Here is a 57671-nt window from a genome sequence, read left to right on the forward strand (position 1 = left end):
CGTTTTCAAGCGAAGCATGCCCTCGGACGTGATCCGGGGGTGGACCGGTTCGCGTGAAGAAAACGCGTAAAGATTAGAGAGCCACCCGTTCAACGAAGAAGCCCCGGAGAAATCTCCGGGGCTTCCTTTTTGTCAGCGGTAGTGCGCCTCAGGTGCGGGTGCGCATTCGCATCATGAAGCTGTCGTAGCTCAGCTCAGCCACCTGATTCCATGCCAGCGACTCGTTGCGGAACGCCGACAGGCTCGTATACATCTTGTTGAAGTGCGGGTTGTTCTTGGCGAGATCTGCGTAGATGCCGTTGGCGGCATTGTAGCAAGCCTCGAGCACTTCCTGCGGGAACGGTCTGAGGATCGCGCCCGCAGCCAACAGCCGCTTCAATGCCGGCGGATTGACGTAGTCGTATTTGCCGGTGACCCAGGTGAACGTATCGTAGGACGCGGTCTCGATCGCGGCCTGGTAGTGCTTCGGCAGCGCGTTGAATTTTTCGAGGTTCATGATGTTGTGGCCCTGGCCGGTGCCTTCCCACCAACCCGGATAGTAGTAGTACTTCGCGACCTTCACGAAGCCGAGTTTCTCGTCGTCGTAAGGGCCGACCCACTCGGCCGCATCGATGGTGCCCTTTTCCAGCGCCGGATAGATGTCGCCGCCCGCGATCTGCTGCGGCACGCCGCCGACCTTGGCGATGATGGTGCCGGCGAAACCGCCGACGCGGAATTTGAGGCCCCGGAAGTCATCCATCGACTTGATCTCTTTCCGGAACCAGCCGCCCATCTGCGCGCCGGTAGAGCCGGTCGGCTGGCCGATGCAGCCATACTCCTTCAAGAGGTCGTTGAGCATGTCCATGCCGCCGCCGAAGCGCAGCCAGGAAATATGCGAGCGCGTGTTGAGCCCGAACGGCAGCGACGTGCCGAAGGTGAACGCCGGGTTCTTGCCCCAATAGTAATAAAGCGCGGTGTTGCCCATCTCGACGGTGCCGTTCGAGACGGCGTCGAGCACCTGCAGACCGGGCACGATTTCGCCGGCCGCGAACGCCTGAATCTGGAATTTGTTGTCGGTGATTTCGGCAACCCGCTTGGCGAAATATTCACAGCCGCCATACAGCGTATCGAGTGCCTTCGGCCAGCTTGCCGTGTAGCGCCACTTTATCTCCGGGTTGGACTGCGCAATCGCTGGCGCGGCAACCGCACTCGCGGCAAGACCGACGCCGCCCACCTTCAAGAAATCACGACGTTTCATTTGTCTCCCCTCTGTTATCGTCGAGACCGACCAAGGGACAACGATCTCACGTCGTCTTCTCTGGTTTTCCGATGGGCGGTGCCGGACTGTTGTTTAGGAATGTGGGCCCTGAAACCTAGGCTCTTGGTGATGCAATCAATTTTCCCGGCTTTGTGGACCTGAAGGCAGGATGACGAATTGGTGATTGATAATCAAGCGTTCTGGTTAGCCGCAAGTGCGAAGAGCTGCCTGAATATCGAGCGGCCCAGGTGCAGTACTGGTTAATCGGATTGCCGCATTGCGGTAATTCCGCGGCGCAGGCGCGAAGGACAGCGTCCATCATTCGACCTGAAGTGCATGCGCAGCGCAGTGGAATTTCCGGCTGCAGCTTGTTTCCAACGCGCGCCGCGTGATCATCGTCTCGTGGAGAATGCCGCTTCCATCGCCCTGCGTGTCTTGATGGTGTCGCTGTTTTCATCGACCTCGACATCGCTCCAGCGCACCACCTCGCCGTGGGCGACGTCGTTCTTCAGCTTGACGCGATGAGCAAGCCCGATCGGTAGCGCGCCGGCGGCGAGGCTTTTCGATGCCGGCATCAACTTGCCCCACACGGTGTAGCCGCCTTCGCCGTCCAGCATTTCGCCGGCGCGCAGATCGCGTTTTGCTACCGCCGCGACGTCGCCGCGAAAATCATGCGGCTGACCGGTCGGCTCGTTGCGTAGCGCGGCCGAGAGGATCGAGATATTCAGCTCAAGTCCGATCAGATGATACGGCTTGTACATCGCCGCATATCGGCCTGATGCGTCGGTCTTCAGCCCGTACTGCCTGAAGCAATCGGCAGCGTAATCGTTCGGTGCTTCCAGCACGACATAGACGCCCCAGCGCAGATCCCGGAATACGGGACGGCCGTCGCGCTCCAGCGACGAGACGACTTCCGCAAGGCCGGCCTTCTCCAGCACGCCTCCCTTATCACGTGGCCGCATCACATGCGGCAGATCGTCGACGCCGCAAGGTGGAAACAGCAACCCGTCCGACGGCACGTCCAGTCCGGTCGCATTCGCGATCGCCGCCATTTCGATCGCGGACTTGGTGCCGTCCAAAAACGAGTTGAACATCTGCGGATTCATGCCGGCCGATTGCGCTTCGCCCGCCGTCAGCCCGTAATGCTGCCAGACGCCGTCCGGCGTCACGTCGTGATAGGCGGGCAGGTATTTGGTGCCCTTGCCGGCGGCGACGACGCGAAAGCCCGTCGCGCGCGCCCAGTCCACCATTTCGGCGGTCAGCGCCGGCTGGTCGCCATAGGCCAGCGAATAGACCACGCCAGCCTTGCGCGCTTCCTGCGCCAGTAGCGGCCCGGCCAGCACGTCGGCCTCGACATTGACCATTACGACATGCTTGCCCGCCGCAATGGCCGCGCGGGCATGTCTAATGCCGACGGCCGGGTTACCGGTAGCTTCCACCACGACGTCCACTGCGCTGTCGGCGATCGCGCGCGCGCCGTCGTCGGTGAAGACCGTCCGCGCGATGCGCGCCTGATCCCAGCCGACGGTGCGGCAGGCTTCGCGGGCGCGATCGCGATCGATGTCGATGATGACGGGCACTTCGAGTCCCGGCGTATGCGGCACCTGCGACAAGAACATCGAGCCGAATTTTCCGGCGCCGATCAGCGCGACGCGAACCGGCTTGCCGGCCGCCAATCGGGCATTGAGAAGGTGGTGGAGGTTCATGAGAAATCCGACAAGCTATCTGAAACGTGTCCCGGACGCGGTGCAGCCTAGGCGATGCGAAGCATCGTCCGGCAACGCTGCTCCGCAGAGCCGGGACCGATGGGAAAGTATAGCGTGGGTCCCGCCTCAGCAGCGCATCATTTCATGCTGCGCTGCGTCCGGGGCACGAGAGAGCCTCACTCCGCGGCTTGCCGATGCGCACGCGCGAGCCGCAGCAGCGCGTCGTCGTCCACCGTCTGGATCGGCGTGAAGTCGCGATGCGCGATGTAGTCGGGCCGCGTGGGGGTGCGGATGTAGTTCGAGACCGCATTCAGCGTCAGGTAGACGATCTTGCGCGGGTAGGGCGTGATGTTGCCGCTTGATCCGTGCACCAGGTTGCCGTGGAACATCAGCATGCCGCCGGCCTTGCCGGTGGGCGCGACGATGCCGCCTTCCTTCACCAGCCGGGTGACAGTCTCCTCATCCAGGGTCCACAGCGGATAGGACGTCGTTTCCAGATCATGCGAGGCCTTGAGGTCGCCGGCGTGCTGGCTCTTCGGCACCAGCATCAACGGGCCGTTGATCGGCATTACCTCGTCCAGGAAGATCGCGATGTTCATCGCGCGCGGCTCCGGCATGCCGTCGTCGCGCTTCCAGGTGCCGTAATCCTGATGCCACTGCCAGACATCACCGGTGAAGGCGGCTTTGGCGTTGATCTTGAATTGATGCATGTAGACCTTCTCGCCGAAGATCTGCTCGATCGGCTCGATCATGCGTGGATGCGCGCCGAGAGCGCCGAACGCCTCGTTGTAGAGATGCGCGGCAAAGGCGGTGCGCGGCGCGCCGCTCTTCTCGCGCCACACCTCCGGGCGGTTGGCGTCGTAGATGCTGACGGCCTCGCGGGCGAGATAATCCACTTCCTCCGGGCTGAACAACTCCGGCAGGAACAGCCAGCCTTCGCGGTTGAAGAATTCGATCTGCTGTGGCGTCAGTTTCATGGTGTTTCCTCCTTTGGTTCTTGTTGTTGTCATTCCGGGTTCGATGCTTCGCATGCCCCGGAACGACCGCGCGTTGTTACGCCGCTCTATCCGTCGCTCTCAGTCTCTCTTCAGTCATCCGCCCGGCCGTCTGCGCATGCGCCAGCGCTGTGGCCTCCGCCGCCCTGGCGTTGCCGGTGAGAATCTGCGCGGCGATCGCCTCATGCTCTTCCCAGGCGCGTTCGCGGTAATCGAGCTCTGCCAGCACCGTCGCCATCGAGCGGCGCATATGCGGCCATTGCGGCGCGATCATTTCCTCGATCGCCGGATTGCCCGCGAGGCGATAGACGGCGCTGTGAAAATCGACGTCGAGGGCGATCAGCCGCGAAAGCGGCGTGTCTTTGCCGATGCTCCGCCCGGCCTGCAGCGCCGCCTCGAGCTGCGCGCGCCCGGAAGCATCGGCTCTCGCCCGCCCAGCCGCGAGCTTTGCCGCCAGCGCGTCGATCGCGCCTCGCACTTCGTAGAGCTGGCGGATGCGTTCGGGATCGAGCCGGATGACTTCAAAGCCGCGGCGGCCGCTTTCGGCGACGAGCCCCTGCCGATGCAGCAGATGCAGCGCATGGGACACCGGCTGGCGCGATACGCCGAGCTTTTCTGCAAGCTCGTTCTGCCGGATGCGATGCCCGGGCGGCAACGAACGATCGGTGATCGCTTCGAGGATCCGGGCATAGACCTGGTCGATCAGGTTGGGGAGTGGATCAACGGGGATCATGCCGATCGTCCCATTTTGGAATACGGAATTCCGAATTCGGAAACTAGCGACCGGCCCTGGCTGCGTCAAGGGGCTGTGGGGAGACTCACAATTGTCGCGCGCCCGGCAGGCTATATTTCGACGGGGCGTGATCGGAGGATTGATCATGGACAATGCCGCGAGTTTCACGGGCAGCATCCCGCATTATTACGATCAGGGCCTCGGACCGGTCATTTTCGTCGAATATGCCGCCGACATTGCGCAACGCGTCGCGGCTGGCCGCCCGGCGCGCGTCCTGGAGACGGCGGCCGGCACCGGCATCGTTACGCGCAAGCTACGCGATGCGTTGCCGGCCGATACCCAGCTGACGGCGACCGATTTCAATCCGCCGATGCTCGATATTGCCCGCGCCAAGTTTCAGACCGGCGAGCGGGTCGCCTTCCAGCCCGCCGATGCGGTCGCGCTTCCATTCGCCGATGCAAGCTTCGATGCGATCGTTTGTCAGTTCGGCCTAATGTTCTTTCCGGACCAGGCAAAATCCTTTTCCGAGGCCAATCGTGTGCTCGCGCCCGGCGGCCGCTACGTGCTCAGCGTTTGGGACTCTCACCGCTACAATCCGTTCGGCCGGATCGCGCATGAAGTGGCGGGCCGCTTCTTCGCGACCGACCCGCCGCAGTTTTACAACGTGCCGTTCTCCTGCCACCAGATCGATCCGATCAAGGAGATGCTGATCACGGCTGGCTTCGGCGACATCGGCATTGCCGTGATCAGGCAGGTAAGAGAACTCTCTGACGTCGCGACCTTCGCGCGGGCAGCCGTCCATGGTAATCCGCTGATCGATCAGGTCCGGGCGCGCGGCGGCGTCGATCCGGACCAGATCGTCGACACGATGGCGCAGGCGTTTCGCCGCGAATTCGGCGATCCCGGCCGGATGCCGGTTCAGGCGATCGTGTTCTCCGCAACAAAGATGACGCCGCTCACGTGAGCAGGTTTACGTCGAACTGTTCGATCCGCTCGGCATCGGCCACCGCTTCCACCGCCGAGATCCTGTCGCCACTGATCGTCAGCCGCACCACGATGCGCAGTTGCCCTCCGAGAATGACAGCGAGCGCGATTGCACCGTCGACCAGCGCCGGCTTGGCGGCTTGTGCGCGTCCCTTGAAGACTTCGGCAACTGCAGCAGAGCCACGGATTTCCGCGAACGAGCCCAGTCGCTGCGCGGCGGAATCGGCGCGGAACACCACCTCGGGATCGAGCACCGCGAGCAGCCCTTCGAAGTCGCCTCGCGGGAAGCCTTGATGAAGGCCTCGACGATGGTTTTCTGCCGGCCAAAGTCGGGATCCGGCGGCGGCGTGCCCTGCACCGGCGACGGGCGCGGCTGGCCAGTTGCCGTGCCGCGGCCGGCGTGCGGCCGACGATGGGCGCGATCTCCTCGAACGGCACCGCGAACATGTCGTGCAGCACGAAAGCAAGCCGCTCCGCAGGCGCGAGCGTTTCCAGCACCACCAGCAGCGCTGCGCCGACGGAGTCGGCCATCTCTGCGTCCCGCCCATGCTGGTCATCGGCGACAGGTTCCGGCACGTGCGGACCCATTGGTTCCTCGCGCCGCGATTTGCGCGAGCGCAGCATGTCGAGGCAGACGCGGGCGACGACCGTGGTCAGCCAACCCCCGAGGTTTTCGACCGCGCTGGTATCGGAACGGCTCAGCCGCAGCCAGGTTTCCTGCACGGCATCATCGACCTCGCTGGTCGAACCCAGCATGCGGTAGGCCACCGCCCGCAGATGGGGCCAGTTGGCCTCGAATCTCTCAGCCAGAAACTTTTTCTCGTCCATCGGTCACATTCCCATGTCGCGTTCCGTCATGGTGATGACGAACGAAAGCGCGCCGATGTGACAGCAAATCGGCGCTGCCGCGTCAAAAACAACCAACCATATGGAGCGTAAAATCATGCAAGCCAGAATGAATCACCCCGTCATGGTCGTTCCCGACGCCATGAAGGCGCTGCAGGCGCTGGGCGACCTGACCAAGAACAGCCTGCCGGAAAAGCTGCTCGAACTGGTGCACCTGCGGGCCAGCCAGATCAACGGCTGCAGCGTCTGCGTCGACATGCACCCGAAACTCGCCAGGAAGGCCGGCGAAACCGACGACCGCCTGTTCGCGGTGGCCGCCTGGCGCGACACGCCCTATTTCACCGAAGCCGAGCGCGCGGCCCTGGCGTTGACGGAAGCGCTGACACGGATCAGCGACCGTGCCGATCCGGTGCCGGACGAGGTCTGGAGTGAGGCCGACAAGCATTTCGACGAGGCGGAGCTCTCGGCGTTGATTCTGGCGATCGCCAACATCAATGTCTGGAACAGGCTCAATGTAGCCGTGCGTCAGCCTGTGGGCGTCTGGAAGGTGTAGCGGGGACGGAAGCCCCAAAACTATCGTCAATTTTAACGCGCCGGAACGTGCTTAATTCACCGGCGCGCGCTAAACATCAAGCCCGGCCGGATCGGCCGGGCTTTCGCTTTTTGTTGCCTTCATCCGTTTCCCAACATGTCCCTAGTTTTAGAATACACCTCGATGCTGCGACCGACCATCCGCAAGCGAATCCTCGGCATCGCCATCGGGCTGATCTTTCTGATGGTGATCATCTCGGCGCTGTCGACGGTGATGACGCGAAAAATTGCGCATCAGCTCGATGAGCTGACGACCAAATATGTCGAAGCATATGGGCATCTGGCGCGAATGAACGTCCGCTCCCTGGAGCAGGCGGTGGTGGTTCGCCGGATGGTGTTCATCAAGATACAAACGCCGCCGGACGAGACCGCCTTTGCAGATCAGCAAACCATCTATGAGGCGAAAGGGCGGGAGATCGACCAGGAGGCGCAGGCCGCACGCGCCCTGATCATTGCAATCATTGATGATCCGACCACCGTCTCCGACGACGCCAAGCTCGGACGGATCGAAAATCGGATCGAGACCATAACGAGCGACCTTCGCCGTTATCTGGACGAAGAGCATAGGCGGATCTGGCCGCAGCTCGATTCCGGCAACATGCCCGAGGTGCGGGCTAGCCTTGTTCGGACCGATGCGCTCCGCGACGAATTCAATCGCAAGATTGAGGAAATCCGGCACGACATGCTGGAGCAGGTCCGCAGCGATGCGGCCGTGACGATGCGCGATCAGCAGCGCGCGATTGTCATCTCTGCGATCGTGACGATGCTTGCGGCCATTCTCGGACTGACGTTCGCGTTCTTCGTCAGCACCGGTATTACTCGCCCGGTGCGGCGGTTGCTGGACGGCACCCGCGCCGTCGAAGCCGGCCGGCTTGACGGATCGATCGACGTCACCACGCGCGACGAGATCGGCCAGCTCACGGCCGCCTTCAACAACATGGTCGAGCAACTGCGCCACAAGGAGCGCCTGCGCGAGACTTTCGGCCGCTACGTCGATCCGCGCGTGGTGGAAGGGTTGATCGACCAGCGATCGCTGACTGCCGGCGCCGGCGAACGGCGGGTGATGACCGTGCTGTTCTGCGACATGCAGGGCTTTACCAGCCTCAGCGAGGGCATGACGCCGCAGGGCCTCGTCAAGGTGATGAACCACTATCTATCGACGATGTCGGAGCCGATCCGCAGCCATCGCGGCATCATCGACAAGTATATCGGCGACGCGATCATGGCCTATTGGGGGCCTCCCTTTACCGAGCATAGTGAGCAGGCGCGCCTGGCCTGCCTCGCTGCCGTCGAGATGGCCGATCGCGGCACGGCGCTGCGCAGGGAGTTGCCCGAATTGCTCGGCATACGCACCGTGCCGAGCGACTGCGACGTTCGCATTGGGGTTGCTACCGGTGAAGTGCTGGTCGGCAGCATCGGCTCGGAATTCATGATGAGCTACACGGTGATGGGCGACGCGGTTAATCTCGCATCGCGACTGGAGAACGCCAACAAGGTCTATGGCAGCCATTCGCTGGTTTCGGAGGTTGCGATCACGGCGGCCGGCGATGCGGTCGAATCCCGCGAGATCGATCGGCTGGTGGTTGCTGGTCAGACCGTTCCCCAGGCAGTGTTCGATATCCTGGGGCGCAAGGGCGAGCTCACCGACAAGCAATTGGCGTTGCGGGAGCGATATGCCGAAGGTCTCGCCGCCTATCGGGAGCGCCGCTGGGACGATGCGCGCCTGGCCTTTCATGCGGCGCTCGAGGCGGTCCCCAGCGACGGACCGGCCACGGCGCTGGCCAAGCGTGTCGAGAATTTTCAGCTCAACCCGCCGGCCGCGGATTGGGATGGTGCGTGGCGGCTCGACCAAAAGTAAGAAGTCGGCGGCGCATCTACGCCGCCAGGAAATCCAGTACGACGTTGCAAAATTCCTGCGGTGCGTGTTCGAACATCCAGTGGCGCGCGCCGGGGATCACCGCCGTCCGCGCGCCCGGAATATGTTCGGCCAGCACGCGCCAGATTACCGCCAGCGCGCCCCTGGTGTCGCCGCCGCCGATCAGCAGCATCGGTGTCCTGATCGCCTCCGCTTCGCTCTTCAGGAATGGTTTGCGGTTTTCGCCGACTTGACCGAGCAGCGTATGGATATTGTCGCGCAATTGCTGCCGCGCCACCGCCGGCCATCGCGCCCATGCGCCTTCGTCGTCGATGCCATCGACGAACAGCGCCAGCGCGCCGTCGATGTCACCGTTTCGCACCATCTCGGCCGCGACCGGAATGCGCGGGCCCAGCGGCACGGGGCCAGGAGCTGGACTGCTCGGCTGCAGCGACGGCTCGAGATCGCCGCCCGGTTCGGCAAGGACGGCTTTGCGCAATAAATCAGCCCGCGCTTGCGCCACCCGGAATCCGATATGGCCGCCGCGCGAATGGCCGATCAGATCGACCGGCCCGGCATTCAGTTTTTCGATGAAGCCGATGACGTCGGCGACGTGCTGCGCCATCAGATAGTCGTTGCCGATGCCGTCCCAATGCTCCGGAAAGAATCGCCGCAGGCTCAGCGAAATCACGCGGTGCCGTTTCGACAGGGGCCCCAGCACCGCGTTCCAGGTGCGGAAATCGCCGAGCGTACCGTGCACGAGAACCAGCGGCGGGCTGTTGGTAGCACCTTGGCCTACATCGAGATAGGCCATGTCGTAGCCGTTGATGTTCAAGGTCTGCATCGCGATCAATCCTCCCCGAGATACGACAGCACGATTTCGCAATATTTCTGCGGCGCCTGTTCGAACATCGGATGCGTGGCCCCCGGGATCATGTCGACGCGCGATCCCCTGACGTTGGCGGCCAAGGCATTGAGCACCTTTGGCAGCGTACCCTTGGTGTTGGCGCCGCCGATGAACAGCGTCGGCGTCGTGATCGCTTCCGCATCCGCCTTGGAGAAGGGCGGCCGGTGGTCGCGCATCTGCCCGATCAGCGTCGTCGCGTTGTCGCGCAGCAATTGCTTCGGCGTCGCCGGCAGGCGCTTCCAGGCGCCGCGACCTTCCAGCGCATCCATGAAAATCTGCAGGCCGCCGTCGATGTCGCCCTTGGCGATCACGCTGGCGGAAGCCGCGATCATTCCGGCCAGCGGCGAGGGACCGGGCATGTAAGCCGGATCGAGCGTGGCATCGAGTTCGCCGCCGGGCTCGGCCAGGATCAGCTTGCGCAGCAGATCAGGCCGGCGCTGCGCGACTCGGAAGCAGATGTGCCCGCCGCGGGAATGGCCCATCAGGTCGACTGGCCTTGTGTCCAGCTTTTCGATGAAGCCGATCACGTCCTCGACATGCTGGGCGATCGAATAGGTATCGCCGACGCCGTCCCAATGCTCCGGGAAGAAATGCCGCAGCGACGGCGCGATCACCCGATGCTTGCGCGTAAGCAGTCCCAGCACCGACGACCAGATCCGAAAATCGCACAGCGAGCCATGCACGCACACCAGCGGCGGGCCATTGCCGGCGCCGTAGCCGACGTCGAGATAGGCCATGTCATAGCCGTTGACGTGACAGGTTTGCATACGAAGCTCGCGGAATTGGAAGCAGGCGAGGGCCCATTGAACGGCGTCGGTGGGAGCCCCAGATCAGCGGAAGTTGTTCATGCCGTCAAGTTCCCCCGGGATTCGGGTGGATAGCAATAATCTCCAAGCCTAGATTTGAACCTGAGAGGAAAGCTGGGTGGCACTGAACAGGAGAATATGGAGCCAGTCATGACCGGGCACCATTTTACGATATTCGACACCGCGATCGGCCGCTGCGGCATCGTCTGGGGCGAGCGCGGCATTACCTCGGTGCAATTGCCGATGGGCGACGAAAAGAAGACCCGCACCCGCCTGCAGCAGCGCCATGGCGACCTGATCGAGACGCCGCCGCCGGCAAAGGTGCAGGCCGCGATCGACGGCATCGTCGAACTGCTCGAAGGCAAGCCGAACGATCTCGCCGACGTCGTGCTCGATCTCGATGGCGTCCCCGAATTCAACCGCGGTGTCTATGACATCGCGCGTACGATACCGCCGGGCAAGACCATGACCTATGGCGATATCGCCAAGAAGCTGGGCGGCGTGGAGCTGTCGCGCGACGTCGGTCAGGCGCTCGGGCGCAACCCCTGTCCGATCGTGGTGCCGTGTCATCGCGTGCTGGCGGCGGGCAACAAGCCCGGCGGCTTCTCCGCCAATGGCGGGGTGGTGACGAAGCTGAAGATGCTGGCGATCGAAGGCGCGGCGGTGAACCACACGCCGAGCCTGTTCGATTAGATCTTCGGTTCTGACTGAATCAGAACCGAAGCTCCAGGCTCTTGTTTTGACGCGTTTTCTTCGCGCGAACCGGTACCCACCCCGGATCACGTCCGGGGCGGGCTTCGCTCGAAAACGCTATGCGTTCACCGGCCCTTGAAATTGGGCGGCCGCTTCTCGTTGAAGGCCAGCACGCCCTCGCGGCGATCTTCCGTCGGCACCATGCGGTTATAGGCCTCGATCTCGAGCGCGAGGCCGTCCCGCAGGGATAGTTGCAGGCCGCGATGGATCGAGAGCTTTGCCTGCCGGACGGACATCGGTGCGTTGCGGGCTATCCGCGAGGCGGTCGCCAGCGCCGCCGGCAATAGTTCGGACAGCGGAAAGACTTCGTTCACAAAACCCCAGTCACGTGCTTCCGCTGAAGTAAACGGCTTGCCGGTCAGGATCAGCTCCTTGGCGCGGCGCTCGCCGACGGCGCGCGGCAAGGTTTGCGTGCCGCCGCCACCCGGCATGATGCCGAGTGTCACCTCGGTCAGCGCGAAGCGCGCGCTCTCGGCGGCGTAGAGGAAATCGCAACAGCCTGCGATCTCGCAGCCGCCGCCATAGGCCGCGCCGTTGACGGCGCCGATGATCGGGACGGGGCAGTCGATCAGCGCCCGCACCATGCGCTCGAAAATGACGTGCTGGCGCGTCCACGCCTCATCCGTCATGCCATGCCGCTCCTTCAAATCGCCGCCGGCGCAGAACGCCTTGTCACCGGCGCCGGTCAGCACGATGCAGCGCAGGCTCATGGAATCGAGCGCGACGTCTTCGAAATAGCGCACGAGATCGCGGCCCATCTGGGTATTGAGCGCGTTCGAAGCGTTCGGCCGATTGAGCCGGACGATGGTCACGTGCTCGTCGACAGTTTCGACCCAAAGCGTCTCGAAATCGGACGGGTTCGAGCTCATATCGCCTCGCAGATAAATCCGTTGCCCGCGCGCCGGATCTTCCCAACCGAAGGCGACGGGAAATGCGCGGTGCAGCACAGCGTATCGGTGTCGCAGTAGCGTTCCAGGAAACCGCGCCGCGTCGCCGCCGCCTGCGCCGGATCGACGTCAAACTTCACGGATAGTTCCGGATAGCGCGTCTGCAGCGGCGAGTGCATCAGGTCGCCCGAAAATACGGCGTCATCCTTGGCCCGACCGAAGGTGAAGGCGACATGGCCGGGCGTATGGCCCGGCGTCGGCAGGATGCGGGTGTGATCGCCGATGGCGTAGTCGCTGCGGACGATTTCGGCCTGTTTGGCCTCGACGACCGGTAGCACGCTGTCGCCAAATGGCGGCACCGGCGTCTTCGCGTGCGTCTCGGTCCAGTAGTCGAATTCGGTCTTGTCGAACACGTAACGCGCTTTCGGGAAGGTCGGCACCCAGCGGCCATTATCGAGCCGCGTGTTCCAGCCGACATGATCGACATGCAGATGCGTGCACATGACGTAGTCGATGTCTTCGATGGAAATCCCGGCGGCGGCCAATGCGCGCGCATAGGTGTCGTCCGTCTTCATGTTCCATTTCGGCCGCTGCGGCCGCGGCTTGTCGTTGCCGATGCAGCTATCGATCAGGATGGTGTGGTGCGGCGTCTTCACGACGTAAGACTGGAAGCAGAGGATCAGCACGTCGTTATGGTCGAGCGCGCCGGCCTTTTGCATCCACGGTCGGTTCTCGGCCAAGACCTCCGGGGTCAGCCCCGGCAGCATCTCCAAAGCCGGCAGGAAGGTGGTTTCCTGCTCGATGATGCGGTGGATGGTGAGGTCGCCGACGGCAAATTTCAGGCTCATGGTTTTCCTGCTGAATTGTCGCGCGTTGTTGTCCCGGACGTAAGGAATAATGAAGTTGGCAGGTCGCCGAAAAAACCGATCGCCCGAAAACGCGGCGTGACTGATTGCTCGATCCATTCGACCGAAACGATCTGCCGGCCGCCAGCAGTCAGCCAACCGTCGCCAATCGCGTCTGGGCTGCCGCCGGCGAGATTGCGCTGGCCGGTGGAGAATTCCTGTAGCTGGGCGGATGCGCCGGATGCGGCGAGCGCGAAAACGGCAGCGAAGCCGAGGTGCCGCAATTTTTTGCCAACCTCGCGCATGCTACCGTCTCCGTTGTTTGGGTTACGCCGGCGGCGGCGCCGAGATTTTCACCGACGGCCGCTCCATCATCTTCTGATGGAAGGCATCGAGCTTTGGATAGGCCTTGCGCCAGCCGCAATCGGCAAAGCGGAAGTCGGCATAGCCGAGCACGCAAACCAGGCCGATCTGCGCAATGTTGAACGGACCGGACAGCACGTCGGGCTTGTTCTCGAACCGCGCCATGCCGGCCCACGCTCTGCTCCAATGGTCGTCGTGCCAGGCATCCCAGCGCAGCCCTTCCGGCCGCACCATTTTTTCGTACCGGCACAGCAGCATGGAATCGAGCATGCCCTGCAGCAGGGAATGGTCGCTCTTCACCTTCCATCGCTCAAGCCCGGATGCGGGGATCAACTTTCCGCCGCCGGCGAGCTCGTCGAGATATTCGACGATGACGTAGGAATCGAGAATGACGTCGCCATTGTCGAGGATCAGCACCGGCAGCTTTTTCAGCGGCGTGATCTTCGAATATTCTTCATTGGGTTGACCCGGAGCAACCGTCGCCGGAGTGAATTCGATTCGGTCGATCAGACCGGTTTCGATCGCGACGATGCGAACTTTTCGGGCGAACGGCGAGGCGGGAGAGAAGGTGAGTTTCATGCTGTCCTCGAGGGCTTCTTCTTGTTTTGTCCGGCGATGACGACCACTCGATGTCATCATCCGCGAAGGCGGATAATCCAGTACCCCGCGGCGGTTCGGTTTTCTCACCCACGCCGCGGCGTACTGGATACCCCGCATTCGCGGGGTATGACATCTAGGCCGCGACGATTTCCTGGCGCTGCTCGCCGAGCCCTTCGATGCCGAGCGTAACGACGTCGCCGACGTTGAGGAAGGTCGGCGGCTTCATGCCGAGGCCGACGCCGGGCGGGGTGCCGGTGGTGACGATATCGCCCGGCAACAGCGTCATGAACTGCGAGACATACGAAATGCACTTCGCCATCGAGAAGATCATGGTCGAGGTCGATCCGGTCTGGCAGCGCTTGCCGTTGACGTCGAGCCACATCGACAGGTTCTGCACGTCGGGGATTTCGTCCTTGGTGACCAGCCACGGGCCGAGCGGCCCGAACGTGTCGTGCGACTTGCCCTTGGTCCACTGACCGAGCCGCTCGATCTGGAAATTGCGCTCGGAGACGTCATTGCAGACGCAGTAGCCGGCGATGTGGTTGAGCGCGTCGGCCTCCGAGACATATTTGGCGCGGGTGCCGATGATGGCGGCGATCTCGACTTCCCAGTCAAGCTTGGTGGAGCCGCGCGGCTTTTCGACCGCATCGTTCGGGCCCGACAGCGAGGTGTTGGCCTTGATGAAGAAGATCGGCTCGGTCGGGATCGGCGATCCCGTCTCCTTGGCGTGGTCGCTGTAGTTCAGGCCAATCGCGACGAATTTCGAGATGCCGGTGACCGGCGCGCCGAGGCGTTGCTTGCCGTCGACGGCGGGAAGCTTGGAGGTATCCAGCGCCGCCAGCTTGGCCAGCGAGGCCGGCGCATAGGCGTCCCCGTCGAGATCCCTGACGTGGGCGGAAAGATCGCGCAACTGGCCGGATTTATCGATCAGGCCGGGCTTTTCCGCACCCTTGGCGCCGTAACGAACAAGCTTCATTTCATCGCTCCCTGCGGGGTTATCAGACCCTATTGGTGGTATACCTCGGCACGCTTCATGGAACAGCGGGGCAGGAAATTCAACTGCCGACCGACCCCAGCGCTACATACCAGACCCTCATCCTGAGGAGGCCGCAACGCGGCCATCTCGAAGGATGTGGCCCGAGTGGGGCCTACATGGTTCGAGACGGCGCTTTGCGCGTCCTCACCATGAGGGGGCAGGCAGTCCGGAGTCACCCCACCGCCACGAACCGGAAAGCGTCGCCATCGCGCTTGATGTGACCGGCACTGAAGTGCCCGCCAATCACCAGCGTCGGCGTGTCGGCGAAGCGCGAAAACAGTTCGCGTCGGGTTTCGGCCGACTGCCGGGGATCGGAATCGGCGGTCGAGGACCAGTTGAGATGCGCCATCTGGCACGGATGATGGGCGACGTCCCCCGTCAGCAGGGCTTCCTCGCCGACCGACTTGATGTGGACGCTCATATGGCCGGGACTGTGGCCGGGGGTCGGGATCAGCGTGATTTCATCCGTCAATCTGGCATCGCTGGCGACGAGCTCGGATTTGCCGGCGTCGGCGATCGGCTTCACGGAATCGTCGAACACAGCGAGCTTGTCCGGCGCATCGCTGTGGTCGCGCCAGTGCTCGTATTCGCCTCTGCCGAATACATATCGGGCATTGGCGAAGGTCGGCACCCATTTGCCGTCGATGAGTTTCGTGTTCCAGCCGACATGGTCGACATGCAGGTGAGTGCACAGCACGGTATCGATACTGTCGGGCGGGAAGCCCGCCGCTGTCAGCATGTCGAGGAACGGGTGCTTTCGGTTGTTCCAGGTCGGCACATTGCGGCCCTGTTTGTCGTTGCCAAGACCGGTATCGACGATGATCCGGCGCGACGGAGTCTCGACCAGGAACGAATGGATCGACATTTTCAGCCGGCCTTCCTCGGTCGCAAATTGCGGGATCAGCCAAGGCAGTTTCCGGATTTCCTCGTTGGTCGCGAGCGGAAGAATGAAACGGGTGCTGCCGACAGTCTCCATTTCGATAACTCTCGTGATCCTGACCCTGCCCACGTTCCACTGCATCCGGCGCATCCTCTCGTTTCTGATTGTTCGGGCGAGGATGCGGGTTTCCATCAGCCGGTGCAATGGATCATCCGACAGCGTTCGGCGTTATCGCATAGCCCGTATGAGGAACATGCGATGCCAGAACTCATGATTTCGCCCGAGAAAATCGGCTTTCTGATCGAGAAAGCCCGGCAGTTCGACGTCAAGGAAGGGGCATCCGATCCGGATTCAGGATCGAACGCGGGCGATGACGACATGATCGACGTGCTGCAGGACAACGGAAAAGATCCGGTCGTCAGCGAGATCACCGGCTTCATCAACTCGCTTTCCGAGGACGAGAGGGTCGCTCTCGTTGCCCTGATGCGACTGGGGCGCGGCGACGCCACCGTCGAGGAATGGGAGGATCTGCGTACGGAGGCGGCAGGCCAGCGGGACCTCGACACCGCGCGCTATCTTCTTGGCGAGCCGATGCTTGGAGATTTGCTGGCGCAGGGGCTCGACGAGTTCGGCCTTACCTGGAACGAGGAGCGAACGACGGCGGATTCCTCCGGTGTCAGCCAGCGGGAAGAAGACGAGCGCAATCCACGATAACCGTGCCCAGCTTGTCGCCTTTCTCCACCGCAAGGTGCGCCAGCGCGGTGTCCGAGAGTGCAAACTGCGCGGCGACGTTGTGGATGCGCCGGCCTGCCGACAGCCATTTCGTGATGTCGGCCTGCGCCGCCGCCAGTAGCGGCGGCGGCAGCGCAAACAGCACGAGCGCGCGGACCGCGATGCATTTCTCCATCAATTCGCGCATTGGTACGACCGGCGTGCGGTTGCCGTTGGTGGCGTAGACCGCAATCGTCGAATTGGTGCCCATCATTTTCAGCGTGGTCGCGATATTGCCGCCGAAATCGACATCGACGACGCGGTCGACGCCGCGCTGCCCGGTGAAAGCCATCGCCTTCGCAACAACGTCATCCGTCTTGTAGTTGACGACGAGATCGGCGCCGGCGAGACGTGCCTGCTCGGCCTTGGCCGCCGAACTGACGGTCGCGATCACTTTGGCACCACCCCATTTGGCGAGCTGCACGGCATAGTGCCCGACCGCGCCGGCACCGCCGGTAACGAGCACGGTCTGCCCCACGATCGGCCCGTCGCAACAGAGACAGCACCATGCCGTCATGCCGGGAATGCCCAGCGTGGCGCCTTCGCCAAACGACAGACTGTCCGGCAGTGGCGTCACCAGATGTTCGGCGAGCGCAATATATTCAGCCGCAGTGCCGAACGCGCGGCCATTGCGTTGGCCGTTGAACAGCCAGACCCGCTGGCCGATCTTGAGCCGCGTGACGCTGTCGCCGACCTGATCGATGATGCCGGCGCCGTCGCTGTTGGGAATGACGCGCGGATATTCCATCGGCCGGTAGCCGCCGCCGCGGCGGCCGACATCGGCGGGATTGACGCCGGACGCCTCCAACCGCACCCGGACTTCGCCCGGGCCGGCCACCGGCGTCGGCGTCTCGCCATAGGCCAGCACTTCCTGTGCTGGCCCGGTTCGCTCGTACCAGACTGCCTTCATAACGTGCCGGGGAAAGCGCCGCCGTCCAGCAGGATGTTCTGGCCGGTGATGAAGCCGGCTTTGGCGCCGCACAGGAAGGCGCAGGCGTAGCCGAACTCGTCCGGATCGCCGAACCGCCCGGCTGGATTTTGCTTGGCGCGCTCGGCAAACACTTGGTCCGGCGGGATGCCGCGCTTCTCGGCTTCTGCTTTCCCCACACCGCGCAGGCGGTCGGTGTCGAACGGTCCCGGCAGCAGCGCATTGATGGTGACGTTGCTGATCACGGTCTTGCGCGACAGTCCCGCGATGAAGCCGGTGAGTCCGGCGCGCGCGCCGTTGGAAAGCCCCAATATGTCGATCGGCGCCTTCACCGCGGCCGAGGTGATATTGACGATGCGGCCAAATTTCCGCGCCATCATGCCGTCCACCGTCGCCTTGATCAGTTCGATCGGCGTCAGCATGTTGGCGTCGATCGCCTTGATCCAGTCGTCGCGGGTCCAGTTGCGGAAATCGCCGGGCGGCGGGCCGCCGGCATTGTTGATCAGGATGTCTGGTTCGGGACAGGCCTTCAGCACGGCTTCGCGGCCGGCGGGCGTCGTGATGTCGCCGACAATCTCGGTTACCGTGACGCCGGGACTGGCCTTGCGGATATCGTCGGCCGCCTTTTTCAGCGCCTCCGCGCCGCGCGCGGTCAACGTGACATGCACGCCCTCATTGGCCAGCGCCATAGCGCAGGCGCGGCCCAAGCCCTTGCTCGATGCGCAGACGATGGCACGGCGGCCTTTGATCCCAAGATCCACTTTTTCTCTCCCGTTGCGTCAGGTGATGTTCTTGTAGTCCGATGCGGCCACTCTAGCCAAGTCGCGCGCCGCTGATAAGCCGCCGAGCCTGCTGATATTGCATATTGCGATCCCGGAAACGGGTCTCTCCACGTCATTGCGAGCGTAGCGAAGCAATCCATGCCACGGCATAACGGATAGATGGATTGCTTCGTCGCTTCGCTCCTCGCAATGACAGAGGGGCGCTACAACGAAAATCAACCCGCCCGCATCTCCGCTCTTATCATGTCGGCGGCCTTTTCCCCGATCATGATCGTCGGCGCATTGGTGTTGCCGCCGATCAGGGTCGGCATGATCGACGCATCGACCACGCGCATTCCTTCGACGCCGTACACTTTCAGCTTCGGATCGACCACGGCCATGGGATCGTTGACGCCCATCTTGGCCGTGCCGACCGGGTGATAGACGGTGTCGACCCGGGCGCGCAACACGTCGCGGATATCGTCATCGCTATGCACGCCTTCCGTGAACATCTCCTTCTTCTGCAACGCGCGCAGCGCCGGCGTCTCCATCAGCCGGCGCGTGGTCTTGAAGCCGGCGACCATGGCTTCCAGGTCGTCCGCGTCACCGAAGAAATTCGGGTCGATCAGCGGCGGCGCAAATGGATCGGCGCCGAACAGCGAAATTCTACCGCGGCTCTTCGGCCGCAGCAGGCAGACGTGGCAGGAGAAGCCGGTGCCGCGATGGCGCTTGCGGCCGTGATCGTCGGCCATCGCCATGCCGAAATGAAGCTGAATATCGGGGATGTCGAGATCGGGTCGGGTTTTCAGGAAGCCGCCGCATTCGGCGAAATTCGACGTCATCGGCCCGGTGCGTTCGCGGCGATACTGTCGGATGGCCCGCAGCAGCCGCGGCAACGCATTAAGTGAAATGCCGTTGAAGTGGGGATTGTCGGACATGTAGCCGAACACGAAATCCGGGTGGTCCTGCAGGTTTTGTCCGACGCCGGGCAGGTGATGCACGGTGGCGACACCGTGCCTTGCAAGCTCGATACTGTCGCCAATACCCGACAGCATCAGGAGATGCGGGGTCTGGAACGCGCCGGCGGAGAGGATCACCTCGCGCCGGGCGCGGATCTGCTTCAGCTCCTTGCCCTGCCGATATTCGACGCCGACCGCGCGCTTGCCTTCGAACATGAGGCGTGTGGCGTGGGCTTGAGTCTCGACGCGCAGATTGGCACGGTTGCTCATATGCGGGTGGATATAGGCGCGCGCGGCGCTGCAGCGCTCGCCGTTCCTCTGCGTCAGTTGATAGATGCCGAGGCCTTCGTGTTCGTCGGCGTTGAAATCCTCGCGCAGGCGAAACTGCGCTTCCTGCGCCGCCTGTAGAAAAATCTGCTGCACCGGATTGCCGGTGCGCGACTTGTTGACCGCGAGGGGACCGCCCTTGCCGTGATATTCGCCGTCAAAATCGGCATTGTCTTCGGCGCGCTTGAAGTAGGGCAGCACGTCGGCGAACGACCAGCCGGTATTGCCGAGCGAGGCCCATCGATCATAGTCGGCGCGGTGGCCACGGATATAGACCATCGCGTTGATCGCCGAGGAGCCGCCGAGCCCCTTGCCACGCGGCTGATAGCCGATGCGACCGTGGAGGCCCTTCTGCGGCACGGTGCTGAAGGCCCAGTTGTTGACGGGGCCTGCGACCATCAGCACGAGCGCGAACGGCGTCGTGACCACCCAATTGTCATTCCGGCCGCCGGCATCGAGTAGCGCCACCGACGTCTTCGAATCCTCCGATAGCCGGCCCGCCACCGTGCAGCCACCGGAGCCGCCACCCACCACCACGAAATCGAAGATATCGGTCACGCCCATGCCCCCTCCCGGACTTTTGTTCTGGCGACCTGATGGGCCGCGGCTTTGGGCGCAAAACTCCGCTTTTGCGGCGTTTATGGCAAGAGCGGTTCCAAAGGCCGGTTTTGGCGCTCCAACTCCTCGTTTTTGCTGTCATAAAATCTGCAAAAGCCCCTTCTTGCCCCTTTCCAAAGCGAGGTGACGTTGATACATACCCCTCGCACCCGATGGCCTTGCCCGGGTCGCCTTCTCAGGAAGCCTCCGGACGGGATCGATCGGCGCAACCACGCGTTGGCCGGCTTCACGTCGGGTCCGGTTTTTTTCGAAGGCAGTGCAACGGTTTAACGCGGGGTGGAGCAGCCCGGTAGCTCGTCAGGCTCATAACCTGAAGGTCGCAAGTTCAAATCTTGCCCCCGCAACCAACGATACCGACACTCCCGTAGCTGACGCTGCGGGAGTTTTTCGTTTTGGTGGACTTGCCATCGTCCTGGCGGGCCATCCAGCCCAAGATCGCGTCCAAGCCGCCGTACAGAGCGTCGCGTGCATCGTACGAGATCGGCCGAAATTCTCGGTGACAAGCAGTGAGCCGGCGCTCGTGGGTATCTGGCCTAAGCGTCCGGGACCATTTCCCGCGGTCGGACGTTAGTGTCTTGAGAGAACGGCCACTGGCAAAGCCTTTTCGCGGGGCGATGCACCAGCAACTGGAGACGATCATGCCAGAGCGGAGAACAGTGCAGAAGGCCAAGCGGGACAAGCGCGCGGGCAAGTCGCCAACCACCCAGGCGGGCGAGTTTGTGCACGAGGAGATTCGCAAAGTCCGCCGCGGCCAACATGGAGCGAGATCGCCACAGCAGGCGATTGCAATCGGCCTGTCCAAGGCACGGCGTGCGGGCGTTCCGCTCCGTCCGCCGGAAAAAGGCAAGGCCAAGGCAAGAACCCGCAAAAGTGCCGAATACGCGTATGAGGCGGGCCAGGGCAAGCGAAAGACCCGACGCCGGCCGCGCGTTTCACGTGCTGTATCGCAGACCCTCAAGCGTGAACCACGCGGTACGGCGTCGCGTGCGGCACTGTCGAAACAAGCACGAAGCGCCGCCTCGCGTCGCTCCGCCTCGGCCCGCTCAGCGGCGGCTCGGAAGGCCGTAAAGACCAAAGGCCCGGCGCAGCGCTCTGCGGCAGCCAAAAAGGCAGCCCGGACCAGAACACGTCGTCGGCGATAGCCTTGCGCAGAAGATCAATTTTACAGCTACCACAATGGCGAGAAGAACACAGTCACGGAAAAGCAAAGTCGTCAGGACCCGCCTCCCGAGGCAGTCTCGAGAACGCACAAAGGAATTACGAACGCTACGTAGAGTTGGCGCGCGCTGAAGCGCTGAAGGGAGATCTGATCGCAGCGGAAAATTATCTTCAGCACGCCGAGCACTATTTGCGGTCGATGCACGAAGAGGCGCACGGCGGGCGGCTCTCGCCGCAGCCGGCAATTGTGCCCAAGCAGCGGCTGGGACACAGCGGATGATGGAGCAATCCTTCTACGATCGCGAAACCTGAGGACGGACGTGTTCTGCTCTCGGCGGGACCGCGCCATTGGCCTTTGCGCCCGGAACTAATGCGGACCGCCCGGAGTTCTTCATTTTGAGCGGCCGCTTTACACGAACGAACTCGCAAGCCCTTTGCCCACAAGGGCAGCTCATCATGAGGAGGCTGGCCGTGATTCGAGACATTGTCGTCAACTTGGCGACCGGTAACTCTCGCGATCCAACAGCAGCGTACGCGATATCCGTCGCCAGGATGTTCGACGCCCAGATTGCAGGGATCGCAATGTGTCACTCCCCAGCGATTGTGGCTGGTGGCATGGAGGCTGTTCCGGCCGACCTAATCGAGTCCCTGCGCGAAGAGAGCGCCAGGGCGGCAAACGGGGCCATCGAAAGATTCAAACAGGCAGCGGCGCAGGCTCATCTTCCTGCCGAGGCGCAGATGGTCGAGACCAGCATTGAAGGAATCCCAAGGACGTTTGGCCGTATTGCTCGGACGTTCGATCTTGCAATCGTTGCGCGGGCCGAGCCCGAAGTGACGACCTCCACGGGTCTTGCCGCTGAAGCAGCGATGTTTGAATCCGGTCGGCCTATCGTCGTCGTACCCGGTATCCAAACGGACGGCATCAAGCTCGGCTGCATTCTCGTCTGCTGGGACGGAAGCCGCACTGCCGCGCGGGCGCTCGCGGACTCAATGCCGTTATTGGAGCGCGCGAAGTCGATCGAGGTGATCAACGTAGGCAATAGGGGCCGGGAAGCCGAAGAATCCCTGGCGGCCGTTGGCAGACACTTGGCGCGCCACGACTTGAATGCCAGCACCAAAGCGCTCACCGCCGATGGGGCTGATGTCACAAACGTAATCCTGTCGCACGCGGCAGATCTATCAGCCGACCTTATCGTAATGGGCGGCTTCGGTCATTCGCGGCTGCGCGAGTTCTTCCTCGGGGGCGTGACGCGTGGCATTCTCGACACGATGACCGTTCCGGTACTGATGTCGCATTAAAGACCGATGTTAGAGCTCGTCGAACGGCCCTGATGCCCTTGATCATGTTGGCAAGGCTCCGTTGGGGGGCGCGTACGTCATCACCCGCAAAAGCAAGATGAGATAGCCGAACGACATTCGCGTTACCGGGATTTTTGGCGAGTGTAGACAGCGATGGCCGAGGCAAGCACTGCCAACAAGCGACTCGATCAGCGCCGGGTCGCGCCCGAGGGTCTCTTCCGGCGACCGCGGCTATACTTGGTTGGCGAGGCACCCGGCGCCGAAGAAGCTGAGCAGGGAAGGCCCTTTGTCGGACCGGCTGGCTGCGCGTTGCGCAAACTGCTCGAGCAGGCTGGGATCGATCTCAGACAACTGCGTTTGGCCAACGCGATTCCATTTCGGCCGATAGAATGCACGGAAAAATCCACGCTGCGCAATCGCGCTCCGACTATCGAGGAAATCAATCAATACGGCGCCGCGGTGCTGACGGACATCCGGCGCTCCAAGCCGCGCGTAGTCGTTGCGCTCGGCAGCACGGCGGCTCGCCTATTCAGGGCGTCGCGTTCGATCCGAGCGTCGCGGAAGGCAAAGCTCCAATTTGATGGCCGTCCCCTGCAAATCACTTTTCACCCGGCCTACGTCCGCCGCTTCGGCGGGTCGAGCGGCGACGCTTGGCGTAAGATGGTCGCTGATCTGCGCCGGGCCTGGAAAGTATCGGCAATGTGCTCAAATGGCGCTCGAAGCAGGCAGCATTCTCCCGAGGGTTAAAGGCTGTTCAGCGGGGTTGCATCATGCTTGCCGCGGGTCCTCAGCGCTCGTAGCTTGCCGGGTCTGGGTTGTCCGACGGATGCGCGAATGCCTTGCGCAAGACCGCCGACATCGGAGTCTTGAAATTGAGGCTGTTGGGCGGCACCGGCGATTCGAACCACTTCCTGTAGATCGATTCGATCTCCGGGCTTCTGTATAGATCCGCGGTCGCCCGGTCGACCACGGTCTTGAACGGTGCATCGTCCTTGCTCAGCATGATCCCGTAAGGCTCGGCCCTGGACAGGGCTTCCTCGCTGATCATGTAGGCGGACGGATCCTTTGATCGCGCGATCGCGACGGCGAGTTGCACGTCATCGAGGACGTAAGCGGCCGCGCGTCCCGTCTCCAGCATGAGAAAGGCCTCCGCCTGATCTTTGGCGGCCAGCACTGCAATGCCGAGATTTCGCGTATTATTGACCTGATTAAGCTGCACCATGTTGGTCGAGCCCGATATCGCAACAACGGGCTTGCCTTTCAGATGGTCGATTGTCGCGATGTTGTCGGACTTTCTCGCGGCAAAACGGGTCGCCGACAGGAAATGCGAATTTGTGAACGTCACCTGGCGCTGCCGCTCCGCATTGTTGGTGGTGGAAGAGCAGACAAGGTCGATTGTCCCATTCATCATGAGCGGAATGCGATTGGATGACGTGACGGCAAGCGTTTCGACGGCAACAGTCGAGACTTTGAGTTCGCGTTTGACCGCGTCGACGATCCTCATGCAGATGTCGACCGCATATCCAATCGCCTTTTGATCGCTGTCCAGATAGCTGAATGGCACCGAAGCTTCCTGAATGCCGAGGATGATCCTGTTCGTTTCCTTGATCTTCTGGAGCGTTCCGGTCAGTTCGCTTGCATTTGCAGGCACGGCCATCAGGGCAGCCGCAATCATCGCCGCAGACAGGCGCATCGTCTTCACTCCATGGACATCGGCAGTTCTTGTCAGGACCCGGTCTTAGCCGACATTGTTCTCTTGAGGTATCAAAGGTTGCTTCTAGCAGCTATCAACCAATTTTATCGGCGAGCCGCATTGGGCGGCTCTACGAGCAGCCGCGCAGCGCCTGGACGTTCGAAACGGAAATGGTGAACCACAGCGCTTGACGGCAAGCCTAAGTGAAGTTCCCGCGCCGGAACTTGGCGTGCGATCATTCAGCGCGCGAAACACGCGCCGAAAAAAGGAGCGCTGCTCCGTACAAGTCCGAGGTCATCTTAAGCTGAATGTTAATCCCTCGCGCTATCCGTCGCACAGGGCGGGGTGCGCGGGTGGCAAGTATTTTCGAGGTTCAGGGTTTTGGCGCATTGTCCGAATGGAACGGACAGTTCTCAAGCGCCTCGGCCAGGCAGGCATTTCAAAGGATCGCCTCGCTCGGATCGAATTCGATCGAGCTCACGGCGCGGATATGGACACAGACCGGAACGTCCAACTCGGTCTTTGCCGAACCAGCCAAGACCGAAAGCGACGCCAGCCTCTTGTCAGGCTTTCAGGCCGCGCACGATGCCGGCCTGTCGGTGCTGTTCAAGGCCGCGCTCTCGACGTTGAACGGAACCAGGGTATCCAGCCTGGCACCGGCGGATGTCGCCGGCTTTTTCGCGTCCTACAAGGCCGAGATCGTGCATCTAGCTGCCGTCGCGCAGGCCGGTGGCGTGGAGATGTTCGCGATCGGCAACGAGATGAGCAGCCTGTCCGGCGAGCCGTATCGCGGCTACTGGATCGATCTCATTGCGGCAATCCGCGAGGTCTATCATGGCGAACTGACCTATGCGGCGGCGACCGATGAGGCCTCGCATGTCAGCTTCTGGGATCAGCTCGACACCATCGGCGTCAACACCTATCCGCCATTGACGGCCAGCAATGCGCCAACCGTACAGGATCTGGTCGACGCGTGGACTGCCGTTCCGGTCAATCCCTATTACGCGGCAGCATTCGACTACAAATCACCGGTCGATTTTCTCCACTCGCTCGCGACCAAATACGACAAGCCGCTGCTGATGACCGAGCTCGGCTATCGCAGCATCAATGGCACCGCGATCTCTCCGGGATCGTGGACGAGCAATGGTACGGTTGATTTGCTGGAGCAGGCGGACGCCTTCAGTGCCTTCTTCCAGGTCTGGACCGCCCATGGCGGCAGTTGGTTCAAGGGCGTCGAGCTCTGGCAATGGGATCTCAATAATCAATTTTCGGGCACGGGCTATTCCGTCATGGGAAAGCCGGCCGAGGCGATCGTCTCGCAGTATTTTCATGGCGACGGGGCGGTGCCCGATCTTGCGATGAGAGGATCGGCCATCGCCGACCTGATCGACCTCGGCCGGGGGGATGACACGATCAATGCCGGGCTTGGCGATGACATCATTCATGGCGGTGCCGGTGCGGATGTCATTGTCGGCGGGCCCGCAAGCAGCGGCAAACTGGCGGTAACAACGATTACCCTCGTGGGCTATGGCTCCGCGGTTGGCGGCGTTGGCGCGCAGGCCCAAATCAAGTTGAACGGCGAGCCGGTATCCGGATTAATGGAGTTCAACCCGGCCGCGGATCCATCTGAATACCAGACCTTCACGATAAGCTTCGTCGATTTCGGCCCGATCGCCTCCATCGACATCAACCTGGCGAACGCCACACCGGGGCGGGCACTGCATATCAAGGATTTCCTGATCAACGGCGTCGCGCTGACGCCGGCCGACGCCGCCAATGCAAGCTCGCCCGGCACGTTCGATCTCTACGTTCACAATATCCATGTCGACATGACCGACCACCAGGATTGGCTTTCCGGCGCGGCGACGGACAACGACATGATCGATGGCGGCGCGGGCAACGATCTCATCACAGCGGGCGTCGGCGACGACATCATCGATGGCGGAGAGGGCGTCGATACGGCGAATTTTTCCGGCAACGAGCGCGACTACGACATCTCGATTGTCGATGGTCAACTGGTGGTGAACGACCGAGTCGCGGGCCGCGACGGCACCGATCATCTCACACGTCTCGAATTCCTGCAGTTCGCCGATGGCGTCGTCGACGCCAACGGGCTGTTCGCCAGTCCGGCGCAGAGCTCCGGCAGCACGCCGAAAATGCCGGCGACCGATGGCAACTCCGTCTCACCGCCACTGCTCGGTGGCGATGATAGGATTGAAAGTGTCAGCCCTGATGTGGAGGGACGTCTCCTTGGGTTCTTGAGGCCGTTTGTCGGTGGCACCCGCGAGCGGCTTACCTTCGACAATCATGACGGCTTACCTATCGGGAACACCGATGAGGCTGGAGTCACATTGACCCGGACGGTTGTCAGCGCCGTCCTGAACAGCGCAAGCCGCGATCCGTTCATTTTCAGCGAGATGGTCAGGCATGATGTGGCAAGGGATTTCAAGGCAGGGGAGTCAATCGGGGACTGCGTGGTGCAGATCGATCCCGGTCATGATGTATCCATCGCGTTCAGCGGCGGTACGCACCTGATATGGGACCATCTGCTCTTCACCTGATCGGGCAGATGCCGGGTTTCGTCGGCTGAGGCCGATCTCGCCAACCAGGCGACGCGAAACGAGCCGGCTGCAAGGCTTTCGACAAATCCTAAAGTTTGTTCGAAACAGCAGGGCGGGTTTGTGCGTTGCGTTCTCGCAAGCCCTCACGGTGGCATCTGGCTGCAGCTTCCTGCGACATCCAATTGCAACCATCCGAATTGTTCCCGGTCCCGCATTGTTGCGCTGTCATTGCATTCGAAATAGCATCGATTGCGAGTCATGAGCGGGGCAGGGCAGAAGAAATGACATATGAGGTCCTTCTTTGCAGCTTTCTGCCGTCGATCATTCGGTAGCGAATACGGAACCCGCGCACTGGAAAAAGCGTCTTCGCTGTCCTCGCTGCTCGTCGCCGCTGCGGAACGTGTGGTCACAGCCAACGTGCTCAAACCGTGCCTGCGATTATAGCAGAGCCGGGTTTCCGATGATCGGCGCGCAGCCGGTGCTGATCGATTTCGCAGCCAGCATTTTTGAACGCAGGATGTACGAGGCCGAGAATGGCTCGGCGCTGCGGCGGGACGTCAGTCGCAGTTCCCTTGGATCGCGGCTGCATCGCCTTACCTTCGGAGGCAATCCGGTTGCAGTCGCCAACAGCGCAACGTTCATCGAGCTGTTGAAGCGGGGGTCGAGGCGGCCGGTTGTACTCGTTGTCGGAGGCGGGACGATCGGTTTGGGCGCAGACGCACTCTACCGGGACGATTCCATCGAGCTTGTCGGCACCGATGTCTACGCTTCGCCGCACACCGTGCTGGTGGCTGACGCCCACAGTCTACCCTTCGAAGACGGCGTGTTCGACGGCGTCTGGGTGCAGGCGGTGCTGGAACATGTGCTGGAGCCCGCAACGGTCGTTGCCGAGCTGCATCGGGTGCTGCGGCTGGAAGGCCTGGTCTATGCGGAGACGCCGTTCATGCAGCAGGTGCACGAGCGGGCCTATGACTTCTCGCGTTTCACGCAGAGCGGTCATCGCTGGCTGTTCAGGCGATTTTCCGAGATCAACGCCGGACCGGTCGGCGGCGCCGGTGTGGCGCTTGAATGGTCAATTCGCTATTTCGCACGCGCTCTCGGCGCGGGCAACAAGCTGTCACGCCTGATCGTGCTGCCGTTCTTCTGGATCAGATATCTCGATGCGTTCGGTCGCGGACGGGCCGCAGCAGACGCCGCCAGCGGCTTCTTCTTTCTGGGGCGCAGAGCCGAGCAGGCGATGGATCCGCATGACATGCCGGATTACTACAACCGGCAGAAGTGAGACGGATGGCGCGCGCTCTAAGAGACGCCCTTAATCTTCTTGCATGGCGTGGACGAGGTTGACGACATCCGTGCGACGTCCGTTACGGACCGGATGGAAAGCTTTTCCTTGCTGGTGATGAAGCGGAGCACGCCGCGAGGATAGGCGTCGCAGAACTGAGCCAGCGTGGCTGCCGTCGCTGAAACGCTGTCCTGCTTGGGGACCACGGCGATGCCGCCATCGCGCAGGATATACGCGTCCTTAACGTTGGGCATGGCCGATGCCGCGACGCAGATCTTGAACAGGTCGTTATAGGTCTGCGGCGTCAGGGACAGGTCCCCGCCGGGCGTTCCCAGGAGATACTCGCGGCTCTTGCGGCAGTTCTCGTTGTCCGCCCGCGCTGCACCGTTCGCGAGCGTCAGCAGTATCGCAGTCGCGACCAGCAGCTTCATGCCGTTATTCCGATGGCGCGGTCTGCAGATGCCGGCTTGCCGGTGTAGGGCAGGCCATAGGTTATCGCCGCGCATCGTTCCCATGAAAGGGCGCGGGCATGGGAGGATGCGCCTGCCGCGAGAATGGCGCGCAGATTCCGATCGGCGGCCAGCTCTGCAATCGCCTGCGATATGCTCTCGGCCGACGGCGGCACGAGAATTCCAGTCTCGTCGGCGAGCACGGCGTCAGGCACGCCGCCGACGTCGGTCGCGACGCTTGGCAGGCCGGCGGCCCCGGCCTCGAGATAGACCAACCCAAATCCCTCCACCCGGCCGGTCGTATCGGGGAGACCCGTCAGGCAAAAGAAATCCGAGGCCGCGTAGAGATCGCGGATGTCTTCGTTCGATTGCGGGCCGAGGAAACGAATGTCGCAGGCCGCCGCCTCGGCGTTGCGCCGCAGAGCATCGACATAATCGGCTTCGCCGTCCGGGCCGATCACGAGCCACGTGATGCGATTGCGCAGATCGTCCGGAAGCTGCAATAGCGCGGCAAGCGTCAGATGATGTCCCTTGCGGCGCGTGATGCGCGCGACCGTGATCATCACCAGCCGGTCTTCCGGCAGGCGATGGGCCAGGCGAATCTCCCGGCGCGTCCGTCGTCCGCCGAACCAGAACTCCGATACGCCGAGATTGATCGCGCTGATCTGGCGCGGGTCGACAGCAAACCGCTCGCGGAACAGCGTCTCGGTAAAACCGCTGTTGGCGATGATCTCCGTCCGCGGTCCGAACACGCCGGCGCCGCGGATCGCCATGCGCTTTAGCGGCGTCTGCGTTTCGTTGATCTCGGTGCCGTGCACCGTCATCAGTACCCGCGCCTGCGTTCGCCATCTCGAAAGCGCAACCGGAATGAAGAACGGCCAATCGGCGGCATGGACCACGTCATACCGGTCGCCGCGGACGCCGCGGCGTGCCAGCATGATCTTGCGCGGCATGTCGCGCATGGAGTGGAGGCCGCCGCTGTAGCGGACGACCTCGAAGGGCAGGGCGCGGTCGTCGCCCGCATTCTGACGTGCGTAGTCCGGCGCCACCACGGTGACCTTGGCGCCGAGCCGGCTCGCCGCCGCCGCAATTTCGCGCGCGTAAGTCCCAATTCCTCCCATCGCGGGGGCGAACTCGCTGGTCAACAGAAGGATGTTCAACCCGGCGCCCTCAGTAAGTCGGCGCCGCGGCGGCAAGTCCGCGGGCATCCTGAATTTCCTGATGATAGCGGAAGACTCGTGCAAGCTGGGTGCCCGGCGTGAACGCCCGGATCGAGTCGGCGATTTGTACCGGATTCATCGTGCCCGCGTCGATGGCATTCCGGACGTCGACGAACCGCTGTGCGAGCGCATCGGCCATGTCGTCGCGGCTGCCGCTTCGCGCCACCAGATAGCCGCTGACACCAGAATGGATCACGGGCTCGAGCTGGGGTAGGTGCATGGCGACGACGGGCCGGCCGACCGCAAGGGTTTCGAGCACGCAGCGCGGCATGCCTTCGAATTCGGATGTCAGGATGCCGGCATGCGCGCTTGCCAGCGTCTCCGCCATGCCGGCGGCGTCTTTGAAGCCGTGGCGGACGGTGATGTCTTCGATCGCGGCGAACTCTTCGAACCGGTGCGGGTCGCTGGTGCCGATATAGTGAAACCGTACGTCGCCGTTCAATCGCCGCCGCAGGCGGTCGATCGTGCGAAACATCAGCGGTGGATCCTTGAATTCATCGAGCCGGCCGGCGAACACGATCTGAAATGGCGACGAGTTCAGCGGCCAGAGTTGCGGCTTGAAGATATCCGTGTTGACCCATGTCCAGAGCGTATCAATCTTGTCCTTGCGGCGCGGATAGGTCCGCTGCAACCGCTCGGTGATGAACGGATTGACGCAGAGAAATTTCTCGCTCATGGCGACGGCAAACCGCTCGCCGGTATTGTGGACGAAGGCGTATTTCCGCAGCAGCGAATCCATCTGCAGTTTCGGCGCGCCCTCGCCGTGAAGCATCTGCACGAACGGCAGCCGCAGGATCGCCGGCAACCAGGAGAATTCCACCCGCCGCAGATCGACCGAGCACCGCCTGGCGCGGATCAGCCTTGCGATCGGACCGAAGTGGCGGAGCAGTGCCATGAAGAATTGCCCGGTCAGCGAGGTGCGGATGCTGCGGGCCGCTTCGCGCGCCTGCTGGTCCGAATAGTGCAGGATCGGCAGGAAGTCGAAGCCGCGGCCTCGGAATGTCATCCGGTGAAGCTTGCCGAGCTCCAGCTCGCCCGTCGAGTCGACACCGATGAAGAGGATGTCGGTGTCGATCGGATGGAATGTAATGAAGTCGCGAATGTATGTTTCGAGGCCGCCCACCTTTTGGCCGCGCGGGTCGAACGGGTGGATCAGGCAGATCTGGTAACGTGGCTTGATCCGGTTGGCGTTTCGCGCCCGTAGCGCCAGGGTCAATGTTGAAGTCATGCCGCTTTCCTCATGCGTGCCTGGACAATTTGCGGAATGGTTCGCGCAACGAGGCGCGGAACGACTGTCATGCATTTGATATAGCGGGGGCCGAGCCGGCGCGGCTCGCGCAGCATGCGCCATGCCCATTCCAGCCCGGTTTTGCGCGCGATGGACGGCGCGCGGTCTTGCGTGCCGGCGATGAAATCGAGTGCGGCTCCGATGCACAACACTCCGGTTCCATTCAGCTCGTCGAGGCATCGCGCCGCGAACAGCTCCTGCCGTGGCGCACCCAGCGCGACGAAGCAAATTCTGGCGCCCGAGGCTCGGATGCGTTCGATCGCAGCATCGGCTTCGCTGGAATAGGGATCAAAACCCGGTCCCGGCGCAAAGCATCCCGCGATTTGCAATCCCTTGAATCGTTCCGACAAACGCCGTGCCGTTGTCTTGAGCGTGAGATCGTTCGCCCCCAGCAGAAAGACCGGGAGTCCTTTCTTGCGGGCTTCCGCGCAAACAGGCTCAACGAGATCGGCGCCGGTCGTGCGTTCGATTGGCACGCCCATGAGGCGGCTCAGCACGACAATGGGGAACCCGTCGGCGGTGACAAATCGGGCACGACGATAGGCCGCGCGAAAATTGGCGTGGTGTTGAAGCTGGACGACGTGGTCGAGATTGAGCGTGCAGACGCTGAAGTTGTCGCCATGTTGCGCGGCCGACACGATCGAAGACACGGCTTCCGGAAGCGAGGGAACATTGATCGTTATCCCATCGACAGTGAGGCCCGGCTGCAACTGCGCTGGTGGTTCCAACATATCGACTCCTGCTGATGATGTAATCGAGAGACGCACTCGGGGACGATCGACAGACGCGTTGCTTCGCGATGGGAACTGCGTGCCGAAAATTTTCTCGACGGACATTCGTCACGAAATCGAACTAATGCGACGCAACAATGGCGATGCCGCGTTGCAAAGGACGAGACATCGCGACGAATCATTCACATGATGGAGATCAGCTATGCAGCAGTGGTCGAGGCGAGATGCGCTCGCTCTCATCGCAGGAGCAAGCGTTGCTTCGTGCGGGAAGGAAGTGTTCGCCGCGCAGCCTGCGCAGAGCCTCGGCGTCATCGCGGCTCGTAACGGAATCGTGTTCGGCGCGGCTGCTGGTCCGGTGATCGACAAGGATCTTGCGTATCGCGAGCTGTATCAGACGCAGACGCGCATCGTCACAACGGACGTTGCAATGAAAATGGGAACCATCGCGCCGCAACCGGGGCCGAAGCGATTCGACAGCGCAGACCGTCTGCTGCAATTTTGTGCGAGTTACAACATTCCGATGCGCGGTCACTGCCTGATCTGGAACGAATGGGTTCCGCAATGGATCAAGAGCATGAGCGGTGCCGAGCGTGAGAGGTTCTTCGATTCGTATATCGACGAAGTGACTGCCCGCTATGTAGGCAAATTGCATTCATGGGATGTCGTCAACGAGCCGTTCTGGCCTGGGCACAAGGCGCCCGGCGGCTACCGGCTCGGTCCGTGGTACGACACATTCGGTACCGGCTATGTGCGCCGCGCCTTCGAACGCGTGGCGAGGATCGACCGAAAGACAAAGCTGGTTCTCAACGAGGCGCAGAGCGAACGCGACGACGACGTCGGTCTCGCGGTTCGCCGCGGCCTGCTGCAGCTTGTCGACGAATTGAAGCATGCCGGCGTGCCGCTGCATGCCGTTGGATTGCAGAGTCACCTGCAGCCTCGCTACCCGCACGATCCCGGACGGTTTACCGAATTCCTTCACGCGCTCGCCGAACGTGGCGTCGATATCTATCTGACCGAGTTCGACGTGCGCGACGATACGTTTCCGGACGACATAGCAACTCGCGATGCCATGATCGCCGAGACGGCGGAGAAGTTCCTGACCAACGCGCTTCGGGTGCCGGCCGTCAAAATGGTGATCGCGTGGGAACTTGCCGATAACTACTCGTTCTATACCGACGCGGCGAAGAAGAAGGATCCACTCGCGCAACGGCTGCCTCGGCCGCTTCCGTTCGATTCGTCGATGCAGAAGAAGCCGCTTTGGTTCGCGATGGCGCGCGCGTTCGAGAATGCCAGAAAGTCGTAGGCGCCGATCGTGTCGAATGCGCTCACGCCCCTGAATGCTGGGGGCGCGGCCGAAGCATCCGCACCAGCGACGGTGCATAGAACAGGGCAAGCGCTGCGAAATAGGTGGCAGCGCCCGCCGCAATGTGGGCCGCCAGAATCGGGGTCGTTCGGGCCTCCGGAAATATTCGCAGCACGGCCGCCATGGCGATGGTAGCCAATGCGATGCGCACGAGATGGCCGACCGGAAGGCGCAGGCCAAATCGTGTAAACCCGATTGAAAAACTCACGGTGGCGGCGGCCAGTGCCGCCAGCACGGTGGCGCCGGCGACGCCGGGCAGTCCCCATCGCGGCAGGAACAAGGCGCTCAACACCACGGTCATCGACGCGTCGATTGCGGCAATGGCCATCATCCAGCGCGTGCGGTTTTGCAGGAGAAAGACCTGGTCGCCGAAATGGGCGCGCAGGTTGCGGATTGCGCCGGCGAGCGTGGAAAGCGGGAGGATGGCGAGCGTCACCGCTTGGAACGGCGCTGCGATCAGGAGATGCACGATCTCGTTTCTCAGTATGATGATGCCGGCGAGGCTTGGCGCGAGGATTGCGACGAGGAGGGCGCTGTTGTTGGCGAGCTGGCGCATCCCGGCCTGGTCGCCGTGTTGCTCCATGCTTTTCACCGCCAGCGGGAATGCTGCTGCCGTCACTAGCATGGCCGCGACCGCCGCGGCCCGCTGGCCGAGGCCATAGCCGACGGCGAACAGACCGGCGGCGGCCACTCCGGACATTTCGTTGACGATGAAGCGCGATGCATTGAGGCCGACCCAGCCGAGCGCGCCGCCGATGATCAGCGGAATGCCGTAGCGCAGGGCGTGGACCACGATCTCCCGGTCGATCGGCCACAAGCGGTGACCCCAGCCGATCCAGGGCAGGACGATGAGCGCGGCCGTCAGTTGCGCGGCCGCGTAACCCGCAAGTGGCCAATCCGGGGATTGGCCAAGCAGTTTGATCAACACCAGGCCCACGACAAATCCGACGGATGGCCCGAACACCTGCTGGATCGTGTAGACGCGGATCTGCTGCCGCGCGCGGGCGCGTTCACCGATGTAAAGGTTGAGCGACCTGGTTATCACATAGGCGATGGCGGCGAGCAGAAGGCCCGTTCCGGCGCCGGGCGCGATGATCAGATGCAGAATTCCGACGACGGCCGCGCTTTGCAACGCGAGGGATGCCAGCAAGACCGCATTTTCGGTGCGATAGAAGCGCGGCGCGTCGTTGACGTCCTGGTATCGTCCGAGGAAACGCAACGCAAATTGCGACCACCAGGCGAGAAAGCCGATTTGCAGCAATTCGTGCGTGGCCGTAATCAGCGTGATGACGCCGAGCGTGTGCTCGTCGACGACATGCGTCCATACGATCATCGCCAGAAGCTGGAACAGCGGTCCGACGAATTGCGCGGGCAGATAGAGCAAAGTGTGCTTCAGGAGCATCGCTCAAGCCCCCAGCCAGCGGCAGATTCGGGGCGAGGCGAATTGCCGTACGGCGAGCAGCGCCGCGGTAGAGATGAGGGCCGTCAAGACACAGGAGACGGCAAAGCTGGCGACGCCGCCGAGTTGGCGCAGCACGGTATGATCGCGCAGCGCCATCACGATGAAGATGTGCCAGAGATAGATGAAGTAGCTGCCCGAGCCGATCCACCCGAATAGCGGGGATTTCGGCTGGATGGCGAACAGCGCAACGCAGAACAGGGCCGCATAGAGGAAGAAGGCGGTCGAATCGTAAGTGGCGGCGTCGCCGAGGTTGAGAATGCGCACGGCGGCATAGAACAAATAGGCAGCCAGCGCGGCGCCAAGGAGCGCGCGGCGCATATCCTGTTCGAGCAGGTCTCTGAACATCGCGGTCAGCGCGCCAAGCGCGGCAAACGAGAACCAGAACGGAATGTCGCGCATGCGGATTTCGTCGAGCAGCGCCTCCGACGCTCCGAGCCTCGACATGGCGGGATCCAAATAGCTGCCGGCAAGCAAACCGCTGCCGATCGAGAGCAGCAGCAGCGTGGTGATCCGTTGCCTTGAAGCGGGTTGTCCGTCCCCGCCGGCCGCAAAAATGAGCCACAGACCGAGCGTGCAGCAGACATAGACGAAGACGTAATAGTAGACGAACACATATCCCAGCCCGAACCGGGCGAGCGTCGTGCCGATGCGATGATCCATCGCCGGATTATGCAGGGCCATGTAGATGTAGGCGGCGGCGAACGCGATCGCGTAAGGGACCAGGGCTGCCCTTAACCGCCTTGCCAGGGGGACGCGGCCGGAAAGCGCCGTGAGATATCCGGAAGCGAACAGGAACACCGGCACGCAGGGCCGTAGCGCTGCATCAAGTGATTTTGCCCAGATGGCGTCGAGCGGCTGCGGCAGCGAATGGATTCCGATCACCATCAAAATGGCGATGCCGCGCATCGTGTCGACGACGCTATCGCGGCTTTGGGCCGTTGCGCGCGAGACGCTCAGAGATGGCGGGCTTGCTGATACGCGTTCGACGACCGCCATCATGTGCTCTCCTGCCGCGAGATCGCTGGAGACGGCACATGTTTGAGGGCGCGGCGGTCGTAAACTTCGGTCAGATATCGCCGCAGCGGCGTTTCGAACGTGCGCAGCGAGACGACGCTCGCAAATGCAAGAACGATGATCGCCACCGGCGCCAGAATCAGTCGTTCATGCTCCGATAAGGAAAGCAGGCGTGATCCAAGGGTGATGACGACGGTCGCAACCGGGATGTGCAGCATGTAACAGGAATAGGTCAGCGCCGACCAGCGATCGAAGCCGAGCCGCGACAGCAGCGTCTCACGTCCGGCGCAGTCGGCCTGAATCGCAAGCATCGCGATGGCGTAGATCGCAAGCAGCGCGGTCGTCGTCGGCAGCAGGGAACCGAGCACGATAAAAGCCGCTAGCGACGCTGCCAGCGCGCCGGGCATCGCGGGCCAATGCGCGATCCGGTCGCGAAACAGATAGCAGGCCATGCCGAGGTTGAAGGCAGGCAGCGCCCTGAAGGCGCCACCTTGGTTGATCCAGTCGGCCCACGGTGCCGTTCCGGCAGCCGATGCCCAAAGGGAATTGGCGAGCGCGGCCAGGACCACGAGCGCAATAACCGCCTCCTTGCGGCGTTGCGCGACCAGCGCGACCAGCGGAAAAAGCAGATAGCAAAACATCTCCGCCGAGAGCGACCAACTCGGGAAGTTGAACGTCAAGCGCTCGCCAATGAACGCGTGAAGCAGCAGGAACTGCGCGGGCAGATCGGAAAGCGGATATCGGGCCGGGTTGTCCGTCCGGGCAGCGCCGAAATGGAGTGCGCCGGCAAGCGCAACATAGAAGGCGAGCGTGGCGAGATGCAGCGGATAGATGCGGGCGAGGCGACGCCACAGGAAGCGGCCGATCGATGCGGCATCGTCGACGCGGCCAAAGTATTGACGCGCAATGACAAAGCCGGAGATCACAAAGAACAGGTCCACGAACAGATTGAAATGCCAGGTGTGCGCGACCATGAAACGGCCGATTGGCAAGTCCTTGAAGTAGTCGGAATAGTGAAGGATCACCACGGCGCCGGCCGCGATGATCCGCAATCCATCCTGGTGCCTTGTGGCGCTGGTGTCATGCAAGGCGGCGATACTCCGCAGTAGCGCTTCCCTGGAGGTGAGCAAGGCGGGCAATCAGGCTGATGACGTTTTCGCGGTCGCCGCGGGCCAGATCGTTCCAGCGCGCCAGATTCCGTAGTGCCTGCGCCACGTATCGGGGCGCGCCAGTCCTCGTTCGAGAGCGCAGCCGCGATCCGCGCGGCCGCCGAAGCAGGATCTGCGGTATCGATGTAGATGCCGGACTCGCCGAGCACCTCGCGAAAGATGGAAGCATCGGGGGCGATGATCGGCAGGCCGGCGTATTGCGCCTCCAGCAGCGGCAATCCCAGGCCTTCGTCATGGGAGGTGCAGATGAACAGATCGGCGGCTTCAAGCAATTGATTGACGCGGTCGGCCGACTGATATCCGTGCAGCGTAACGCCCGGCTGCTTCTCGAGGGCTTGCCAGTCGTCGCCCCATCCCGGCCTTCCGACGATATCCAGCGTAGCGTCGGGAAATCCCTGCATGCGCAACGCGTCGAGGATTTTCGCCGCCGCTCCAAAATTCTTGCGCGGCTCGACCGTGCCCAGCGCGATCAGCCGAAGCGGTTGGGGCCGCGCGCTCCGTTCGCCGCGCTGTCCGGGGTCGAGGCCAAACACATTGCGCACCGCGGGACGATAGAGCGTCACTTCGGCATCGGACCGGCAATGCGCGGCAAGTTTGCGCCTGGTATCGCCGGAGTTGGCCAGAAAGCGCGGATAGTGGCGCAGCGCGAGCCTGAAGGGGCCGGCCATGTAAAGCCGCGCCCGCATGTTGAGCTCCGCGCGCCGCGTGATCAGGAAATCGTCGTGTATATAGGGTAGCACCCGCGATGCGAACGGCCGCAGCAGCGGGCTGGGCGGAAAGCCGGGACAGAGCAGGATCGAGGACGAAGCGGCGAGCCGCATCGGCAGGCCCAGGGTCTGCGTCGTCAGCATCTGGCGAAGACCCTTCGCCGTCACCGGCACGACATCGAGCGGCGCAAGCGCTGCGGCGGAGAACAGCTCCAGCGTAATGCGTTCGAGACCGGTGACGTGGCGTCCGAGGTGGGTGTTGTCGACGTAGATGGCCATACGAAAGGGAATCCTGAAGTTATGCCGGAACGGACCGGTAGGTGACAGGCGCGCGGACTTGCAGGGACGCGGCGATGCGCCGCTGCTCGCGCGGCAGCAGGATCGAAATGAGGATCACGAACTGCGCGAGCTGAATGTTCTTCGACGAGAAGCTTACTGAACTCGCGGCGATGACGATGATCAGCAGCACGATCGCCCATACCGCGGCGCTCGAACGGCGCAGCAATTCGATGAAGAAGCAGATCAGTCCGATCGTCAGAACGACGGTATGGATGAGGCCGAACTGGACGATGGCGGCAATCCAGAAGTTCTCGATGCCGTAGTTGAGGCCGAGCTGCGACTGCAATGCATTCACCCGGACCGGATTGGGGCCGAGGATCAGCTCGTGCCAATCGAAATGCGAGAGTAGGCTGAACGTGGCGAAGCGCGCGAGCGCGCTGCCCTTGTCGGAAGAGAAGCGCAGCAGCATCTTGTCGAAAATGCCGAGGTCGAGCGCGGCGAAGACGATGGCGCCGGCGGCAAACAGCACGCAGATGGCGAGAATGGCCGCGGGAAGCTGCGTTCGCTTTCCCTGTATCAGGCGGATCGCTTCAAAGCCTCCGACCAGCCCGATCATCGCCAGCACCGTGACCAGCGACGTCCGGCCGCCAAAGGCCATCAGTGACGCCAGGCAGAATGCGATCAGCGGCAGCCGTACCAGGAGCGGCGGGCAGATCGCCGGACGGAGCACCAGCGCGAGCACGTAGGCGCCGACGATGCCGGATGCCGTGAGCGGGTGACCCAGCAGCGCCGCTGAGCGCCATTCTCCCACCACTACGACGTCGCCGAGCGTCAGCGGGATCAGCCGATGCCCGGAGAAATATTCGTAATATCCGAGTACGACGTTCAGCAGGATCGTGAGGTGAATGGCCCAGGCCAGCGGGCGCCTTTGCGCGGGCGACAACTGCCACATCACCATCACGATCAGGATCGGCAGCAGAAACGTGTCGATGATGACCGTGAACGGGCGTTCGAGCACGATCACCTGGACCAGCAGAAACAGCCAGCAGAGCAGATAGGCCAGCAGCAGCTTCGACTCGGAAAACATCCGGTTGATCTCGCCGACCGGCCCGCGGCTGCGCATCAGTAGCAGGGAGAGTGCCAGCAACGTGAAATAGGTTGCCGGATGCAGCTTTTCGTAAAAATTTCCGCCCGCCGTCAGATAGTGGATTTTCCAGTTGGTCAGCGCAGAGGACGAGAGCGTGAATGTCGCCATGACGGCCAGCAGCATCAAGCCGGTCGCGATCCGTTCGATGAACGCGTCGGCATTCGCGACGCGCCCACCGCCAGAGGAAGCTGCCCGCACTGCCGGTGAAGCAAGGTGACGAGGACGCACCCGTGCGACACCGGCCGATCCATTTAGCGGTCCGCGCGCTCTCACCGGGCCGCTCCGGCATGCAGGCCCGCGGTGCCGTATGGCTTCAGGTAAGCCGAGCTGCGGTAATAGTCATAGAATTGCAGGCGGCTGAGATCGACGCGGGTCAGTACCGTTCCCATGATCCGGTCACTGACGGGGGACAGCAGGTCCATGGCATGGGACAGCACTTCGCGGGGGGTCTGGTCCCACGCGAGCGCCAGGATGATGCGATCGGCCAGTTCGGCGAGCGCGCGGCCATCGACCAGGGGCACCAGCGGCGGCGAGTCGATCACGATCAATTCGTAGCGGTGGCGGAAATAATCGAGCACGTCGACGATCCGGTCGGAGAACATCAGTTCGGTGATGAACTCGACGTGCTTGATCCTGGTCGACGGCAACACAGAGAGCCCGGTGCTTTGATCCACGAGGACGGCGCGTTCCGGGGCGACGTGTCCGATCGCGACTTCCAGCAGTCCGGCCTCGGCGCGCGGACACAGGGAACGGGTCACTTGTGGATTGCGGAGGTCCCCATCGATGAGCAGCGTTCGGATGCCAAGGGTCGCCAGCGACTGCGCCAGGTTGATGGCAAGCGTGGTTTTGCCCTCGCTGTCGAGTGCCGAGGTGACCTGCACGACCTTCACCGGCTGCGACCGCATCGTCCGTTGCAGCGACAGGCGGACCGCGCGGATGGCCTCCGCGAAGAACGTGCCAGGCTCGTCGATCGCGTAACGCGTCAAAGGCGGCTGCAACGCCGGCGGCAGCAGTTTGGTGGTCTTCGGATCGTAGCTGTCCAGTTCGCTGCGTCCGCGCCGCGCGAGACGGGCCAGCTCTCGCGTGCCGATCAACGGCACCGCGGCAAGGGCCGGGACACCCGCAATGGATTCGGCCTGTTCGAGTGTCTTGACGCGGCCGTCAAGATAGTCGGTGAGGAAGGCCAGCACGCTGCCCGCCCCGAGCCCGAGCATCAGGGCAAGCCCCAGGATCAGCATCGTCTTGGGTGACGACGGCCTGATCGGGATGCTGGCCTTGGTCACGATCCGGGAATCCGGCATCTCCAGGCTCTCTTGCGCGGTGGTTTCCTTGGAGCGCGCCAGATAGGATTCGTAGAGCGTGCGGCTGGCCTCGGCCTCGCGCTGCAGTTCGCGTAAGCGTACCTGCGCCTGGCCGGAGGAAGTGGACACGCCCTGGAGCTGGTCCAGGTTCTGCTGCAGGGACACCTCGCGCGAACGCGCGACGTCATAGTCGTGCTTCGTGCTCTCCAGTATTCGCCGGATTTCGTCGTTGATCAGCTTCTGGGTGTCGCGCCGCTGCGCCCGCACATTGGCGACGAGGGGATGACGCGTGCCGTATTTGCTGGATAGATCCGCCTCGTTCTTGGCGATGTCGGCATATTGCGTGCGCAGCTTGGTGATCATTTCCGAGGAAATGGCTGCGTTGATGCCGCCGGGATCGCCGCCTGATTTCGCGATGTCCTGGACCTGCTCGTACTTTGCCCGCGCCTCCGCCGTCTGCACGCGCGCGGCGATCAGCTTGTTATTGAGGTCGGTGAGCTGCTGGTCGTTGAGGGTTACGCCCTGCGAGACCATCAGGTTGTTGGCCGAACGATAATCCTCGACCGCTTTCTCGGACGCAACGACTCGCGACTTCAACTCGTCGATCTGGCCGTTGAGCCAACTCGCGGCAATACGCGTGGCGTCGTGTTTGGCGCGGACCTGCTCGTCGAAATAGGCGTCCGCAACCGCGTTGGCGATGGTTGCGGCCTTCTGCGGCGATTCCGAACTGACGGCGATATCGACGAGGAAGGTGGTGCCCTGCCTTGTTACCTTCATCCGTCTCTGAAGGATCTCGACCGATCGCGCCTTGGCGGCGTCTTCGGCGCTTGCACCGTCGCTTGGCCCGCTGCTGCTGAACATGCTGAGCAGCGGCTTGATCGGATCGAGGAGGCCGGGTTTGGGTTTGAATTCCGCATCCTCCGTCAGCTTAAGCTTGCCGACGACGCGCACCAGGATCGCAACCGACTGAATCAGCAGCGTCTGGCTTTCGATGGTTGCATCGTCCGTGCCGAAATTCGACAGCACGGACTGGTTGGTTTCGACGACATTGGCGCGGCGCGGATCGACCAGCACGGTCGACGTCGCCGTATATAAAGTAGTCGCGAGCATCAGGTAGGTCAGCGCCAACCCGAGCAGGACGGCTACCGGCAATACCACCAGCTTGTAGCGACGGCGCAGGATGCGGCCCATTTCGCGCAGATCGACGGTCGGATACTGCCAGCTTTCCGCAGGTCGGGCGGCAGGCTCGTCGGGGATCACATAGGGCAGGTCAGAATTGCGCTGTAACATTCATTCCTACCAGGTGTTTGTCGAAGCTGAAGACGGGAACGTCGCTGTCGCGCTTGGTGTAGCGGTAGTAGGCGGAAACGGCGCCGAAGCGGTTGATGAGATATTTGACCCGCGTGTCTGATGTCAGCACGTTGTCCTTGCGGACCTGGCCGAAGAACCGGTCGTTCTCGTAACCGCCCGCGAGCGATACGATCACGTTGCGCCGCAGCTCGTAGTCGACGCCGAGTTGAACCGCATTCGCAAGCACGCCGGTGGCGCTGGTGTCGGTGGTCTGCGTGACGAGCTGTTCGGCATTGAAATGCACATCGAGCAGACGGGTGGGCCGCCACGTCAGCCGCGCGCGGTAGGAGGGGCCTTCGATGTTGCCGATCGACGGATCGTCGAAACGCTGCTGGACATAGCCGGCGCCGAACTCGCCGGTCACCAGATTGCTCAAGCCGACCGTGACGCCGGTCAGCGCGCGATAGCCTTGCGAGTCCAGCGTGTGGCCTGGCGTCCCCCTGATGTCGCGCTGATTGCCTTCCACGCCGCCGAACCAGCCGAGGGTGGAAGAAATCGCATAGTCGATCCGGCTGTGCAGCGCGTAGATCTGTCCGTCGCGGGCGTCCTGGTTGATGACGGTGCCGTCCTGCGCGCGCGTCGATCCGTAGTCGTAGGAATCGGTACGGAAGCCGACCGAGGTCGTGAGCCGGTTGAATTCCTTGCGCAGCGTGACGTCGCCGGACATCAGATTGTATGGCGTCGGCGATATGGCGTTGGTGGGGGAAGTGAGCGTGCCGACGCCTTCGTTCAGATGTGCGATCTGAAAGCTGCCCAGCAGCATCGTGTCTTTCGTAATGTCCAGCCAGCCATTGCCCTTCAGGCTGGCATTGGTCTGGTTCAGGCTCGAAAACTGGCTATAGGTCGTCGACTGCGCATCCAGCTTCAGGTCGACACCATGCCGCCCCCATAGCGAATGCGCGCGCAGCGTCGGCTCGATCACCGCCGCGATGTCGGAACGCGGCGCGGTGTTCGACGCAAACACGTTGCTGTCGTAAAAAGTACCGGCGGTCAGCGACGGGTTGAACATCCAGGAGCCGGAGCGAATGCCGACGGGCTCATAGCCAGGCTGTTGTCGCTTTTTCACCGGCATGTCCTCGGGCGGTATCTCTTCGCGGTTGTCCGGATCGGTCCTGTCCGGCAGCGATGACGGTTCAAAGATTTTCTGCGCGTTCCAGGGTGAAGCGAACTCTCCGCTGGTCCACGGAATGGCTTGTGCATTTGCGGACGATCCGAGACCGAGCAGGATGGCAGCCGCCGGAGCAGGCAACAGGTTGAAGCTGAAGCGGCGCGGGCACGGTTATGGAATGCGATCGCTCTCCGCGTCGCTCAGACGTATTCTGCGATGCAGACTCGAATCCCATCACCCATCCCTTGCGGGAACGCGAAGGCGGCGAACACTTATCGGGCGAGGCCCATCGCTCAAATAATGATCGTCGACTGCGCATAAGAACGGCAGGCCTCTACTCGGTACGCGGGCGCAAGGTTTTGAGTTGTGAGATTGAAGTGATGCGCTCGCTTGCAACGCGCCTTGCCGGAAAAAGTTTTCCTCGCGTCGCAAAATATTTCGCATCTGCAAAATGCGAACTGTGACAACAGCGCGACATGCGCGCCATCATCCGCTCATGAGCGGCATCACCTCATCTGCAATTCCGAAACGCTAGAAGTAGCGCTCCGGAACCCTAATGTTGTCGCCGGGATAGACCGGAACGGGAGCATCGAGAGGGTGGGTCTCTTCCGCACCGGCACCTGCACGGCGGAGATAGACCTTGCTTTCGTTGGCGCGGTACGTGAATCCGCCGGCGCTTGCGATCGCGTCCATGACCGTCAACCCGTTGCGGTATGGATACTCGCCGCTCTTCTTCACTTCGCCGAGGATGTAGTACGGGCGATACTGCGCGATCTCGACGTTGACGCGCGGATCGCGCACGATTCCCTTTGCAAGCGCGGATGCTATCGCCTTTTCAAGCTGCCGCGTCGTGGCGCCTGCAGCCTTGATGTGACCGGCGAGCGGAATCGAAACTTGACCGCCATTGTCGATTTCATACTCGCCGGTGATGTCAGGTTCGCCGTAGACCTTCAGCCTGATTCGATCGTTCGGACCGAGTACGTAACGCTCCGCAGACGATGCGGATGGCGGCGTTTGTGCTGAAGCACGAATCGAAAATCCGGCAGTGATGCCGGCGATTACAAGGACGAAGAGAAGAGAGGAAAGCGTCGGGCCGGCGCTGGACGACCGTTGCTGCATGGCTGCATCTCCATGAATGCACGTAACAGCCGCGGATGATAGGGAAGCAAAAACGGCGAAAGAATGTGATGACGAAGTTCCATGTGCCCAACATGCGCGCATGCGTTAACGAAACGTTGCATGCGAGTCACAGGAAGAGAATCGCCGATCCTTCGATCGCAATGCAGGTCAATGTTCCCGTCCGCCACGCAGCAGTATCGATGTTGATTCGGTTATGCCTGACATCCGGATGCGGCACCGGCGTATGGCCGTGCACGATGAATTGTTCGTGATCCAGCGTAGAGCCCAGGAACTCATCGCGAATCCAAATCAGATCGTTGGGATCCTGATGCTCGATCGGGACATCCGGACGAATGCCGGCGTGCACGAAAAGGAAATCGCCGCAACTGAATTGATTGCGCAAGCACTGCATGAACAGTTGGTGTGCACGCGGAAACGCGTCGAGAAAGCGGCGATGCAGCTCGCTCGCCGTCGCGGTTTCGTCATGTAGTTCAACGCCATACGATGCAAGCGTCTGCATGCCGCCTAGTTGCAGCCAATACTGCAGGATGGCCGGATCCTGAAGGAACCCTTCCATCACGGCCTCGTGGTTGCCGCGTAGACACACAGCGTGATTGGCAACGAGTCGGACCGTGAGCAGATCGATCACGGTCTTGGAGTGCGGTCCGCGGTCAACGTAATCGCCGAGATAGATCTCGACCGTATGCGCGATCGGTCTACGCCTTATGTCATCGTCGATGCGTGCAATGATCTCGCTCAGCAGGTCGGCACGGCCATGAATGTCGCCGACCGCATAGATGCGTGTACCGGCAGGCGCTGAAGCGTTAACGGAGCGCGAAGGTGCCGCGGGCGATCGGTGCATAATGTGAGATGTCGATCATGGAACCGTGCGGCGGTCAATCCATGACGCAAGATCCTTGAGATGCAGCCACCGGCATAATGGCTGATAAGCTAGTAAAAGAGCAGGCAGATCAGGATCACGATCGCAATCCACGCCGCCGCGTTTGCGATGATGATGCGGTTCCTCAGCCTGCGATCGGGCGACAATGTGCTGTGCGGCACCGGCACCAGCGCACGGCTGTGCAGACGTTGGGCCATCATGAGCGCCTCCCTGGAAGCGTTCCGCTAGGTGGACGGCTCGCGAATCGCTGCCGTCTCTGTTTTCTTTTCCAACCTTGCGATCACCGCAGCAGCCGTGCGCCTTAATCACCACCAGTCGTCACGCTGCAGAGGATCGCTTGGCCTTCGACTAACAAAACAACGACGAGACAGGCATTTGTTGCCCGTGCAGCGACGCTACATTCATCGAGAAACGAACAATGGATTTTGTTCCGCGCTTTTCGATTATGCATGGCAGCCTCGAGTCACGCGCAGCTCATTAACCTGGCAAATCGACACTAAGCATCTCCGAACAAATCGGAATATCGCGTCGCACAAATCTCGTTAACGATTCAGTTCCGCGGTGATGCGGCACCGCTTTCGCATTTGCGCCAAACTTCGCTCAAAATTCTGGAAAGTCTTAGCGACCGCGAAGTGCGGACGTTCGCTGCTGCGAAATCGTCGCGCTCGCTGTCGAGTAACTCCACGCGTTCGATCACAGTCCGGTTCCCGCAGAGAGGAGAGTCATGGCCTCCATCGTGACAGCCAACTTCGATCGGAGCGACGTTGCGCCGAGGAGCAACGTTACGCCGATTCGAAGAGAGCGAACTGAGATATCAGTCCGTCCTGTCGAGTTTGCCGGCGGCGGTACGCATGGCGCGTATCGAGCCCGCCGGCGGTCGCGCCGAAGGGCGCGAAACGAACCATCCTCGTCGATTGCAAAGCGTGTGTTCGATATTGCTGCGGCAAGCGGCGCATTGCTGTTCTTCGCGCCGCTCCTGATCGTCATCGCAGTTGCGATAAAGCTGACGTCGCCAGGCCCGGTGCTGTTCTTCCAGTACCGATACGGCTATCGCAACCGCCGCTTCAAGATCTACAAGTTCCGCACCATGCGCGCGGATGCGGGCGATGTGCGCGGCGTAAAGCAGACGGTTCAGGGCGACGCGCGCGTGACGCCGGTGGGGCGAATTCTGCGCAAGACCAGCCTCGACGAAATTCCGCAACTGATCAACGTGATCAAAGGCGATATGTCGCTGGTTGGACCGCGGCCGCATGTGCCGGGAATGCTGGCGGCAGATCTGCCATACGAACACCTCGTGCCTTATTATTTTCAGCGGCATACGGCGCGGCCGGGCATTACCGGGCTCGCGCAGGTCAGCGGATGCAGGGGAAGCACGGCCGAGTTCGGTCCTGCGGTTTCGCGGATCGACTACGATCTCGTTTATATCGAGAGGTGGTCGCTGCGCATGGACATCATGATCATCATCCGCACCATCCGCAAAGAATTCCTGTCCGGAAGCGGATTCTGACCGACCTCACCGTCGCAACATCGAAGGACCATGCAATGCCGATGATCGAGCCGCGCGGCCGTATCGTACCCGTTCTCCTGTCCGGTGGCGCCGGCTCGCGGCTGTGGCCGCTTTCGCGCGAAACCTATCCCAAGCAACTGCTCTCGCTACTCGGCGAGAACACCCTGCTGCAGCAAACGGCGCTACGGGTCGACGACCGCTCGCTGTTTACCGACCCGATGGTGATTGCAAATGCCGAGCATCGTTTTGCGATCGGCGAGCAGTTGCGCGCGGTCGGCGTCGACCGTCCGACCATCGTGCTCGAGCCGTTCGGAAGAAACACTGCTCCCGCGGTTGCGGTTGCAGCCCTGCTCGCCAGCGAAGCCGATCCCGACGCCGTGATACTGGCGATGCCGGTCGACCACTGGGTGCGGGATCACGTTGCGTTTCGCGCCGCCATATCGACGGGCATCACGGCCGCGCGCTGCGGCCGATTCGTCCTGTTCGGCGTGCGGCCTTCGTCGGCAGCAACCGGATTCGGCTATATCCGGATGGGCGATGAGCTGGAAGCCGCTTCTCCGATTCGTAATGTCGCCAGCTTCGTCGAGAAGCCGGATCTGGTGACGGTCGAGCGCCTGCTGGCCTGCGACGAGCATGTCTGGAACAGCGGGATATTTCTGCTGCCCGCGCGTCAGTTCATCGACGAATTGGCGCACCGGGCGCCCGAGATCCTGGCCGCCTGTCGCAAGGCGCTGACGGGCGCAACCCGCGACCTTGATTTTCTCCGGCTCGATGAGCGCGCTTTCGAGGCCTGTCCGAGCATCTCGATGGACTACGCGATCATGGAGAAGACCGACAATGCGGTGGTGGTTCCCGCCACGTTCGACTGGAGCGATGTCGGAAGCTGGTCGGCGCTGTGGTCGATGGCGGAGAAGGATTCGTCGGGTAATGTCGTGATTGGCGATGCGGTGGTGGAAGATGCTTCGGGTTGCTACGTGCGGGGCGACGGGCAACTGGTCGCGGCGCTCGGCGTCGAGGATCTCGTCATCGCCACGTCGCCGGACGTCGTGCTGGTGACCAGCCGGAAACGCGACCAGGACGTCGGAAAACTGGTCGAGCGCCTGAAAGCAAACGGCCATCGCTCGGCGACCCAGACCCACAGCGTCCATCGCCCCTGGGGATACTATCAATCGATCCATGCCGGGGAGCGGTTTCAGGTCAAGCGCATCACCGTCAATCCCGGCGCCAAGCTGTCGCTGCAGAAACATTATCATCGCGCCGAGCATTGGGTCGTGGTGAACGGCACCGCAATCGTTACGCGCGACGACGAGGAAATCCTGCTGCGCGAGAACGAGTCGATCTTCGTCCCTTTGGGATGCATGCATCGTCTGGAGAATCCCGGAAAGGTTCCCCTCAACCTGATCGAGGTCCAGTCGGGCGCCTATCTCGGGGAGGACGACATCGTCCGCGTGCAGGATATCTATGACCGCGTTTGAGGTGTGGTGGGGTGGGAGGCAGCATCCGCATCGAGGGCGAGGCACGTCGCTACGAGGCGTGCGCGCGCGACACGAAGGGAGGCAGCGATGAACACAAAACAACACGTCAAGGAGCTGGTGAAGGATGCGTTTCCCTCGATATGGCTGCAATGGCACTTCATGAAGCGCCCCAAATCAGCGGAGCGGGAACTGTCCTATCTCGACAAGGTCATTCCCGACGACGCGGTGACGGTCGACGTCGGCGCAAACTGCGGCCTCTACACGCGGCGGCTGGCGCGGCTTTCCCGCCAGGTCCACGCCTTCGAGCCTTCGCAGCAGATGGCGAGGTTGCTGCGCCGAACCTCGGCGCGCAATGTGAGCGTTCACGAGATCGCGCTGTCGGATCATGACGGCGATGCCGAGCTGTTCATCCCGCAAGGCGAAGATGGTTTGGTGTACGGCCTTGCCTCGCTGGAGGCGCGAGCCGACTCATCGGCGAAGGTCGTTTCCGCTCATGTGCCGATCGCGCGGCTCGACGCTGTGATCGACCAGGACGTGGCGTTCGTGAAGATCGACGTCGAAGGCCACGAGTTGAATGTGCTGAACGGCGCCGTCGAGCTTCTGGAGCGCTGCCAGCCGGTATTCCTGGTCGAGGCGGAGGACCGGCATCGCACCGAGGCGACCCGCTTGGTGTTCGAATTCTTTCGGAACAAATCCTATCGGGGGTTCTTCCTGAAGGACAACGACGTGATTGGAGTGGAACAGTTCGATTCCCGAAGGCTTCAGGATGCAGATGCGCTGCGGCCAGACGGCGGCCGCAAGAACGGACAGTTCTACGTCAACAACTTCTTCTTCTTTCCCCGGCATCTCGACGGCGAATCGATATTGAGCAGCTAGCTCGTCGTTTCACCGCCTCTCCGCCGGCGCGGCGTTGGGCCGCGCGGCTTTTTCAGACAGGAACCGTAATGCATATAGCGATGATTGGCGCCGGCTATGTCGGGCTGGTGTCAGGGGCGTGCTTTTCCGATTTCGGCCATCAGGTCGTCTGTATCGACAGCAATGCGGAGAAGGTTGCGAGCCTCAAAGACGGGGAGATGCCGATCCACGAACCCGGACTGGCCGAACTGGTGGCGCGAAACGTTGGCCAAGGCCGGCTTTCATTTTCGAGCGATCTGAAATCGGCCGTCAGCGGTGCCGAAGTGGTGTTCATCGCGGTAGGCACGCCGTCACGCCGCGGCGATGGCCATGCCGATCTTTCCTATGTCTATGCGGCGGCGCGCGAGATCGCGGCCGTGCTTCCCGACCAGGCGGTGGTGGTCACCAAGTCGACGGTCCCGGTCGGGACCGGCGACGAGGTCGAGCGCATCATCCGCGAGGAAAATCCCGACGCCAAAGTTGCTGTCGTTTCCAATCCCGAATTCCTGCGCGAAGGGGCGGCGATCCGCGACTTCAAGCATCCCGACCGGATCGTGATCGGAACGGACGACGCGCGCGCCCGCAGCGTGATGGCCGAGGTGTACCGGCCGCTTCACCTCAACGCGTCCCCAATCCTCTATACCGATCGCCGCACCGCCGAATTGACGAAATACGCCGCCAACTCCTTTCTCGCCACCAAGATCGCCTTCATCAACGAGATCGCCGATCTCGCCGAAAAGGTCGGCGCCAATGTGCAGGAAGTCGCGCGCGGGATCGGGCTCGACAACCGGATCGGCCAGAAATTCCTGCATGCGGGGCCGGGCTTCGGCGGCTCCTGTTTTCCAAAGGACGCGATGGCGCTGATCAAGACCGGTCAGGACAACGAGGCGCCGGTGCGCATCGTCGAAACGGTGGTCGCCGTCAACGACCAGCGCAAGCGGGCGATGGCACGCAAGGTCGCGAATGCGTTCGGCGGCAACATCCGGGGCAAATCCATTGCGGTGCTCGGCGTAACGTTCAAGCCGGATACCGACGACATGCGCGACGCGCCATCCATTCCGCTGATCACCGCGCTGCAGGACATGGGGGCCGAGGTGCGCGTTTTCGATCCCGTCGGCATGGAGCAGGCGAAGAAGGTGTTCGAGAACGTCACCTTTTGCGACAGCGCCTATCGTTGCGCGAAAGGATGCCACGCGCTCGTCATCGTCACTGAATGGGAGCAGTTCCGGGCGCTGGATCTCAAGGAATTGTCCACCATCATGGCCTGTCCCGTGATTGTCGATCTGCGCAACATCTACTCTCCGGAGGAGGTGAGGCGGAACGGCTTTCTTTACTGCGGCGTGGGGCGGCCGAAATCGGTGGCGTACTGACAAGCATGAGCCGTCATGACATCGGCTGGTGGAGGATGCACGCATGATGCCGGATCAGGCAATTCTGGTAACGGGAGCCGCGGGCTTCATCGGATTTCACGTGGCGCAACGGTTGCTGCAGTCGGGCCATCGCGTGGTCGGGCTCGACAACCTCAATTCATACTACGATCCGCAACTGAAGGCGGCCCGGCTCGCGATCCTGCGCAACGATCCGCGGTTTCAGTTTGAAGAGCTGGACGTGGCGGATCGCGTCGCGATACCGGCGCTGTTCGCGCGGCATCGGTTTCCCGTCGTCATTCATCTGGCCGCGCAAGCAGGCGTGCGCTACTCGCTGCAGGATCCGCACGCTTATGTCGACGCCAATCTGGTCGGCTTCACCAATGTCCTGGAGGGATGCCGGCACCATGGCTGCCGCCATTTGTTGTTCGCATCTTCGTCGTCTGTGTACGGGGCAAACAGGAAGTTGCCCTTCTCGGTGCATGACAATGTCGATCATCCGATCAGCCTTTATGCCGCGAGCAAGAAGGCCAATGAATTGATGGCCCACTCGTACAGCCATCTTTACGGAATCCCGTGCACAGGCTTGCGCTTCTTCACGGTGTACGGCCCGTGGTATCGGCCCGATATGGCGCTGTTCGTGTTTGCGGACGCAATCGTCCGCGGCGATCCGGTCAAGCTGTTCAATGGCGGCCGGATGCTTCGCGACTTCACCTATATCGACGACGTGACAGAGGCTCTGGTCCGCCTGATCGATCGTGCGCCGCAGGTCGGGCAGCCCGGGCCCGGGCTGGACGGAATTCAGGACCCGGGATCGAGCATCGCCCCTTGGCGCATCTACAATGTCGGCAACAACAAGCCGCAGGAATTGATGCTCGTACTCGACATCCTCGAGCGTGAGCTGGGACGCAAGGCCAACAAGGAACTGCTGCCGATGCAGCCGGGCGACGTGCCGACCACCTATGCCGATGTCGATGACCTCGTGCGCGACGTCGGCTTTCGCCCGGCAACCCCGATCGAGGACGGTATCCAGCGGTTCGCGGCCTGGTATCGCAGCTACCACGAAACTAGCCAGGCGATAGCCGCATCCTAGAACCGAACCGGCACGCTTGCGCGAAAATCCCGCGGCGTGGTGCCATGCTTGTTCTTGAACGCGCGTGCAGCGTGAGCGGCATCGGCAAACCCGCACTGATGCGCCAATCTCGCGATCGAAATGTTGGCCAGCGAAGCCTGCCGCAGCAGGTTGCGTAACAGCTCGACCCGCAGATGAAGGACATGTCGTTCGAACGTGGTGTCGCGGTCGGCGAAGATGCGATGGAAGGTCCGCTCCGAGATGCCGAATTCGGCAGCGAGCGCCGGCACTGGCCGGACAGCGGCGATGTTGGCCCTCAGATAGGTATCGATCAGGCGGAACAGGTTGGGACGGGTGAGTTGATGGCTGGCACCCGCGGCGAGACGCAGCAGAGCCGACAGAAAGGCGACGATGTCTGGCTCATCCTGTCGCCCCGGCGCATCGGGCAATGAAATCGCGTTGCGAACCATCGCGGCAATCGAACGCGCAACAGTTCCGGATAGCGGCACAGGCTTGGCGCATAATCGCTCCGCGCCAGGAATGCACCGCAACAGCGGCGCGGCGGGGACGGTTGCGATCAGCAGTTCCGCGCGCTGTTCGGGGCCGAACAGCCGATCCTCGAACGGACGCCGCGCGTCATAGAGCACGCCATACCCCGGATCGATCGTGCCCTCGTTGCCGGCTTGCACCATCGCGCTGCGCCCGCGCCGCTGGAAGTCGAACATGAATTCGTCCGAGCCGGCCCGGCTCACCAGCCTGGCATCGCGGGTGTAGCATTGCGGGCTGCTGTCGAAGCGCACGAGCTTGGCATCGCCGATCTCGACGAACTCGAAGTGGCCGCTGACGACGGTGGAGCCGAGCGGCTTGGTCTCGATATTGGCAAAAGACCGGCAGATCGCCTCGGTCCAGAAGGCCTGACGCTCCGTCGGACGGATCGGGTCGGTGGAGACGCTGATCGGCATCGCGTGACGACATCCGGTTGATGAACCCCCAGCGTCGCGCAGGATTGGTGGCTTTGGCAAGGGCGAACCAGCGCCGGACGTGGCAGGTTCATTCAAGACACGCCGTCTCGGACCGCCGTAACCTGCAACCAGTCCATGGGAATTCGGTCCGATATGATACCTACAAAGCCATCTGTCGGCACAGATGCCGATCATCCGCTCGACCCGCTCAGCGAGGCCGAAGTCGCACTGGCGTCCGAAATCTTGAAGAAAGAAAAGCGACTCGGCCCGCACGCGCGATTTACCCATGTTCAGCTGGAAGAGCCGGCCAAGTCCGACGTCCTCGGCTGGGAGCCGGGCGTTGTGCTGCCACGGCGGGCCGCCGCCACCCTGTTCGACAGCAAGACCGGCGCGACGCACGTCGCCACGGTGGACCTCGCATCGAAGTCGGTAACCGCTTGGCGGGAGTATTCGACCAAGGCCCATCCTTACGGCCAGCCGCCGATCACCATCGAGGAAGTGTTCAAGGTCGGCGACATCGTCAAGGCCGACGCGGACTGGCGGCGCGCGATGAAGCGGCGCGGCCTCGATGACAAGGACATCGGGCTGGTTCAGGTCGATCCGTTCTCGGCCGGCTATTTCGACCGCGAGGTGGAGAAGGGCCGCAGGCTGGTCAGCGCCGTGTCCTATTGGCGCAGGGATCTCAAGGACAACGGCTATGCGCATCCGATCGAGGGCGTGGTCGCGCTGGTCGACCTGATCGAGAACAGGATCGTCCATCTGGTCGACGAGCCCGACATCATCCCGATCCCGAAAACGTCGCGCAACTACGACCGGGCGTCGATCCCGCAAACGCGCAAGGACGTCAAGCCGCTCGACATCGTGCAGAAGGACGGCCCGAGCTTTACAGTCGAGGGCTGGAAGGTCGGTTGGCAGAACTGGTCGTTCCGCGTCGGCTGGACCGCGCGCGAGGGCCTGGTGTTGCACCAGATATCGTTCCGCGATGGTGCGCGCGAACGGCCGATCATTTATCGAGCCAGCGTCACCGACATGATCGTGCCCTATGCCGATCCGACCGCGAACCATTTCTGGAAATGCGCCTTCGATGCCGGCGAGTATGGGCTGGGCAAGCTCGCCAACGCGCTCGAGCTCGGCTGCGACTGCCTCGGCCATATCAATTATTTCGACGTGCCGGTCGCCGACGACTACGGCAAGCCCGGCATCATGAAGAACGCGATCTGCCTGCATGAGGAGGATTACGGGATCCTCTGGAAGCATTACGAGTTCCGCAACGAGACGTTTGAGGTGCGGCGGTCGCGCCGCCTCGTCATCTCCTTCTTCACCACAGTCGGAAACTACGACTACGGCTTCTTCTGGTATTTTTATCAGGACGGCACGATCCAGCTCGAAGTCAAACTGACCGGCATCATCCAGACCGCGGCGATCGCCGCAGGCAAGGACTACCCGTGGGGCGGCATGGTCGCCGAGTATCTCGGCGGCCCAACCCATCAGCACTTCTTCAATGCCCGCCTGCACATGATGCTCGACGGCGAAGGCAACACCGTCACCGAGCACGAGTTCCGCCCGCGGCCCTGGGGTACGGACAACCCATACGGCAACGTGTTCGATGTCACGGCCCGAACGCTCTCGCGCGAGCGCGACGCGGCCCGAGAAGCCGACGGGCGGACCGGGCGGTACTGGAAGATCAGCAACCCCAACAAAACGAATAGCGTCGGCGGTCCGACATCGTACAAGCTGATAGCGCACAGTGCGCCCGCGATGCTGGCGCAAGAGGGCTGTTACATGACCTCGCGCGGCGGATTTGCAACCAAGCACGTCTGGGTGACGCGCTATGCGCCCGACGAGCGATACGCGAGCGGCGAGTTTCCGAACCAGCATGCCGGCGGCGACGGTCTGCCGAAATATATCGCCCAGAACCGCACCATCGAAAACCAGGATATCGTGGTCTGGCACAGTTTTGGGGCGACGCATGTCTGCAGGCCCGAGGATTTTCCGGTGATGCCGGTCGAATATGTCGGCTTCACGCTAAAGCCGAACGGCTTCTTTGCCGAGAATCCGGCGATGGACCTGCCGCCCGACCGGAACGCTGCGAGCCGGGACAACCGTGACGAGGGTTCATGCTGCGGCTGACGTCCGCAGGTTCGCTCTTTCTTTTCATCAAGCAAGGAGACTGACCATGAATCGCAGGTACATGATCAGGCGAATTCGCGCCTGACGGCTCGGCATATTCCAGGGGCTTGAATTGGACATTCGTACCGGCCGACCGGTAACGCTTGCGTCGAACGGCATGGTGACGTCGCCGCATTCGCTGGCATCCATGGCCGGCATCGACGTGCTCCGCGCCGGCGGCTCCGCCATCGATGCCGCGATTGCGACGAGCGCGGTGCTCGCCGTCGTCTATCCGCACATGACGGGTCTCGGCGGCGACGCGTTCTGGCTCATTCACGACGGCGCCAGCGGCGCGATCCGCTACCTCAATGGCGGCGGCAAGGCGGCAGCCACTGCCACGCTTTCGTCGATCGAGCAGCGAGGGTTGAAGGAAATCCCGCTGCGGGGAATCGTGCCGGCGACGCTCACGGTGCCGGGCGCCGTGGCGAGCTGGATTGAGGCGCACAATCTCCATGGCCGATTGCCTCTGCAGCGCGTGCTCGAGAGCGCCATCGGCTATGCGCGCGATGGCTTCCCGGTCACCGGCCGCCTTGCCAGCTTCATCGAGATGATGCGCGATGATCTGGTTGGGGATCGCGAGGCCGCCGCGTTGTTCTTTCCGCAAGGCACGGCAGCGCGGCCAGGCGCAAAGCTCACCAATGCAAACCTTGCCCGCACGCTTCAATCGATCGCGGATCGCGGATGGTCGGGCTTTTATCAAGGGGAGGTCGCGGCTGAAATGGCGCGCTTTTCGGAAGAGAAAGGCGGCCTGTTTCGGCTGGCCGATTTCGGCCGGCAAAAGGCGATCTGGGGCGAGCCGCTTGCTGGCCGCTACCGCGACGTCACCGTCTTCAACACGCCGCCGCCGACGCAGGGCTTTACCGTGCTCGAGATGCTCAACCTCCTCGAGCCGCACGAACTGCATCGAAAGGATTTTCTCGGGCCCGACCATGTGCATCTCATGGTACAGGCCAAGCAGATTGCCTATCACGACCGCGATCAGACGCTCGCTGATCCCTCCTTTGTCGAGGTGCCGGTCGAGCGGCTGATATCGAAGGAATACGCGCACCTGCGCGGCCGGCTGATCGACGGGAGGTCGGCATTGAAATGGGACATGGTCCCATCCTTCGGCAGCCTTGCCGGCGACACAGTCTATGTCGCCGTTGTCGATCGTGACGGCAACGCAGCGTCGCTGATTCAAAGCCTGTATGGCGCGTTCGGCGCCTGCGTGGTCGCGGGAAACACCGGCGTCATCCTGCAAAATCGCGGCGCGTATTTCACGCTGGACCGCAATCATCCCAATCGCCTCGAGCCCGGCAAGATCCCGCTGCATACGCTGATCGCCTCGATGGCCAAACGCGACGGCAAGCTCTGGAGCGTGCTCGGATGCATGGGCGCGGATGGCCAGCCGCAAATTCAGCTCCAGCTTTATTCCGCCATGGTCGATTTCGGATTCGATATCCAGGAAGCGATCGAGATGCCGCGATTTCTCTCCGGCCGCTTCGCGCTCGGCGAGGCGCGCGACACGCTGCATATCGAAGGGCGGTTCCCTATAGATACGATCGATGCGCTCGCACAGCGCGGCCACACCATCAACCGCTGGGACGCCTGGAACGAAATGGCCGGCCATGCGCATGGCATCACGATCGACCGGCGGAACGGCGTGCTGAGCGGCGGTTCGGACCCGCGCAGCGACGGGGCGGCGATCGGTTACTAAATGTTGATCCGCGCTTCGCATTGGCTGGCCCTGCCGTTATGCGTTACCACTCCTTCCGACAGGAGTGATGCCGATGCCGCTATGGACCTGCGAACAATGTGGCGCCCAGTTTCCCGAAAGTGCCGAGCCACCGGCCGCGTGTCCGGTCTGCGAGGACGAACGGCAATTTGTGAACTGGAAGGGACAGGCGTGGCTCACGCGCGAGGAATTGGCGCAACATCACACGCTCGTCTGGCGTGATGATCTCGGCATTCCCGGTATCGGACTCAAGCCGAGTTTTGCGATCGGACAGCGCGCGCTACTCGTGCGCGAGGCGGATGGCTGCGTGATGTGGGATTGCGTGCCGTTAGCCACGCCCGAGGCGATCGACTACGTCGGTTCGCTCGGAGGCCTGAAGGCGATTGCCGTCTCGCACCCGCACTACTATGGCGCGGTCGCCGACTGGAGCGAGGCGTTCGGCGGCGTGCCGGTCTACCTGCACGGCGACGACCGCGCTTTCGTCACGCGGCCGCACCGGACAATCGTGCCATGGACCGGCGACAGCCTCCGGCTCTCGGACGATATCCTGCTGGTACGAACCGGCGGACATTTTGCAGGTGCCACGGTCCTGCATTGGCGCGCTGGCGCGGAGGGCCGTGGTGCGCTGCTCACCGGTGATGTCGCCATGGTGGCGATGGATCGCCGCTCCCTCAGTTTCATGTACAGCTATCCGAATTACATCCCGCTCAATGCCGCAGCCGTGCGCCGGATCGCACGCGCGGTCGAGCCGCTGGCATTCGACCGCATCTATGGCGCGTGGTGGGGCCGCAACATCGAAGGCAATGCCAAGGCGGCGTTCGAAATGTCCGTTCAGCGATATATCGCAGCCATCGCAGGCATCGGCTAGCGGTTACCCGCGCCAACCGCGGACACACCGCGGGGCATCGGCGCCTCGCGTTGCGCCGACTGCAACGGGATGGCGCCCTTCGGCTCGCTGAGCCAGCCGGTGAGGCGCGACATCAGGCCGGCCTGCTCCACCTTCCGCGGCTCTTGTACGAAGGGATCGGTGTAGCATCGCGCGCCCGCAGCCTTTGCAATCCGTGCCACCGCATCGGTCATGGCCGGCGCGCCCGCGGTGTAGACCACGTCATCCGGCGTGAGTTTTGGCAAATGATCGGTCGGCCGACCGCTACGAACGGCATGCGAGATATTTTGCGGCTCCGATACCATCGGAATCAGCGTGACATTGGGAAACAGCGCCAGCCGGCATAGCGCCGCATGCATGTAGAGCGAACGGATGCTCCGGGCCGCCACCACGAAGACCATTTCGCGCTGCGGCTGCTCCATGATCGCGGCGACCGCGACCGACCACATCGGGGCGAAACCGGTGCCGCTGGCGACGAGAACGATGCGCCCGGCATGGCCTTGCCTGAAAAAGGCGCGACCGTACGGCCCCATCAGCTTGATGCGATGTCCGGCGCGGATGTCGTGGCCGAGCGCCGAGGATACCAGACCGTCCGCGACCTTTCGGATATGAAAGTGCAGGATGCGATCGTGGGGC

The 57671-nt window shown here is 62.4% G+C and carries 51 protein-coding genes, 1 tRNA gene and 1 pseudogene (1 of these 53 running past the window's edge); 20 read left to right on the plus strand and 33 right to left on the minus strand.

The genetic code is table 11. The annotated features are described in order from the left end of the window. Window positions 1–148: 148 nt before the first annotated feature. The 4 genes from V1290_RS23315 to V1290_RS23330 all read right to left on the minus strand — a co-directional run bounded on the left by V1290_RS23315 (window position 149) and on the right by V1290_RS23330 (window position 4671). A complete protein-coding gene (locus V1290_RS23315) occupies window positions 149–1237 on the minus strand; it encodes a TRAP transporter substrate-binding protein (RefSeq protein ID WP_057841585.1) in 1089 nt (362 codons plus the stop codon). 392 nt (window positions 1238–1629) lie between these two features. Next, the gene (locus tag V1290_RS23320) at window positions 1630–2943 is read right to left on the minus strand and encodes an NAD(P)H-dependent oxidoreductase (RefSeq protein ID WP_334366545.1); all 1314 of its coding nucleotides are present in this window, start codon (window positions 2941–2943) and stop codon (window positions 1630–1632) included. Between the two features lie 176 nt (window positions 2944–3119). Further along, window positions 3120–3920: a phytanoyl-CoA dioxygenase family protein gene (locus V1290_RS23325; protein WP_334366546.1), complete on the minus strand. Its 801-nt coding sequence runs from the start codon at window positions 3918–3920 to the stop codon at window positions 3120–3122. Window positions 3921–3996: 76 nt separating this feature from the next. After that, on the minus strand, window positions 3997–4671 hold the full coding sequence (locus V1290_RS23330; RefSeq protein ID WP_334366547.1) for a GntR family transcriptional regulator: 675 nt from the start codon (window positions 4669–4671) through the stop codon (window positions 3997–3999). A gap of 145 nt (window positions 4672–4816) precedes the next feature. On the opposite strand from V1290_RS23330, the gene V1290_RS23335 reads away from it, so the two are divergent. Continuing rightward, window positions 4817–5635, plus strand: a complete 819-nt coding sequence (locus V1290_RS23335) for a class I SAM-dependent methyltransferase (RefSeq protein WP_334366548.1) — start codon at window positions 4817–4819, stop codon at window positions 5633–5635. On the opposite strand, the pseudogene V1290_RS23340 reads toward V1290_RS23335, so the two are convergent. After that, window positions 5628–6483: pseudogene (locus V1290_RS23340) on the minus strand (sigma-70 family RNA polymerase sigma factor). The gene V1290_RS23335 and the pseudogene V1290_RS23340 overlap by 8 nt on opposite strands. A 115-nt stretch (window positions 6484–6598) precedes the next feature. Here V1290_RS23340 and V1290_RS23345 point away from each other — a divergent pair. After that, window positions 6599–7054 carry a carboxymuconolactone decarboxylase family protein gene (locus V1290_RS23345; RefSeq protein ID WP_334366549.1) on the plus strand — a complete coding sequence of 152 codons (456 nt, stop codon included), beginning with the start codon at window positions 6599–6601 and terminating at the stop codon, window positions 7052–7054. A gap of 162 nt (window positions 7055–7216) precedes the next feature. Next, window positions 7217–8950: an adenylate/guanylate cyclase domain-containing protein gene (locus tag V1290_RS23350; RefSeq protein ID WP_334366550.1), complete on the plus strand. Its 1734-nt coding sequence runs from the start codon at window positions 7217–7219 to the stop codon at window positions 8948–8950. Window positions 8951–8966: 16 nt separating this feature from the next. On the opposite strand, the gene V1290_RS23355 is transcribed toward V1290_RS23350, so the two are convergent. Together V1290_RS23355 and V1290_RS23360 are read right to left on the minus strand one after the other, a co-directional pair. Beyond that, window positions 8967–9791, minus strand: coding sequence for an alpha/beta fold hydrolase (locus tag V1290_RS23355; RefSeq protein ID WP_334366551.1), 825 nt, complete (start codon window positions 9789–9791; stop codon window positions 8967–8969). Window positions 9792–9796: 5 nt separating this feature from the next. Then, entirely contained in the window at window positions 9797–10621 is an 825-nt protein-coding gene (locus V1290_RS23360) for an alpha/beta fold hydrolase (protein WP_334366552.1), read from the minus strand. A gap of 189 nt (window positions 10622–10810) precedes the next feature. On the opposite strand from V1290_RS23360, the gene V1290_RS23365 reads away from it, so the two are divergent. Then, window positions 10811–11353, plus strand: a complete 543-nt coding sequence (locus V1290_RS23365) for a methylated-DNA--[protein]-cysteine S-methyltransferase (RefSeq protein WP_334366553.1) — start codon at window positions 10811–10813, stop codon at window positions 11351–11353. 125 nt (window positions 11354–11478) lie between these two features. On the opposite strand, the gene V1290_RS23370 is transcribed toward V1290_RS23365, so the two are convergent. From V1290_RS23370 to V1290_RS23395, 6 genes are all read right to left on the minus strand, one after another. Further along, on the minus strand, window positions 11479–12282 hold the full coding sequence (locus V1290_RS23370) for an enoyl-CoA hydratase/isomerase family protein (protein WP_334366554.1): 804 nt from the start codon (window positions 12280–12282) through the stop codon (window positions 11479–11481). Further along, window positions 12279–13148, minus strand: coding sequence for an MBL fold metallo-hydrolase (locus tag V1290_RS23375; RefSeq protein ID WP_334366555.1), 870 nt, complete (start codon window positions 13146–13148; stop codon window positions 12279–12281). The genes V1290_RS23370 and V1290_RS23375 overlap by 4 nt, the downstream gene beginning before the upstream one ends. Continuing rightward, window positions 13145–13450 (minus strand): hypothetical protein, encoded by a 306-nt coding sequence (locus V1290_RS23380; RefSeq protein WP_334366556.1) that lies wholly within the window; start codon window positions 13448–13450, stop codon window positions 13145–13147. Before V1290_RS23380 ends, V1290_RS23375 begins: the two co-directional genes overlap by 4 nt. A gap of 22 nt (window positions 13451–13472) precedes the next feature. Beyond that, window positions 13473–14087, minus strand: coding sequence for a glutathione S-transferase family protein (locus tag V1290_RS23385; protein WP_334366557.1), 615 nt, complete (start codon window positions 14085–14087; stop codon window positions 13473–13475). Window positions 14088–14241: 154 nt separating this feature from the next. Next, a complete protein-coding gene (locus tag V1290_RS23390; protein ID WP_334366558.1) occupies window positions 14242–15084 on the minus strand; it encodes a fumarylacetoacetate hydrolase family protein in 843 nt (280 codons plus the stop codon). A 232-nt stretch (window positions 15085–15316) separates the two neighbouring features. Beyond that, window positions 15317–16165 (minus strand): MBL fold metallo-hydrolase, encoded by an 849-nt coding sequence (locus V1290_RS23395; RefSeq protein ID WP_334366559.1) that lies wholly within the window; start codon window positions 16163–16165, stop codon window positions 15317–15319. A 117-nt stretch (window positions 16166–16282) separates the two neighbouring features. Here V1290_RS23395 and V1290_RS23400 point away from each other — a divergent pair, with 117 nt between their 5' ends. Beyond that, complete coding sequence (locus V1290_RS23400; protein WP_334366560.1) at window positions 16283–16738, plus strand: DUF3775 domain-containing protein; 456 nt, start codon at window positions 16283–16285, stop codon at window positions 16736–16738. Here V1290_RS23400 and V1290_RS23405 read toward each other — a convergent pair. From V1290_RS23405 to V1290_RS23415, 3 genes are all read right to left on the minus strand, one after another. After that, entirely contained in the window at window positions 16701–17705 is a 1005-nt protein-coding gene (locus tag V1290_RS23405) for an NADPH:quinone reductase (RefSeq protein WP_334366561.1), read from the minus strand. The two genes, V1290_RS23400 and V1290_RS23405, sit on opposite strands and share 38 nt — an antisense overlap. Then, the gene (locus V1290_RS23410) at window positions 17702–18484 is read right to left on the minus strand and encodes an SDR family oxidoreductase (RefSeq protein WP_065743781.1); all 783 of its coding nucleotides are present in this window, start codon (window positions 18482–18484) and stop codon (window positions 17702–17704) included. The genes V1290_RS23405 and V1290_RS23410 overlap by 4 nt, the downstream gene beginning before the upstream one ends. Before the next feature lie 236 nt (window positions 18485–18720). Continuing rightward, a complete protein-coding gene (locus tag V1290_RS23415; RefSeq protein ID WP_334369148.1) occupies window positions 18721–20328 on the minus strand; it encodes a GMC family oxidoreductase in 1608 nt (535 codons plus the stop codon). A 330-nt stretch (window positions 20329–20658) separates the two neighbouring features. On the opposite strand from V1290_RS23415, the gene V1290_RS23420 reads away from it, so the two are divergent. From V1290_RS23420 to V1290_RS23435, 4 genes are all read left to right on the plus strand, one after another. Then, a tRNA-Met gene (locus V1290_RS23420) sits at window positions 20659–20735 on the plus strand. A gap of 797 nt (window positions 20736–21532) precedes the next feature. Next, complete coding sequence (locus V1290_RS23425) at window positions 21533–21826, plus strand: DUF4167 domain-containing protein (protein WP_334366562.1); 294 nt, start codon at window positions 21533–21535, stop codon at window positions 21824–21826. A 191-nt stretch (window positions 21827–22017) separates the two neighbouring features. Next, window positions 22018–22845 (plus strand): universal stress protein, encoded by an 828-nt coding sequence (locus tag V1290_RS23430; protein ID WP_334366563.1) that lies wholly within the window; start codon window positions 22018–22020, stop codon window positions 22843–22845. Between the two features lie 153 nt (window positions 22846–22998). Beyond that, entirely contained in the window at window positions 22999–23592 is a 594-nt protein-coding gene (locus tag V1290_RS23435; RefSeq protein WP_334366564.1) for a uracil-DNA glycosylase, read from the plus strand. A 40-nt stretch (window positions 23593–23632) separates the two neighbouring features. On the opposite strand, the gene V1290_RS23440 is transcribed toward V1290_RS23435, so the two are convergent. Continuing rightward, window positions 23633–24538: an amino acid ABC transporter substrate-binding protein gene (locus V1290_RS23440; protein ID WP_334366565.1), complete on the minus strand. Its 906-nt coding sequence runs from the start codon at window positions 24536–24538 to the stop codon at window positions 23633–23635. Between the two features lie 353 nt (window positions 24539–24891). On the opposite strand from V1290_RS23440, the gene V1290_RS23445 reads away from it, so the two are divergent. Together V1290_RS23445 and V1290_RS23450 are read left to right on the plus strand one after the other, a co-directional pair. Then, on the plus strand, window positions 24892–27099 hold the full coding sequence (locus V1290_RS23445; RefSeq protein ID WP_334366566.1) for a glycoside hydrolase family 113: 2208 nt from the start codon (window positions 24892–24894) through the stop codon (window positions 27097–27099). A gap of 460 nt (window positions 27100–27559) precedes the next feature. Continuing rightward, on the plus strand, window positions 27560–28381 hold the full coding sequence (locus V1290_RS23450; protein WP_334366567.1) for a class I SAM-dependent methyltransferase: 822 nt from the start codon (window positions 27560–27562) through the stop codon (window positions 28379–28381). 17 nt (window positions 28382–28398) lie between these two features. On the opposite strand, the gene V1290_RS23455 is transcribed toward V1290_RS23450, so the two are convergent. Genes V1290_RS23455 through V1290_RS23470 form a run of 4 tightly spaced genes read right to left on the minus strand, consistent with a single transcriptional unit; the run spans window position 28399 to window position 32069 of the window. Further along, complete coding sequence (locus V1290_RS23455) at window positions 28399–28812, minus strand: hypothetical protein (protein WP_334366568.1); 414 nt, start codon at window positions 28810–28812, stop codon at window positions 28399–28401. Further along, entirely contained in the window at window positions 28809–30038 is a 1230-nt protein-coding gene (locus tag V1290_RS23460; RefSeq protein WP_334366569.1) for a glycosyltransferase family 4 protein, read from the minus strand. The genes V1290_RS23455 and V1290_RS23460 overlap by 4 nt, the downstream gene beginning before the upstream one ends. After that, complete coding sequence (locus V1290_RS23465) at window positions 30001–31278, minus strand: glycosyltransferase (protein ID WP_334366570.1); 1278 nt, start codon at window positions 31276–31278, stop codon at window positions 30001–30003. The genes V1290_RS23460 and V1290_RS23465 overlap by 38 nt, the downstream gene beginning before the upstream one ends. Beyond that, window positions 31275–32069, minus strand: a complete 795-nt coding sequence (locus V1290_RS23470; RefSeq protein ID WP_334366571.1) for a WecB/TagA/CpsF family glycosyltransferase — start codon at window positions 32067–32069, stop codon at window positions 31275–31277. Before V1290_RS23470 ends, V1290_RS23465 begins: the two co-directional genes overlap by 4 nt. A gap of 202 nt (window positions 32070–32271) precedes the next feature. Between V1290_RS23470 and V1290_RS23475 the strand changes: the two genes are divergently transcribed. Further along, window positions 32272–33372: an endo-1,4-beta-xylanase gene (locus V1290_RS23475; protein WP_334366572.1), complete on the plus strand. Its 1101-nt coding sequence runs from the start codon at window positions 32272–32274 to the stop codon at window positions 33370–33372. Window positions 33373–33394: 22 nt separating this feature from the next. On the opposite strand, the gene V1290_RS23480 is transcribed toward V1290_RS23475, so the two are convergent. The 10 genes from V1290_RS23480 to V1290_RS23525 all read right to left on the minus strand — a co-directional run bounded on the left by V1290_RS23480 (window position 33395) and on the right by V1290_RS23525 (window position 45189). Next, on the minus strand, window positions 33395–34834 hold the full coding sequence (locus tag V1290_RS23480) for a lipopolysaccharide biosynthesis protein (RefSeq protein WP_334366573.1): 1440 nt from the start codon (window positions 34832–34834) through the stop codon (window positions 33395–33397). Between the two features lie 3 nt (window positions 34835–34837). Next, window positions 34838–35893, minus strand: a complete 1056-nt coding sequence (locus V1290_RS23485) for an acyltransferase family protein (protein ID WP_334366574.1) — start codon at window positions 35891–35893, stop codon at window positions 34838–34840. Next, window positions 35890–36996 (minus strand): acyltransferase family protein, encoded by a 1107-nt coding sequence (locus V1290_RS23490; RefSeq protein ID WP_334366575.1) that lies wholly within the window; start codon window positions 36994–36996, stop codon window positions 35890–35892. Before V1290_RS23490 ends, V1290_RS23485 begins: the two co-directional genes overlap by 4 nt. Further along, window positions 36930–38063 carry a glycosyltransferase gene (locus V1290_RS23495; RefSeq protein ID WP_334366576.1) on the minus strand — a complete coding sequence of 378 codons (1134 nt, stop codon included), beginning with the start codon at window positions 38061–38063 and terminating at the stop codon, window positions 36930–36932. Before V1290_RS23495 ends, V1290_RS23490 begins: the two co-directional genes overlap by 67 nt. A gap of 19 nt (window positions 38064–38082) precedes the next feature. Next, the gene (locus tag V1290_RS23500; protein WP_334366577.1) at window positions 38083–39438 is read right to left on the minus strand and encodes a VpsF family polysaccharide biosynthesis protein; all 1356 of its coding nucleotides are present in this window, start codon (window positions 39436–39438) and stop codon (window positions 38083–38085) included. Between the two features lie 41 nt (window positions 39439–39479). Beyond that, window positions 39480–41801, minus strand: coding sequence for an AAA family ATPase (locus tag V1290_RS23505; RefSeq protein WP_334366578.1), 2322 nt, complete (start codon window positions 41799–41801; stop codon window positions 39480–39482). Beyond that, complete coding sequence (locus tag V1290_RS23510) at window positions 41782–42927, minus strand: outer membrane beta-barrel protein (RefSeq protein ID WP_334366579.1); 1146 nt, start codon at window positions 42925–42927, stop codon at window positions 41782–41784. Before V1290_RS23510 ends, V1290_RS23505 begins: the two co-directional genes overlap by 20 nt. A 573-nt stretch (window positions 42928–43500) precedes the next feature. Continuing rightward, complete coding sequence (locus V1290_RS23515; protein WP_334366580.1) at window positions 43501–44088, minus strand: polysaccharide biosynthesis/export family protein; 588 nt, start codon at window positions 44086–44088, stop codon at window positions 43501–43503. Window positions 44089–44215: 127 nt separating this feature from the next. Then, window positions 44216–44950, minus strand: a complete 735-nt coding sequence (locus V1290_RS23520; protein WP_334366581.1) for a metallophosphoesterase family protein — start codon at window positions 44948–44950, stop codon at window positions 44216–44218. An 89-nt stretch (window positions 44951–45039) separates the two neighbouring features. Further along, window positions 45040–45189, minus strand: coding sequence for a hypothetical protein (locus V1290_RS23525; protein WP_334366582.1), 150 nt, complete (start codon window positions 45187–45189; stop codon window positions 45040–45042). A 725-nt stretch (window positions 45190–45914) separates the two neighbouring features. Here V1290_RS23525 and V1290_RS23530 point away from each other — a divergent pair. The 5 genes from V1290_RS23530 to V1290_RS23550 all read left to right on the plus strand — a co-directional run bounded on the left by V1290_RS23530 (window position 45915) and on the right by V1290_RS23550 (window position 51325). After that, window positions 45915–46496 carry a sugar transferase gene (locus V1290_RS23530; RefSeq protein ID WP_235782730.1) on the plus strand — a complete coding sequence of 194 codons (582 nt, stop codon included), beginning with the start codon at window positions 45915–45917 and terminating at the stop codon, window positions 46494–46496. Between the two features lie 41 nt (window positions 46497–46537). Further along, the gene (locus V1290_RS23535) at window positions 46538–47971 is read left to right on the plus strand and encodes a mannose-1-phosphate guanylyltransferase/mannose-6-phosphate isomerase (protein ID WP_334369150.1); all 1434 of its coding nucleotides are present in this window, start codon (window positions 46538–46540) and stop codon (window positions 47969–47971) included. Window positions 47972–48058: 87 nt separating this feature from the next. Next, window positions 48059–48847: an FkbM family methyltransferase gene (locus V1290_RS23540; protein ID WP_334366583.1), complete on the plus strand. Its 789-nt coding sequence runs from the start codon at window positions 48059–48061 to the stop codon at window positions 48845–48847. A gap of 68 nt (window positions 48848–48915) precedes the next feature. Further along, the gene (locus tag V1290_RS23545) at window positions 48916–50235 is read left to right on the plus strand and encodes a UDP-glucose dehydrogenase family protein (RefSeq protein ID WP_334366584.1); all 1320 of its coding nucleotides are present in this window, start codon (window positions 48916–48918) and stop codon (window positions 50233–50235) included. 46 nt (window positions 50236–50281) lie between these two features. Further along, the gene (locus tag V1290_RS23550) at window positions 50282–51325 is read left to right on the plus strand and encodes an NAD-dependent epimerase (RefSeq protein ID WP_334369151.1); all 1044 of its coding nucleotides are present in this window, start codon (window positions 50282–50284) and stop codon (window positions 51323–51325) included. Here V1290_RS23550 and V1290_RS23555 read toward each other — a convergent pair. After that, window positions 51322–52266 (minus strand): helix-turn-helix domain-containing protein, encoded by a 945-nt coding sequence (locus tag V1290_RS23555; RefSeq protein ID WP_334366585.1) that lies wholly within the window; start codon window positions 52264–52266, stop codon window positions 51322–51324. The two genes, V1290_RS23550 and V1290_RS23555, sit on opposite strands and share 4 nt — an antisense overlap. 153 nt (window positions 52267–52419) lie before the next feature. Here V1290_RS23555 and V1290_RS23560 point away from each other — a divergent pair, with 153 nt between their 5' ends. From V1290_RS23560 to V1290_RS23570, 3 genes are all read left to right on the plus strand, one after another. Then, window positions 52420–54396: a primary-amine oxidase gene (locus V1290_RS23560; RefSeq protein ID WP_334366586.1), complete on the plus strand. Its 1977-nt coding sequence runs from the start codon at window positions 52420–52422 to the stop codon at window positions 54394–54396. A 112-nt stretch (window positions 54397–54508) separates the two neighbouring features. Beyond that, entirely contained in the window at window positions 54509–56131 is a 1623-nt protein-coding gene (ggt, locus tag V1290_RS23565) for a gamma-glutamyltransferase (protein ID WP_334366587.1), read from the plus strand. A gap of 73 nt (window positions 56132–56204) precedes the next feature. Next, entirely contained in the window at window positions 56205–57017 is an 813-nt protein-coding gene (locus tag V1290_RS23570) for an MBL fold metallo-hydrolase (RefSeq protein ID WP_334366588.1), read from the plus strand. Here V1290_RS23570 and V1290_RS23575 read toward each other — a convergent pair. Then, window positions 57014–57671, minus strand: the 3' portion of a protein-coding gene (locus V1290_RS23575; protein WP_334366589.1) for a 2Fe-2S iron-sulfur cluster-binding protein. The gene runs 386 nt beyond the window's last position; only the last 658 of its 1044 coding nucleotides appear in the window; the start codon falls outside the window, past its right edge; it ends in the stop codon at window positions 57014–57016. The two genes, V1290_RS23570 and V1290_RS23575, sit on opposite strands and share 4 nt — an antisense overlap.

The sequence above is a fragment of the Bradyrhizobium sp. AZCC 1578 genome (genome assembly GCF_036924675.1).
Taxonomy (GTDB): Bacteria; Pseudomonadota; Alphaproteobacteria; order Rhizobiales; family Xanthobacteraceae; genus Bradyrhizobium.

Coding starts and splice junctions, on each gene's coding strand:
- V1290_RS23360 (WP_334366552.1), bottom strand. CDS start 10,621: ATGCAAACCTGTCACGTCAACGGCTATGACATGGCCTATCTCGACGTC.
- V1290_RS23475 (WP_334366572.1), top strand. CDS start 32,272: ATGCAGCAGTGGTCGAGGCGAGATGCGCTCGCTCTCATCGCAGGAGCA.
- V1290_RS23440 (WP_334366565.1), bottom strand. CDS start 24,538: ATGCGCCTGTCTGCGGCGATGATTGCGGCTGCCCTGATGGCCGTGCCT.
- V1290_RS23450 (WP_334366567.1), top strand. CDS start 27,560: ATGATCGGCGCGCAGCCGGTGCTGATCGATTTCGCAGCCAGCATTTTT.
- V1290_RS23350 (WP_334366550.1), top strand. CDS start 7,217: ATGCTGCGACCGACCATCCGCAAGCGAATCCTCGGCATCGCCATCGGG.
- V1290_RS23570 (WP_334366588.1), top strand. CDS start 56,205: ATGCCGCTATGGACCTGCGAACAATGTGGCGCCCAGTTTCCCGAAAGT.
- V1290_RS23455 (WP_334366568.1), bottom strand. CDS start 28,812: ATGAAGCTGCTGGTCGCGACTGCGATACTGCTGACGCTCGCGAACGGT.
- V1290_RS23370 (WP_334366554.1), bottom strand. CDS start 12,282: ATGAGCTCGAACCCGTCCGATTTCGAGACGCTTTGGGTCGAAACTGTC.
- V1290_RS23520 (WP_334366581.1), bottom strand. CDS start 44,950: ATGCACCGATCGCCCGCGGCACCTTCGCGCTCCGTTAACGCTTCAGCG.
- V1290_RS23345 (WP_334366549.1), top strand. CDS start 6,599: ATGCAAGCCAGAATGAATCACCCCGTCATGGTCGTTCCCGACGCCATG.
- V1290_RS23335 (WP_334366548.1), top strand. CDS start 4,817: ATGGACAATGCCGCGAGTTTCACGGGCAGCATCCCGCATTATTACGAT.
- V1290_RS23315 (WP_057841585.1), bottom strand. CDS start 1,237: ATGAAACGTCGTGATTTCTTGAAGGTGGGCGGCGTCGGTCTTGCCGCG.
- V1290_RS23320 (WP_334366545.1), bottom strand. CDS start 2,943: ATGAACCTCCACCACCTTCTCAATGCCCGATTGGCGGCCGGCAAGCCG.
- V1290_RS23515 (WP_334366580.1), bottom strand. CDS start 44,088: ATGCAGCAACGGTCGTCCAGCGCCGGCCCGACGCTTTCCTCTCTTCTC.
- V1290_RS23355 (WP_334366551.1), bottom strand. CDS start 9,791: ATGCAGACCTTGAACATCAACGGCTACGACATGGCCTATCTCGATGTA.
- V1290_RS23480 (WP_334366573.1), bottom strand. CDS start 34,834: ATGCTCCTGAAGCACACTTTGCTCTATCTGCCCGCGCAATTCGTCGGA.
- V1290_RS23560 (WP_334366586.1), top strand. CDS start 52,420: ATGATACCTACAAAGCCATCTGTCGGCACAGATGCCGATCATCCGCTC.
- V1290_RS23505 (WP_334366578.1), bottom strand. CDS start 41,801: ATGTTACAGCGCAATTCTGACCTGCCCTATGTGATCCCCGACGAGCCT.
- V1290_RS23380 (WP_334366556.1), bottom strand. CDS start 13,450: ATGCGCGAGGTTGGCAAAAAATTGCGGCACCTCGGCTTCGCTGCCGTT.
- V1290_RS23435 (WP_334366564.1), top strand. CDS start 22,999: ATGGCCGAGGCAAGCACTGCCAACAAGCGACTCGATCAGCGCCGGGTC.
- V1290_RS23550 (WP_334369151.1), top strand. CDS start 50,282: ATGCCGGATCAGGCAATTCTGGTAACGGGAGCCGCGGGCTTCATCGGA.
- V1290_RS23325 (WP_334366546.1), bottom strand. CDS start 3,920: ATGAAACTGACGCCACAGCAGATCGAATTCTTCAACCGCGAAGGCTGG.
- V1290_RS23460 (WP_334366569.1), bottom strand. CDS start 30,038: ATGCCCGCGGACTTGCCGCCGCGGCGCCGACTTACTGAGGGCGCCGGG.
- V1290_RS23405 (WP_334366561.1), bottom strand. CDS start 17,705: ATGAAGGCAGTCTGGTACGAGCGAACCGGGCCAGCACAGGAAGTGCTG.
- V1290_RS23390 (WP_334366558.1), bottom strand. CDS start 15,084: ATGAAGCTTGTTCGTTACGGCGCCAAGGGTGCGGAAAAGCCCGGCCTG.
- V1290_RS23495 (WP_334366576.1), bottom strand. CDS start 38,063: ATGGCCATCTACGTCGACAACACCCACCTCGGACGCCACGTCACCGGT.
- V1290_RS23330 (WP_334366547.1), bottom strand. CDS start 4,671: ATGATCCCCGTTGATCCACTCCCCAACCTGATCGACCAGGTCTATGCC.
- V1290_RS23555 (WP_334366585.1), bottom strand. CDS start 52,266: ATGCCGATCAGCGTCTCCACCGACCCGATCCGTCCGACGGAGCGTCAG.
- V1290_RS23525 (WP_334366582.1), bottom strand. CDS start 45,189: ATGATGGCCCAACGTCTGCACAGCCGTGCGCTGGTGCCGGTGCCGCAC.
- V1290_RS23400 (WP_334366560.1), top strand. CDS start 16,283: ATGCCAGAACTCATGATTTCGCCCGAGAAAATCGGCTTTCTGATCGAG.
- V1290_RS23540 (WP_334366583.1), top strand. CDS start 48,059: ATGAACACAAAACAACACGTCAAGGAGCTGGTGAAGGATGCGTTTCCC.
- V1290_RS23485 (WP_334366574.1), bottom strand. CDS start 35,893: ATGATGGCGGTCGTCGAACGCGTATCAGCAAGCCCGCCATCTCTGAGC.
- V1290_RS23535 (WP_334369150.1), top strand. CDS start 46,538: ATGATCGAGCCGCGCGGCCGTATCGTACCCGTTCTCCTGTCCGGTGGC.
- V1290_RS23365 (WP_334366553.1), top strand. CDS start 10,811: ATGACCGGGCACCATTTTACGATATTCGACACCGCGATCGGCCGCTGC.
- V1290_RS23395 (WP_334366559.1), bottom strand. CDS start 16,165: ATGCAGTGGAACGTGGGCAGGGTCAGGATCACGAGAGTTATCGAAATG.
- V1290_RS23385 (WP_334366557.1), bottom strand. CDS start 14,087: ATGAAACTCACCTTCTCTCCCGCCTCGCCGTTCGCCCGAAAAGTTCGC.
- V1290_RS23470 (WP_334366571.1), bottom strand. CDS start 32,069: ATGTTGGAACCACCAGCGCAGTTGCAGCCGGGCCTCACTGTCGATGGG.
- V1290_RS23545 (WP_334366584.1), top strand. CDS start 48,916: ATGCATATAGCGATGATTGGCGCCGGCTATGTCGGGCTGGTGTCAGGG.
- V1290_RS23465 (WP_334366570.1), bottom strand. CDS start 31,278: ATGACTTCAACATTGACCCTGGCGCTACGGGCGCGAAACGCCAACCGG.
- V1290_RS23375 (WP_334366555.1), bottom strand. CDS start 13,148: ATGAGCCTGAAATTTGCCGTCGGCGACCTCACCATCCACCGCATCATC.